The following is a 56123-nucleotide window of genomic DNA, read 5'->3' on the forward strand; positions in this document are numbered from 1 at the left end:
CATTGCCGCCATCGTGATCGCGTCGCGCCGCCGGTGGGACATCGTCGTCGCCGGGCTGGTCACGAGCGCGGTCATCGCGCTCATCGTTACCGCTGCCGGCGGGTCAGAGTTTCTCTTCGGTTTCGTCGGGGAACAGGCCGACCGTGGCTTGCAGATCGAAGCGCCGGCCGCATCCTGGTACCTCTGGCTCGCGGCATTGGGCTCAGGGTCGAGCGCCATCTACTACAGCACCGAGATTCTCACCTTCCAGGTGCAGGGCCCCAACGTCGACACTGTCGCAGCGATTCTGACGCCCGTGAGCGCCGTCGCGGCTGCAGGTGTGGCGCTCATTGGTCTCGTGGCGGTCAGGCGGGGAGCCCCCGTGGTCCAGGTTCTGCCGCCGCTCGCACTCGCCCTCGTCGTCACGCTCATGCTCGTCAACAAGGTGGGGTCTCCGCAGTTCGTGACGTGGCTGGTCGCGCCCGTCGTCCTGGGTGTCGTCTGGCGGGGGCGCCGCTACCTGGTGCCGGCGGTCATCGCTCTGGCCATCGCTGTCCTGACCCATCTGGTGTACCCCTACCTTTACGGGCATTTGCTTCGGGCTGACCCGGTTCTGGTCGCGATTCTCACGGTCCGAAATCTCGGCTATGCGGTTCTGCTCGGCTGGGCGATTGTGGCTGTTGCGCAGGCCGGTCGACGCGCATCGGGCTCAAGGGCTGTCTCGGGCCCCACCGCCGGAGTTAGCATGGAGACCCAGTCCCGGTCCGGGACTGCACACCACTGAACCGCCAGGGAGTAGCCATGCTCGTCGCCTTCAGCGTCGCACCGTCAGGCGGCACCAACCCCGATGCGTCGGTGCACGATGCCGTTGCCGCCGCGGTCAGGATCGTACGGGAGTCCGGGCTGCCCAACTCCACTGACTCGATGTTCACGACGATCGAGGGGGAGTGGGACGAGGTCTTCGACGTGATCAAGCGCGCAACGGATGCCGTTGCACGGTTCGGTCCGCGCGTGTCACTCGTGCTGAAGGCCGATATCCGGCCAGGACACACCGGCGAGCTCACCGGCAAGGTCGAGCGGCTGGAACGCGCACTCGAGGAAAACCCGTCGGAGTGACCCGGCCACCCGGCCTCGGGGCCTGGCACCAGAAATGACCCGCTGCAGCGGGTCGTGCGCTGCTAGTCGAGGATGATGCCGTCGAGGATCGCGCGCTTGCGCAGCGCAACCTTCGTGCCGACGTCGAAGCCGGATGCGCGGTACTTCTCGCGAATGCGCTTGAGGTAGCTCTTCGCCGTCTCCTCAGAAATACCGAGCTCGTATGCGACGCTCTTGACCGGCTCGCCCGCGGCGTAGAGGGCCATGACCCGCCGTTCCTGGGCGCTGAGCTTGGGGGATCCGCTCTTGTTGGCGTTGAGCGCGATGTCGAGTTCGTGTGAGATGAACGACTCACCGATCATCGCTGACCGGATCGCCTCGACGATCATCGACGGGTCTTCCGTCTTCACGAGGTAGCCGAGCGCGCCGGATGCGAGCGCCTCACGGACGACAGCGGGATCGGAGTACGTGCTCATCAGAACGGTCTTCACGCCCGTCGTCTTGAGCGTCGAGAGCTTGAGCGATACGGGGATGTTGTCTTTGAGGTCGAGGTCGAGCAGAACGACGTCGACGGGGAACTCGGGGTGGGTGAGCAGCTCCGGCCAGGTAGGGACAGCGGCGACCATGGTGATGTCGTCCGCCGCGCCGCGAATCCATTCGGTCAACGCTCCAAGAAGCATTTTGTGATCATCGACGATCGCAAGCCGAATGGGTGCCTCTGCACTGCTCATGTGTCTCCCCCTCTGTGCATCCGACAACCTAGTGGTCAATCGGATTGTCCACGGTGCACTCGATAACAACTATCAGTGCGCCGGGCGTAGTGCTATCAACATACCGTCCTGCGCGGCCCAGATGCTGCCAGGTGGCAGGTTCCACGTCAACGCGTCGCATTCCCTTGGCCTCAATGCGGATGGGAAAGCGGATGCCGCCCGAGCGGTCCTTGACCTGGACCGCAGCGGGACCGAGGGACACTATCGCGTCCCTCGTCGCGCGTTGTTCACCGTACATGAGCAGCCACAGCGCGGACAACAGCCCGTCTCGCTGGCGCTGGTTCAGCAACCCGGCGAGTGAGTCAGGGTCGCGGAGATCGACGGTCCCCGAAAGGAAATCCGACTCGCTGATGGCGTGGTGCAACCAGGTGTGTCGCCTGCCAGCGATGAGGTGGAGACGCAGTTCGGTGGCGAGCGCACCGGCGCGGTCCGCACGCTCGTCCTCGAGAGGGAGCGGCTCCCGGCCGCTCGCGATGTCGTCGAAGAGGCGCTCGATCTCAAGGTCGATGGACGCGAGTTCCGCCGATTCGAGCATGCTCACGCCGAACGCCGGGGCGGTGACCGTCGACTGGATGAGGACGCGATCCAGGGTCATCATGACCATTCGCCGATAGGAGCCCACGATCGCCGCGCCGATGAGTGGCGGCATGATCGCGAGGGTCCAGAGCAGGACGTCGGTGCCGAGAGCGAGGGTGTCCGGACCGGGATTCAGGGCATAGTTCACCGCGAGCGCAACGGCGAGCGCGGAGATCACGATGATCAGATCCCGAACCGGACGGATGCTGGCGATCCCGAGAAGCACACCGCCGACGGCGATGGCAGCTGTGGGAAAGAGCCCGCGGTCGCTGAGACCCCATACAGCAGCGAGATCGAGAACCACGACGGCCGCCAGCGCGATCGTGAGCATGACGAAGGCGATATTGCCGAGGATGAACCCGTTCGCGCGCACCACGATGATGGTCGCGACAGACGCTCCGATCAGGAGCAGCCAGGCAGCGACGTTCATGTGCAGGTTCGGGTACTGACCCAGGTGGAGCGAGAAGCGCCACAGGCAGCTGAGGATGATCATCGCTCCGCCGACCGCGAGCCCCGTGCCGAGCTGGTGGGTTCCGAGTGAGGCGCGCGCCGCAGCGGTTCGGTTCGGTCTGCGGGCAGTTCTGGTCACTTGGGAACCTCCAGTACGACCGTCGTTCCGGCGTCGGGAGCGCTGAAAACGCGCACGCTGCCGCCCGCGTCACGCACCCGAGCGACCACGGATTCGGCGAAGCCGAGCCTGCCGTCTTCGACGGCCTGCGGGTCGAAGCCGACACCGGCATCCGTCACAACACCGCGGACAACCTCACCGTCATCGCTGAGGGTGACGTGGGCGACCGTCTGTCCCGAGTGCCTGCGCACGTTCTCGAGACACTCACTGAGTGCGAGGACGAATGCCTCGAGTTTGCCGCCGGGCAGACCAAGCTGCCCGGAGCCGTGCCAGTTGATGTCGAGTCCCATTGAGCCGAACCGCCTCTTGAGCGCTTCGAGGGTGCCTCCGAGTGCGAGTTCGGCGGTGTTGGTCAGGGTGTACTCGCCACTGGACTTGGGCTGCGGGGATTCGCCGAGGCGCAGTCTCGTGAGCAGTGCGCCGTCGGACTCAGCCTGGGCCCGCAGGGCTTCCGGAGCGACTCCGACGCCGGAGTGAGCGAGCAGCGTGAGCGTTGCGAGCACCGTGTCGTGCAGCAACCTCGCGTCCCTGTGCCGCTGGGTTTCCGTCTCGGTGGCCCGGCGCTCAACGTTGTGCGCTCGGCCGATGCTCGCGACGCGCGCCATGATGCGAGGGAAACTGGACCTGAGCCAGAGGCCGAACATCGTCGACACACCCCAGCCGACGGAGATGAAGACGAGAAGGGGGAGAGTGCGCGGATTGATTCCGGTGCTGAGGGCGAGGATGGTTCCGATCGTGCTGAGGAACGCGAGCGCAAGGCAGACGAGTTGCCCCCAGGTGGAAACGAGGATCGTGGCCATCGACCCGATTCCCCATGCGCCGAGAGCTGAGATGGCGCTGCCCGTTCCCATGTTCAGCTGGCCGCCGGCGGGGATGTAGATCGCGGCGATGGTCGACAGCCCGATGCTGTAGGTGAGGATCATCCACAGCGGGTCGGGCCGGTAGGTCATCACGGTTTGCGCCACGGCCAGGACAGCGAGAAGGACCACACAGGTGAGGTAGCTCGTAAACTCCATGGCGCCGGGCAGGGACAGGCAGATCAGAGCGGTCGCGGTTCCCGTGAGACCGAAGAGCCGGGTGGTGCGGTAGAGCAGTCGTGCGAGCTGCCAGCTGAAGCGGTCCCGCTCTTCGGCGCTCAGTCGTTTCGGGCTCATCCTTCGCCCGGTTGTGCACCGAACGGGCGCAAGAGGGTCGATTGCGCTTCATCAAGGGTGCCAACCATGCTCGGCAGTATATTGCCCCCCGGATACTCCCGACCGACGACGCGGCCGGTTTATGCCTCTCAGGCGGCTGGCGAATTCAGCAGCCGCGAGAGGTGAAAGCTCACGGCGACGTGCTCGATCAGGAACCCGTCGTGCCCGTATTCGGATTCGATGACCGCGGGAGAGTTTCCGTCGATACCCGTGCGGATGCCTGCGGCAATGCGTTCCTGCCCTTCGACGGGGAATAACCGGTCTGAATCGATCCCAAGCACGAGAGTGGGTGCACGTACCCGACCGAGGGCGGCCTCGATTCCGTCGCGGTCGCGACCGACATCGTGGGAGTTCATCGCTTCCACGAGCGTGATGTAGCTGTTGGCGTCGAAGCGGCGAGTGAACTTGTTGCCGTGGAAGTCGATGTACGACTCGACCGCGTACTTGCCGCCGTCACCGAGGGGGCTGATGGGGGATTGCCAGCTGCGCTCGAACCTGTCGTTGAGTTCGGTCGGGCTGCGGTAGTTGAGCAGCGCCATCCGCCGCGCGAGGGCGAGCCCCCGATGTGGGCCCTCACCGTCGCGCGCGTCGTAGAAGTCTCCCCCTGCAAACAGGGGATCCGTCCTGATCGCCTCGATCTGCACCGAGTTGAGCGCGATCTGGTCTGCCGTGGTCATGGGAGGTGCCGCGAGGACCGCGAGACGACCGACCCGGTCGGGAAAGCCGACGGCCCATTCCAGCGCGTGCATTCCGCCCATCGACCCGCCGATGACCGCAGCCCAGGTCCCGATGCCGAGCGCGTCGGCGAGGGCGACCTGTGCGCTGACCTGATCGCGGATCGTGGTGAACGGAAAACGTGACGCCCATTCGAACCCGTCGGGCGAGAAGGACGCGGGCCCGGTCGAGCCCTGGCAGCCACCGAGCATGTTCGGGGTGACGACGAACCAGACGTCGGTGTCGATCGCGAGTCCCGGCCCGACGATCTCCTGCCACCAGCCCGCCGTGGGGTGGCCGGGAGCGGCTGGGCCCATGACATGGCTGTCTCCGGTGAGCGCGTGGGCGATCAGGATCGCATTGTCCCTCTCGGGGGAGAGGGTGCCCCGGGTCTCGAAGGCGATGCGGACGTGCGGCAGGCTCTGTCCACTCTCGAACTCGAGCGGACCCAGGTCGGCGAACAGCCGGAACCCACGCGGGTCCCCATCCCGCCACGCTCCCGTTGCCGGTGGCTTACCGAGCACGTGCCTGGTGTCCGCCTCGGTGATGAAGCGCGACGGGACCGTGTCTTCGGGTGTCTGCCAGTCCATGCGTCCATTGTGCCCAACCGGGGTCCGGGCTGCCGTCGTGTTACGACTTCGGCCTGTTTCGCTCAGACGGATGCCGAGATTCGCGCGATTCTGCGGAGCGCTGCGTCCTCGGATGTCGACCGACGGCCGAGAATGCGTCGGACGCCACCGAGAACCACCCGGGTGGTCGTGACGGCGGGGAACAGCGGTCGACCCAGGCCGAGGAGCTCGCGATATTCGCGGGGGATCGATGCAACCGCGCCTGCGAAGAGCACGCGGTAGGCCGGAAGGACCCCTCGTGACAGCGGAGGATTGCGGATGAAGTGCACGATCTCTGCCACTCGCTCGTCGTGTTTGAGGGTTCCAGCCGCATACACGGAGTGCAGGTGTTCCTTGAGCGCTGCGGCCGATCGGGGCGGCTGTTCGACGCCGATGAGCTCACCGGCCTTCGCCCACTCGCTCACATACGCGTCGGCGCCGCCGGGAATCGGTGACCCCCAGAGAAGCTGGCAGGCGAGGAACGAGTCGGTGAAGACCGAGTGCACCCAGTCGAGGAGTTCCGGATCGCCGGCCGCGTACTCGCGCTCGTCGCCGTTCGCGTCGAGGTATGTTCCCGTGACGCGTTCGTGGAACCGGCCGACGCGCTGCGACTCCGCCACAGCGGTGGCCGTATCGGCGAAGGTGACGGTCATCAGCCAGCGAATGGTCCCCGACAAACGACCGAGCGGGTCTTCCCGGTACCTCGACCAGTCATGGACGCCGGCGAGCGCGCCCGGATGGAGCGCCTGCATCAGGAGCGATCGGATGCCGGCGACCATCGTCGGCAGTTCACCGTGCACCGCCCACGAGGCGGAGCCCGGACCGAAGAAGCCGGCGTCACCGCCGTCCTCGAGTCGCTCGACCCAGGCGGGTCGCCCCTCACTCGAGCCGGACAGTGTGCTCAGGAGATGCGACTTCCATGCGTCGGCCAGCCTCGTCATCGGGCGAGGATAGCTCCGGGCGCTGGGAGTGCGCCGACCGTTCGGATCGCCGACAGTTCCGGCGACAGTTTCGGCGACCGTTCGGCGCCCCAGCATCCGATTAAGGAACTCTGACCGGGCTACGCCCGCGCGGCCTCCACGACCTTGCGGGCAGCGGCCAGCCCTTGCTCAAGGTCTGCCTTGAGGTCGGCAACGTTCTCCAGCCCGACCGAGAGGCGCACGAGGCCAGGCGTGACCCCGGTGGTGAGCTGCTGCTCAGGGGTGAGCTGGGAGTGGGTCGTCGACGCCGGGTGGATCACGAGCGAGCGGACGTCACCGATGTTGGCGAGGTGGGAGAACAGGCTCAGCGTGTTGACGAGCTCACTTCCGGCGTCGACGCCGCCCTTGAGTTCGAAGCTCAAGACAGCCCCGACGCCCTTCGGTGCGTACTTGTTCGCCGCCGCGTACCAGGGGCTCGATGGCAGTCCCGAGTAGTTCACGCTCGCGATGTCCGGGTGGCTGTCGAGCCACTCAGCGATTTCCTGCGCGTTCTGTACGTGACGCTCGATCCGGAGGGACAGGGTTTCGATGCCCTGGATGAGCTGCCAGGCGCTCGCCGGGGCGATCGCAGCACCGAGATCGCGGAGCAGCTGTACGCGCGCCTTGATGATGTACGCGAGGCCATCACCGACAGCCGTCGTGTAGCTTGCGCCGTGGTACGACGGGTCCGGCTCGGTGAGGCCGGGGAACTTCTCCACGTTTTTCGACCACTCGAATGTGCCGCCATCGACGATCACGCCGCCGATAACCGTGCCGTGGCCACCGAGGAACTTCGTCGCGGAGTGCACGATGATGTCGGCGCCGTGCTCGAACGGCCGGATGAGGTACGGCGTCGCGATCGTGTTGTCGACGATGAGCGGGATGCCTGCCTCGTGCGCGATGCTCGACACCAGCGCGATATCGAGGATGTTGATGCGTGGGTTGCCGATCGTCTCGGCGAAGAACAGCTTCGTGTTCGGGCGGATGGCGCGGTGCCACTCGTCGGCGTCATCCTGGTCCTCGACAAAGGTCGTCTCGATGCCGAGCTTCGCGAGCGTGTACTTGAACAGGTTGTACGTACCGCCGTAGATCGACGATGACGACACGATGTGATCGCCCGCCTGGGCAATGTTGAGGATCGAGGCTGTCGACGCGGCCTGGCCAGACGCGAGGAGGAGGGCCCCGCTGCCCCCTTCGAGAGCGGCGACCCGCTCCTCAACGACGGCCTGCGTCGGGTTCTGGATCCGCGTGTAGATGTTGCCGAACTCGGCGAGGGCGAAGAGGTTCTTGGCGTGGTCTGCGCTGTCGAAGACATAGCTCGTGGTCTGGTAGATCGGCGTCGCGCGAGCCTTCGTCGTCGGGTCGGGCGCGGCACCCGAGTGAATCTGCTTGGTTTCGAACTGCCAGGAAGCTGAATCGGCCATGATGAGCTCTTTTCGGGTGAGGTTGCGGGACACAGGCTGGGGCGCTGGGCCCTCACTCGAGACTAAGCACCGTGAGAGCGGGCACACAATCCCACCGCAACATGGCGTAATCGGGTCTGCCGGGCGGATCCGATCTCGCGTGGACCCGCCGCTACTCTGGAGCAATGACGAGAAGACGCGCGGTCGTGACAGGGGCAAGTTCAGGAATCGGCGAGGCGACAGTTCGCCTGTTCGCGAGCCGCGGCTGGGAGGTCGTCGGCGTCGCCCGCCGCCGTGACCGGCTCGAAGCGCTCGCCGCAGAAACCGGTGCGCACGTCGTTGTCGCCGACGTCACAGTCCAGGCCGACGTCGACCGCCTGCGGGACGAGGTCGCAGCATCCGGTGGTGCTGATGTCCTGGTCTGCAACGCCGGCGGTGCTTTCGGCATGGACTCGGTCGAGGCGAGCGACCCCGACGACTGGGCGAGGATGTTCGACGTCAACGTGCTCGGGACCAAACGTGTGATCTCCGCGCTGCTTCCGGTTCTCCGCGACACGGTCGATGCACCGGATGCCGCATCGCTCGTCGGCGTCACATCGATCGCCGGTTCGATCGCCTACGAGGGAGGCGGGGGATACAACGCTGCCAAGTTCGCCGAGCGGGCGCTCTTCGCCGTGCTCAGGCTCGAACTGGCCGGTGAGCCGATTCGTGTCATCGACGTAGCGCCGGGAATGGTGCACACCGAGGAATTCTCGCTCGTGCGATTCGGCGGCGACCAGGCCCGCGCCGATGCGGTCTACGACGACGTGCCAGACCCGCTCGTTGCCGACGACATCGCCGAGGCCATCGTGCACGCCGTCGAACTGCCCGCGCGCGTCAACATCGACTCGATCGTCGTGAAGCCGGTCGCCCAGGCGGCCCCGCACAAGGTGATCCGTGGCCAACTCGCGATGAAGCGGAGCTGAACGGCCTGACTCGCGTGTAGGTTCTTCGGCATGACCAATACCGACGGCCCGCTCACCGGCGGAAACATGAACGCCGTCACCAGAATCGGGAACGCGGTCCGGCGAACGGCAGGGCCGTGGACGCCGACGGTGCACCGGTACCTTCGGTACCTTGAGCGCAACGGCATCGACTGGGCCCCGCAGCCGATCCGGTGCGACGACGACCACGAGGTGCTGAGCTTCATCCACGGGGATGTGCCGGTCTATCCGCTTCCCAGCTGGATCTGGGACGATGCGGTGCTCATCGACGGCGCGAAGAAGCTCAGGCAACTGCACGACGCCTCGATCGGGTTCGCCGTCGACACAGCGATCTGGCAGTCGCCGACGAAGATTCCGTCAGAGGTGATCTGTCACAACGACTTCGCGCCGCACAACCTCGCCTTCGCCACCGACGGTTCCATCGTCGGTGCCATCGACTTCGACCAGGCCTCGCCGGGCCCCAGGCTCTGGGACCTGGCCTATTTCGCCACCCGCGCCTGCCCGCTCACCCGGCATCCGCCCGTTGGCGCGCCCGGTCCCGACGACGCCAGGCGACGTGTCGAACTGATCCTGGAGGCGTATGGGTCGGATGCCAGCTGGCGCGATCTTGTGCGCGTTGCGGCGACGCGGTTGTGGGACCTGGCCGAGCTGTCGCGGGACAAAGCGGAGGAGCTGTTCAAACCGGAGCTCAGGTCGGAGGCTCTCGCCTACGACCGTGACGCCGAATACCTGGCGTCGGTTCTCCGCGCGTCCGCCTAGAAGTGCGTGATTCCGTAGACCGGGCCGTCTGAGGCGAGAAGAGCCTTGAGTCGCCGAGCCGCGCCATCGGTGTGCTCGATGAGCTGTCCTGCTGCGCGAAGCACAACGGGATCGGCGCCGCCGAGATAGAGCGAGCTGAGCACCCACGCGTCGAGCTCGACGTCGGGAGTTGCGGAATCGTCGCGTTCCACCCGCGCGGTGGCATCCGTTACCGAGATCCGGAAAACGCCGTCGGCGAAGCCGAGGTCATCGGTGACGCGGAGGACGATGTCACCGTCGGCGACGTACGGGCGCGCCTCGAGCGCGGTGATCGGGTCGAGGATACGCAGCCAGACCCAGTCCTCGGCAGCGGTGACGGTGATCGCCCTCGGGTCGACGAGCGCCCAGGACAGTGGGTCATCGAGCCGACCAGCGCGCCAGGTCACCGAGTCGCACAGTTCGATCGACGCGAGGTAGTACCAGAGGCCCAGGTAAGCGTTGTCGTCGGCCGCGACGAGGTCGAGGACCTCGACAGACCGCGCTTCTGTTCCCTTGCCGCCGAACCGGTAGGAGACGTAACCGTCGATCTCGCCATCGGTGTCGTAGTGCAGCGCCGCGCGGATCGCGCGGTCTTCGTCCTTCGCCTCGTCGGCCTGTCCCGAAATCCGACCCCAGATGCCGGCGTGCCTGCTGACGGAGCCGGTCTGGCTGGCGTGGAACCGGTCGAACACGGCGGGAGCGATGTCGATCAGATCGCGGGCATCGACCCACTCGGCGGTTCCGGTCGGTGTCGTGTGCAGCCGGAAGCGCGCGTCGGTGGCGACGGAGATGTTGTTGGCCCAGGTGGCGGGGCCGAACCCGAACCTTCGGTAGATCGTGGCTTCGGTTGCCGTCAGTGCGGCAATCGCCATTCCCGCTTCGTGGGCGCGGGTGAGGCTGTCCGTCATCATGCGGCGGAGGAGGCCCTTGCGGCGGTGGGTCGGACGCACGGTCACTGACGAAATCAGGTGAGTGGGCACGAGGCGGCCGCCGCCGACGTTGACGGTCTTCTCAAACGAGGCGAAGGTGGCGACGGGGTATTCGGGCGGCAGTGAGGACGCGCGGCGCGTGACCGGGTAGGCACCGGTGAGGACCTGATTGTCTTTCCTCAGGCGGACGGCTGCCCTGGCGACGGCCTCGTCGGTCATGCGCGGGTAGTGGAATGCCTGGTTCTCGACCTGGATCCAACCGACCGTCTCGGGGAAGTTGTCGTCGGTCGGTGCGGCCGCGCCGAAGACGTGGAGTTCGTATTCCTTCTCGTGTTTGCTCACTGCTTAACCGTACCTCGGTGTTCTGAGGGGGAGTTCCTGAGGGGTACCGTGAACCCATGACACCTGCGGCCGAGACCAGCTCCCCAGCCCCTGTTCCCGACCGCGAGGTCCTCAGCTGGGACGAGTTCGGTTCGGCCTCACGCGAACTGGCGAAGACTGTTCTCGCCTCGGGTTTCACCGCCGATATCGTCGTTGCCATCGCGCGCGGTGGCCTGCTCCTGGCCGGGTCGATCTCGTACGCGCTCGGCACCAAGAACTGCGGCAGCATCAACGTCGAGTTCTACACGGGTGTCGACGAGCGGCTGCCTGAACCCGTGCTCCTGCCGCCGCTTCTCGACGCTCCAGCGCTCCTCGGTCGGAACGTGCTGCTCGTCGATGACGTCTCCGACTCCGGTCGCACGCTCGCGATGGTCGTCGACCTGTTGCGTGGCCACGGCGCGACGGTGCGCACGGTAACCCTCTACTCCAAGCCGAGGACGGTCCTCGAACCCGACTTCGTCTGGCGCAGGACCGACAGGTGGATCACCTTCCCGTGGTCCGCGTTGCCACCGGTGACCGCTGACGCCCCGTAGGCTCGACGTATGAGTGTGCACCTGGTTGGCGGCGGTTGGTCCGAATCGAAGAGTCCTGCGGTCTATGACCTGTTCGTTGCGGAGGCTGCTGAACGCGCAGAGTCCGAGTCGTTCGATGGCGCGCCGCGCATCGCCGTGATCGTGGTTCGCGATGAAGACGGTGATGCACACGCGGCGAAGCTGGTCGATGCCGCGTCAGCAGCCGGGGCGTTCGAACCTGTGGTCACCTCACTCGCGTTCGGCGAGACCGCGACGCCCGCTTCGCTCGCCGGCGTGCACGGAATTATCGTCGGCGGCGGGTTGACGCCCGCCTACCTCGCGAGCCTCACGCCGATCTTTGGCGAAATCAGGCGGCTCGTGGCGTCCGGCGTTCCGTACCTCGGATTCTCCGCCGGAGCCTCGATCGCATCAGAGCGCGCTCTCGTCGGTGGCTGGCGGATCGGCGGCGTCGAGGTCAGCCCCGAGGCAGGTTCGGAGCACCTGGATGAGGTCACCGTTGAGAACGGCATCGGCCTCCTCGACATCTCGGTCGACGTGCACGCCGTGCAGTGGGGCAACCTGTCGCGCCTTATCGCGGCAACCGAAGCGGGCCTCGTCGACGGCGGCGTCGCGATCGACGAGAACACAGCCTTTGTGGTCGGCGAGGGCGCTCTTCGCGTCGTCGGTGCCGGCAGCGTGTGGCAGGTCCTGTCCACCGACGGTGGTGTCCGCGTCTCCTCACTCGCCGCGGGATGAATTTCACCCTCACAGAGCTCGCCGCCCAGGGTCTGATCGATCGGGGCTGGGCGAGCGCGCTCGAGCCGGTGCAGCCCGAGTTGTCTGCCCTCTCCGAGTTCCTCGACGCTGAGACGGCGTCTGGCAGGGGTTTTCTGCCGGCACCGGAGAATGTGCTGCGCGCGTTTCGGTCGCCGCTCGACGGCATCCGGGTGCTCCTCGTCGGACAGGATCCGTATCCGACCCCGGGGCATCCGATCGGCCTGTCGTTCGCTGCGGATCCCCACGTCAGGCCGCTTCCGCGGAGCCTCGTCAACATCTACCGCGAGCTGAACGATGATCTGGGCATCGCGCCGGCGGAGTCTGGCGACCTGAGCCCGTGGACCGATCGCGGCGTGCTGCTCCTCAACCGGGTGCTCACCGTGTCACCGGGCGAGGCGGGTTCGCACCGGCGGAAGGGCTGGGAGGCGGTGACCGGGTGCGCCATCCGTGCCATCGCTGCCAGGGACAAGCCGCTCGTCTCGATCCTCTGGGGAAAGGATGCCCAGGCTCTCGCGCCCCTGCTCGGTTCGACTCCACGAATCGAGAGCGTGCACCCGAGCCCGCTCTCAGCGTCGCGCGGATTCTTCGGCTCACGGCCGTTCTCCCGGGCTAACGAACTGCTCGTCGAGCAGGGCGCTGAGCCCATCGACTGGCGACTGGACTCGACCACCCTCTGGTGAGGCAGCCTCCGTCCTGGTGAGGCAGGCTCCGTCGCCCGCAAAATCGTCTGTCGGCGCCGACGATTCCGGAAGACGAAACGGGATCGACACACCGGTCATCTACTCTTGAACCGTGCTTGAAGAGGAATACCAGCCCCGACGCCGATTGCCGCCGCACCTGCGCAAAAAACCCGAGCCGGAGACGCCGTTCAGTTACTCGATTCGTGAGGCGCGGCCGGAGGATCTGCCGCACATCCGCGAGATCTACAACTACTACGTCGCCAACAGTGTCGTGACCTTCGACGAAGACAAGATGTCGCTCGCGAAGTGGAAGGCGAAGTTCGCGCAGCTGCAGAAGCTTGGCCTGCCGTTCATCGTCGCCGAGTCGCCGAACGGTGTGATTCTGGGCTACGCGCTGGTGTCGCCGTGGAAGGACAAGCGGGCGTACCGCTTCACCGTCGAGAACTCGATCTATCTGGGCCCTGCGTCGACGGGGAAGGGGCTCGGTCGCGTACTGCTCGGCGAACTGATCGAGCGATCGAAGCAGGCTGGCCTGAAGGAGATTCTCGCCGTGATCAGCGACAAGGGTGCTGAGGGTTCGATCGCGCTGCACGAGTCCTTCGGGTTCGTGGAGATCGGCCGGATGGGGCGGGTCGGGTTCAAGTTCGAACGCTGGCTCGGAACCGTCCTGCTGCAGAAGTCGCTGAAGTAGGCGCGCGATGACTGAATCTGCGCCGCTTGAGAGGCCCGCCAGAAGTACGCCGCTTCGTGCATACGCCGGTGAGATCCACGCGGACCCGGATGCCGTCTTCGCGGCTCTCGAGCGACGGTTGCGTGAAGGTTCCACCGAATCCACGCTGGCCGTCGACCGTGCTGGGCGTTTCGTCGCGGTGCAGGGCGGCTGGTGGTACCGGGCTGAATACCGGGTTCTGGCATCCGACGACGGTGCTCGCATCGAACACGAGGTGCTGAATGTGGCACCGAGGCTTCACTGGGCTGGGCCACTTGCCGGGCGCAGGGTGCTCGCGGACTCGCCAGCCGCCTTCGGCGCGCTGCTCACCGGATTGGCCGCCGAGCTCGAACGCTGAGCCGCACCACCGAACTTCTCCCGCGCTCAACTGTCACGAATGCACGGCAACCGTCCCGCAACCATGCATTTGCGACAGTTGAGCGACGGTACTGAACCCCGCGCGGGTTCGACTGTCACGGATGCACGGCAACCGTCCCGCAACCATGCATTTGCGACAGTTGAGCGACGGTACTGAACCCCGCGCGGGTTCGACTGTCACGGATGCACGGCAACCGTCCCGCAACCATGCATTTGCGACAGTTGAGCGACGGTACTGAACCCCGCGCGGGTTCGACTGTCACGGATGCACGGCATCCGCCCGGCAACCATGCATTTGCGACAGTTGAACGACGGCACCGAACCCCGCACGCGCTCAACTGTCACGGATGCACGGCATCCGCCCGGCAACCATGCATTTGCGACAGTTGAACGACGGCACTGAACCCCGCACGCGCTCAACTGTCACGAATGCACGGCAACCGCCCGGCAACCATGCATTTGCGACAGTTGAGCGACGGTACTGAACCCCGCGCGGGTTCGACTGTCACGAATGCACGGCAAGCCGCCGGAACCATGCATTAGCGACAGTTGAGCGACGGTACGGCGCGGCTCATACGACAAAGGCCGGTGGAGCTGTTGCCCCACCGGCCTTTGTGTTGAGTGTGCGTCTGCCACCCGCGGTCACGGCGCGTCAGACGTGGGCGGTCCCTTACCCGCGCGGGGTTGCCCGGCTGAGGATGAAGTAACCCGCGAGCGCCGAGAGCACCGTCGGTACGAGCAACCAGGCGACGACCCCCTGTGGTCCTGAGGCGACGAACCATTCACCGACAAGGTGCCAGGTCTGCGTCAGGGTGACCAGAGCGACGGCGCCGACGATGAGGATGATGCTGATGGCTGATGCGACCAGGAGGCCGTTCGTGCGCCAGCGCATGAAGATCGCTCCGCTCACCGTGCCGATGAAAGCGAAGAACATCATGGCGACGGTAAATACGAAGAGCCGCTGCCAGAGCTCACCCGTACCGAAGTACACCGAGGTGAACATGTGGCCGCCGAAGCCCCAGCCGTTCGTCCATTCCTCCACGTAGGAGAGCAGGGTGAGGATCACACCGTACGACACCGAGAGCAGGAGGAATGCCAGTGTCGAGCCGAGGTAGAACTCCCGGCGGGTGAGGCTGAGTCCGAGGGCGTAGGCGAAGGTCATGTTCATGGCCCCAACACCAATGACGAGCATGTACACAAAGATGTAGAAGGATGCGCCGCTCCACTGGGTTCCGTCGAGGGCGTCCTGCCGGTCGGAGCCTGTGGTGTTCGCTGCGATGATCCACCAAATCAGCATGTTGATCAGCCAGATGAACGTCAGGATCATCAGGGGGATCCAGTACACCGTCCACTTGTTGATGAGATTCAGTCGAGCGGCGTTCCAGATCCGCTTCAGGGGCTGGGGGTTGCCCGCTGTCACCGGGCTCGAAGGGCTGCCGACCGCCTGTGGGGCCCGCGGTGTTCCTTGCGTCGAGGATGCTGTTGTCATGATTGGATCTCGAATTCCTTCTCGGTGACGTTGGTGCGTCGAACGATGAGCTGTTGGAGAGAGACAGGGGAGAGTTCAAGGCCGGCGCTCGCGGCCTCTCGCCTGTCGTCGGCACTGAGCGGGCCGACGGTAACGGATGCCAGGCCGCCGATTCCCTCGCGGGAGAGAACCTCGCGGTCGGCGACGAACGCGTCAACGGCGCCTCGCATGCCGACGACGGTTGTCGCTGAACCCCGGAGAGTCTCAGCGGCTTCGTCGATGATGATCGAGCCCTGGTCGATCACGAGGACGTGTTCGAGGAGCTGTGCCACCTCATCGATCAGGTGGGTGGAGAGTACGACGGTGCGGGGGTGCTCCGCGTAGTCCTCGAGAAGCCGGTCGTAGAAGAGCTGGCGAGCGACGGCGTCCAGCCCCAGGTAAGGCTCGTCGAAGAACGTCAGTGGCGCACGCGACGCGAGGCCGACAATGACGCCAACCGCAGACAGCTGGCCGCGGGAGAGCTTCTTGATGCGGCGGTCGACGGGGAGCCGGAACTCCTCGACGAGCTGTTCGGCGAAGTCGGCATCCCAGTTCTCGAAGAACCATGGCGCGCTCGCGAACACGTGCTTCGCCTGGAAGTCGTCCGGGTAGCGCTGGCTTTCCTTGATGAAGGAGATACGGCTCAGTACCCGTGCGTTCTCGGCGGGAGACTCCCCGAACACGCGCACATCGCCCGATGTCGCGAACTCCTGTCCGGTGAGTACCTGCATGATCGTGGTCTTGCCCGCTCCGTTCCGGCCCAGGAGGCCCGTGATCGTGTTGGGCGTGATGTCGAAGTCGACGTTGTTCACCGCGGTGACCTTGCCGAATCGCTTGGTGAGGTTCCGCACACTGACAACAGCGCCGGATCGAGATTCTGATGTGTGAGTCATGCTGAGACGCCTTCCGTTGAGATCATTTCGCTGAGCTGGTCGGGATCGATCCCGAGTTTTGCCGCCTCGGCGATGAGTGGTCGTACGAATTCATCGCGGAAACGGTCCTTTCGAACCTGGATAAGTCGGGCGCGGGCGCCCTCGGCTACGAACATGCCGATGCCTCTCTTTTTGTAGAGAATTCCGTCGTCGACAAGGCGGTTGACGCCTTTTCCGGCGGTTGCTGGGTTGATGCGATAGAACGCGGCGAATTCGTTCGTCGACGGCACCTGGCTCTCCTCAGCGAGGGAGCCGGCGATGATGTCGTCTTCGATCTGTTCCGCGATCTGCACGAATATTGGTTTGCTTTCGTCGATCACGGCGCCTCCGGGGTTGCTTGGTTAGTTACTTCACTAACTAACCAACATTCTTTCTTTCCGTTTGTCAAGCAATTTCGGGAAGAATGGCGGATTAAGCTCGTTGGGTGACCGAACTTCATGAATTGAGTGCGCTCGACCAGTGGCTGGCCCTGCAGCGGGGAGAGTTCTCGCCGCGTGATCTCGTGGATCACTACCTGGAACGGATCGAACGGCTCAATCCCGACCTGGGTGCCTTCGTCACCGTGACAGCGGATGCCGCCATCCGGAGGGCAGAAAACCTCGAGTCTGTTGTGTCACGGACCAGTCCGCTGTGGGGGCTGCCGACCGCTGATAAAGATCTGACCCAGCGTCGCGGCGTGCAAACCGGCTTTGGTTCCCAGGCGTTCACGGGGACCATCTCGCACCGATCCGACGAGATCGTCGAGGTGCTCGACGACGCGGGAGCGATCAGTCTTGGCAAGACGAATACTCCGGAGTTCGGCATGTACGGCTATACGGAGTCCCGCGTTGCCCCACCCGCACGGAACCCGTGGGACCTGTCGCTCGGTGCCGGCGGCTCTAGCGGAGGGGCTGCGGCAGCGGTGTCTGCCCGGCTTCTGCCGTTTGCTCCGGGGAGTGACGGGGGAGGGTCTATTCGGATCCCCGCTGCCGCCTGCGGTCTGGTCGGGATCAAGCCGTCTCGCGGGCTCGTCCCGGCCGGCTCCGGTATCGATTCGGTTGGCGGGCTCGCCGTTAAAGGGCCTATCGCCCGCAGTGTCGCGGATGCCGCGCTCCTGCTCGACGCCATGATCGCGCGTCGCAACGGCCGCATTGATCACCACTTCACCCTGCGTGCGCCCGATGACAACGACGGTGACCTGCTCGGTGCCGCAGTGCGGGGCGAGGGCAGGTTCAATATCGGGGTGCTTCGAAACAGCCCGTTTGACGACGCGCGGGATATCGTCATCGCGCCGGAGGCATCCGCGGCCCTCGACATTGCGCTGGCGCAGTTGTCGTCCATCGGGCACGGGATGGAAGAGGTCGCTCTCTCGCACGGCGGCGTTTACGCTGATGCCTTCCGGCGGCTGTGGCAGATCTCGGCGGCGACGATCCCGGTCGCTGACGACAGCCTTGAGCTGCTCGAGCCGGTGACGGCCGAGCTGGTGCGCGGTGGCCGCCAACTCGGAGCCAGGGAAGTGATGGAGACGCTGTCGATCATGAGCGGTTTTGAACGCTCCGTCATTGCGCAGTTCTCGCAGTTCGATGCCGTGATCTCGCCCGCGCTCGGTCAGCTGCCGAGGCCCGTTGGTTCGTATGATCTGGAAAATCCTGATGAGAACTTCTGGCAGCAGGTGGAGTACTCGCCATTCACGTCGTTCGTGAATGTCGCGGGGTTGCCGGCGATTACCCTTCCGATCTCGGAGACCAGCGAGGGGCTTCCGATGGGAGTGCAGCTGATCGGACGCCCGGGCGGTGAGGCGACCCTGCTGTCGATCGGGGCGCAGCTGGAGCGCCGGATCCGGTGGCAGCACCGGACTCCGGCCATCGCGAATCGCTGAGCCCCTGAGTCGCTGGCGACTCCGTGCTCTTGTGCCCACGACATTTGTGACAGTGCGGCGATCCTGCATCATGATGGACAGATGACTAAAGCTGCGCGGGTTCACCTCTCCAAGACGTTTCCGTCTGTGTATGAGAAGCTGGCGGCGCTGTCCACCGAGGTGGGCCAGGTCGCTCGGGACAACGGGATCGAGCCGCTGTTGTCAGAGCTCGTGCAGATGCGCGCATCCCAAATCACGGGCTGTGCGTATTGCCTTCGGGTGCACACGAAGAAGGCGCTCGCGCTCGGTGAGACGGCCGAACGGCTCACCGTTCTTCCCGCCTGGCGGGAGGCTGGCCTGTATTCGGAGCGTGAGCGTGCTGCGCTTGCTCTGTGCGAAGCGATGACGCTGATTTCGGATGGTCATGTCTCGGACGAGGTATACGAGGCTGCGAGAGCCGTGTTTTCCGAGAAGGAGTTTGCCGCACTCTCCTGGGTGATCGTGTCGATCAATGCGTTCAACCGGGTCGCGGTGACGAGTCGCTATCTGGTTGATCCGCTGCCTGCCGAATCGGCGGGCGCGGCTCACCCCGATTCACCCGACAATCACGCCGAAGCGCCCGCAACCCAACCCGCTCCGTAAGAGGTCAGGCCGGAGGGCCCGACAGTCACGCCGGAGCCCACTGGGAACCGGCTGGGGACCCGCTCCACTCTCTGGTGGTTAAGGTAAGGCTTGCCTATACTGAGAGGGACATGACAGTACAGCGCCGCATCGACCACGCCGGTCACAGGGTGAATGAATCGAACCACAAACACCGTGTTCAGTTCCTGATTGCCGGTGACGAATCGTCCCTTCCCGAGCTTGAGGCGGTGCTGTCGACTCTTCCGCTGTGTGCAACCGGCCGGGTGTTCGTTGAGGTCGAATCCGAGGATCAGATCGGTTCGCTGGATGTTCCGCCGCGCATGACGGTGACGTGGTTGCCTCGGTCGCGTCGTTCGGGCGCTCCTGGGTCCGGTGCCGGTTGTGCCCAGGGTGAGGCCTTTTCGCGGGCTGTTCGGGCGTGGGCCGGCGAGATGCTGTGCAGCGATCCCGAAGAGGCGCACATTTGGCTCGGTGGTCACTATCGCGGTGTTGCTGAAGCTCACGATTACCTCACGACCTCTCTGGGTGTTGCACCCGAGGTGATTCAGACGCCGCCGGCGTACCGTCTGGGCGTTTCGCACTAGCGTCCCCGGTCTGGTCCGGCGACATATACCAGGTCTCCATAGTCCCTCCCGCCACCGGCGCGACCATAATGGACCCATGGATCCCCGCGTAGTTCCCGCCCTCACCCTCAACGACGGCCACCGCATCCCCCAAGTGGGCTTCGGAGTGTACAAGGTTCCTCGGGAACGAACAGCGGATGCCGTCGTGACCGCCATCGGGAACGGCTACCGGCACATCGATACCGCCACTCTCTACGCCAACGAAGCGGAGGTGGGAGAGGGTGTTCGCCGCTCGGGAATCGCCCGCGACGAGATTTTCGTCACCACCAAGGTCTGGAACACCGACCACGGCTTTGACGAAACCCTCCGGGCATTCGACACCAGCATGCGCCTGCTCGGCCTTGACGTCCTCGACCTCTACCTCATCCACTGGCCCGCGCCGAGCCAGGACCGCTACGTCGACACGTGGCGCGCACTCGAGCGCCTCCAGGCCGACGGCCGGGTTCGATCCATCGGCGTCAGCAACTTCCACCCGCACCACCTGGAGCGGCTCTTCGCAGAAACGGATGTCGTCCCAGCGGTCAACCAAATCGAACTGCATCCGTGGCTCCCGCAGCAGGCGACGCGCGAATTCAACGCGGCCCACGGCATCCTCACCGAGGCATGGTCGCCGCTCGCGCGGGGTCGCGTGATCGGGAACCCGACCCTCGACGCCGTCGCCGACAAGCACGGCGTCTCCGCAGCGCAGGTTGTGCTTCGCTGGCACGTACAACTCGGCAACGTGGTGATCCCGAAGTCGGTAACTCCCGAGCGGATAGCCGCCAACATCGACCTGTTCGGGTTCAAACTCGACGACGAGGACCTCGCGAATATCGCGACCCTCGAGTCAGGAGAGCGCACCGGTCGAGACCCCGACGATCTGGACTGACGCGGCGACCAGCGTCGGCACCAGCGGCAACCTCGGTCAACAAGCCCGCGGGCACCCTCGGCAACGGCGCGCGCTAGCCCAGCTCGGCGCGCACCTGCGGGAGCACCTCGGTCGCGAGCAGCTCGATCGACCGCAACACCTGTGGGTGGGGGAGACCCGACCAGTCCATCTGCAGTGCGTGCCGATCGTGCGCGAGATGACCGTGCAGCGCAATGATCTTGTCGGCCACCTCGTTCGGGCTTCCCGCGAAAATCGCGCCCCGGCGGGCCGTCTCGGTGTCGAACCCCAGCCTGCTCGGCGCCATGAAACCGCGCTCAGCCGCAATCGCCGTCATCGACCTGTGCCAGTACGGGAAGAACGTGTCCTTCGCTTCCTGGCTCGTTTTCGCCACAAAGCCCGGGCCTGAGACGGCGACTTTGAGGTCGGATGCCGCGTGGCCGGCCGCCGCTCCCGCCTCGCGATACAGCCGGGCACGTGGCGCGAACTGCTCGGGCGATCCACCGATGATGGCGTAGTTGATCGGAAGCCCGAGATATCCGGCGCGCATCGACGACTCAGGGTTTCCTCCGGTGGCGATCCAGATGTCGAGCTTGCCCGAATGAGGCCGGGGCAGGATGAGCGCATCGCTCAGCGCGGGCCGGTATTTGCCGTGCCAGGTCACCCGCTCATGTCCGTTGATCTCGAGCAGGAGCCCGAGTTTCTCCTCGTAGAGTTCGTCGTAGTTGGCGAGGTTGGCGCCAAACAGCGGAAACGACTCAATGAATGACCCGCGACCGGCCGCGATCTCTACCCGGCCTCCCGTGAGGAGATCGATCGTCGAGTATTGCTGGAACACCCGGACCGGGTCTTCCGTGGAGAGCACGGTCACCGCGCTCGAGAGCCTGATGTTCTTCGTCACCGAAGCCGCCGCCGCGAGCACTGTCGCCGGCGAGGTGATCGAGTACTCCGGGCGGTGGTGCTCACCGACCCCGAACCAGTCGAGGCCGAGCTCATCGGCCAGCCTGATGCGCTCGATCGTATTTCTGAGCTGCTGTTCGGCGGACTCCAGCTGCCCGGACTCGGGGTTCAGCGCGATATCCCCGAAGGTATAGACGCCCAGCTGCATGCTCACGAGCCCTCTTCCTGTTGCACGATCATCCGCGACGCGATCGCCCGCGACGCAACGGACACGAGCACGAACTCAGCCACGGGCACGAACTCAGCCACGATCACGTCAGCACCTCAGTGTTCGTGGGGGGCGGTACGGCCCGCAGCGGGACCGGTGGCGGCACGAGAACCGGAGGGATTCCCCGCGGCCACGCGTCCGGCGGCGGTGCGCCCAAGGCGAGGACGCCGGATGTAGCCGCCCTTCTCGAGCCCCGCCTCGATCTCGAACCGGTTCTTGAGCGGATCCCGCCCGGCGAAGAAGTACAGGATCGGGAAAATCATCCCGTATCGCTGCCACTGCTCCTTGTGCACCGCCTCGTGTTCGAGCACATCTGCCGACACATTCCGGTCGGTGAGGTAACACCCGCCGACACACGATCCGCCTCGACCAAAGGTCCATTTCGGCATCCCGGTGAAGACGAAGAGCCCGTTGCGGCGCGTGATCTTTCCCGTCGACCAGATCGAGCCCCAGACGAAGCCGACGGTCGTCGCGTACCAATAGCCGACACGGCTCACAAGCGAATTCGAACCCACGCCCGTCACTCTCCGGTCCGGTAGGTCTCGAGCAGCCGAAGCCAGATCTCACTCATCGTCGGGAACGCGGGCACCGCGTGCCACAACCGGGTGAGCGGCACCTCACCGACGACCGCGATGGTGGCTGCGTGCAGCAGCTCCGCCACATCCTGTCCGACAAAGGTCACCCCGAGCGCAACGCCACGGTCCTCATCCACCACCATGCGCGCGTGGCCCTCGTATCCATCGGCGTGGAGACCCGAACCCGACACAGCACCGAGGTCGTAGTCGACGACGCGCGTGCGATAGCCGGCCTTCTCCGCCGCGGCAGCGGTGAGTCCAACCGTCGCCACCTGCGGCTCGCTGAAAATCACCGATGGCACGCGTTCGTGGTCAGCGGATGCCGCCAGGTCACCCCACGGTTCGGCGACGGTTTCAGGGTTGGTCACGCGGGCGGCGATCGCCTTCCCGGCGGCCCGGCCCTGGTACTTGCCCTGGTGGGTGAGGAGCACACGGTGGTTGACGTCGCCCGCCGCGTACAGCCAGCCGCCGTCCACTCCGTCGACACGGAGCGAATCGTCGACGTCGATCCAGTCGCCCGGTGTGAGCCCGACGGTCTCGAGCCCGATGTCTGTCGTTCGCGGCGTGCGGCCGGTCGCGACGAGAACCTCGGTGGCCGTGACGGTTTCGCCGGAATCCAACTCGATGACCGCCCGGCCGTCGTCGTCGCGGCTGACTCCGACGGGTGCGCCGTGGAGGACAGTGGCGCCGTCGGTGCGAAGCCGCGTCATCACCGCTTCGCCAGCGAACGGTTCGAGTCCTGACAACAATCCACTTCTGGCGATGACGGTCACCGTCGACCCGAGTGCGATGAACGCGGTCGCCATCTCGGCGGCAACCACTCCACCGCCGATGATGGCGAGCGACTCCGGCACCTCCTTGACGCCCGTCGCGTTGCGGCTCGTCCACGGTTTCGCTTCGGCGAGGCCGGGAATGTGGGGGATCAGCGCCTCGGACCCGGTGCACACGGCGACGGCCTGCCTGGCCTCGAGAAGGACTGTCTCGCCGGCATCCGTCGTCACTTCGACGGTGCGCACTCCGGTGAGCCGGCCGTGCCCACGGACGAGGTCGATCCCCGCGCTCTCGAGCCAGGGCAGTGAACCGGTGTCGTCCCAGTCGCTCACGAACGAGTCGCGTCGCGCGAGCACCGCAGCGACATCGAGCGGCCCGGTGACGGACTGCTTCGAGCCGGCCACCCGCAGCGCAGAGTCACGGGCCGACGGCGGCCGCAGCAGCGCCTTCGAGGGGATACAGGCCCAGAACGAGCAATCGCCGCCGACAAGTTCGCGCTCGACGATCACGCACGTGAGGCCAGCTTTCGTCGCGTAATCAGCGACGTTCTCACCCACCGGTCCTGCCCCGAGGACGATGAGGTCGTACTGCTTCTCAGTCATGACCCGAGGCTACCGGTCACCACCCACGCTGCGGAATGTCAGCGCGCGAGTGCTCCAATGATTCGCAGGATCGTGGGCAGGTCATCGACCGCTCGTTCGGGACTCGACGGCGCGAAGCCGCAGATTGTGGCACCCGCGAGTTCGAACGAGCCTCGGACGGCCCCGATGAGGTCAACGAGGTGTGCCGCAGGGAGGCCGAACGGTTCAGCCCACGATGTGCCCGCGATGTCAGCGGGGTCGAGCACATCGAGGTCGATGTGAATAAAGACCTTCGATGCTCCGGATGCCGAAACCGCCTCGATCACGGATTCCGGCGTCCAGTCGTCGACAGACAACATCCGGATCGAACGTTCCTCGATCACGGCCTGCTCAGCATCGTCCATCGAGCGTGCACCGAGAATGACGACCTGTGACGGATCGAGCGGAGCGGTGGATGCCAGCTCGGGAATACCTTCGCCGAGCAGCGAGCGCAGCACCATGCCGTCGAATGAACCGGATGGTGACGACACGGCGTCGTTGAGGTCGGTGTGGGCGTCGATCCACAGGACGCAGACATCGCCGTCCGCGGCCGCGTATTCGACCGAGCCAAGGGCAACAGCGCACCCTCCGCCGATCGTGATCACCGGCGAGGTCGCCTCGCGAAGAGCGGCAAGCTGGTGCTCGCGGACGGCGAGGAGCGACGAGAGCCGGTGCACCCCGGTGTCGAGTGATTCCCCGGCTTCAACGGGGACCTCGACCCGAACCGTCGCCGTGGACGGCAGGTCGCCGCGAATCGCGTCGGCGCCGTCGATGAGTCGCATCGCTCGGGAAGAACCGGAACCTTGCCACGAAGGCACCACCATGAAAGTCGCCATTTTCTTAGTATCGGGTAGCGCATCCCGTTTTGCCGAGACCGGTGCGCTTTCCGGTGTGTTGCCCGGCGCACTACCCCGTGTGTTGCGCGGTGTTTCGTCGACGTACGGTATTTCCTCCCGGGAGAGGGCACAATGGAATCACAACCCGAAGGAGGCCGCCGTGTCTGACGCTGCTGCGCGCCTCGTTGTTGTCGAGGTCACCACTCGCCGCGAGAACGCTCCCGCGTATGACGCATACGTTCGGACCATGATCGACCGGGCCGCCCAAGAGGCACGCGAGACGGGCTGGGATGTCACCCAGTTGTCTGCTGCCGATCTCGGAGTAAGCGGGCTGCTCGACGCGGCCGACTCCGCAGACGCCATCATCGTCATGGGCGGCGAAGACATCGATCCGCAGTTCTACGACGGCGAACGGGGTTACGAGGGCGAAAGCTACCACTTCGAAATTGCGGATGCCGCGCAGATCGAACTTGTTCGTCGCGCCGCCGCGACGCGCACGCCGGTGCTCGGCATCTGCCGCGGGCACCAGATCATCAACGTCGCGCTCGGCGGCACTCTGCTGCAGCACGTTGAAGCGCCGGGACACCGCGTCACCGATCTTCCCGTCGAATACGCCCTAGTCGAGCACCCGGTCCGGCTCGAGCGCGGGTCGAGGATCGCTGAGCGCTTCGGTCGCGAGCACATCCTCGTGCAGAGCGCGCACCACCAGGTCGCCGACCGGCTCGGCGATGGGCTGATCGCTGTGGGCTGGGCTCTCGACGGTCACATCGAAGCCATCGAACACGAGTCGCTGCCCATCACCGGCGTGCAGTGGCACCCCGAGGGTCTCCTCGCGCCCACAGGGCAGCTCCGTGTCCTGCTCGACGGCCTCGCGGCCGAGACCCGGGCTCAGCTGCAGCGTTCCTGACCTGCCGCGTCACCGGCATCCGTTCACCGCGCCCGACCGTCCAGCCGCGGGCATCCGTTCACCGCGCCTCACCGTCGCGCTGGCAGAAGGAAAACGCGCCGAGACACGGATGATTCTCGCGCCGTCATCCTTCTGCGGGCACTTTGTCCTTCTCTGGCGGTGACGACGGATGCCGCAGCGCACGGTTAACAGGGAATCGCACGGTTATCAGGACCGGTCGTTGAGAACCTGCCTGATAACCGTGCGATTACCTGTCAATCCCGCGAGCTACGCGGCGGGTGAGGTGCTACTCACCCGGCGTGTACGGAGCGCCCTGTGTCACAGCCGGCGCACTGGGCTTCGCTGAGACCGCGGGGGAGCCGCCTGACTTCAACTCGGCGAGCCGTGCCTCGACCTCGGTCATTTCGCCGATGTCCTCGAGCGACTCGAACTGGGCGTCGAGGCTCGAGGCCGCGAGCTCCTGCTGGCCACGGACCTTGGCTTCTTCGCGACGGATCTTGTCTTCGAACCGGCTGACCTCGCTGGTCGGGTCCATGATGTCGATGCTCTTGACGGCATCCGCGACCTTCTTCTGGGCCTCGGCGGTCTTCGAGCGGGCGATGAGCTCGCTGCGCTTCGACTTGAGCTGCTCGAGCTTGCCCTTCATGCCATTGAGGCCGTTCTTGAGCTGGTCGACGACCTGCGTCTGCGACGCGATCTGCGGCTCGGCCATCTTCGCCTCGTTCTCGGAGGTGATCTGGCGCTGCAGGGCTACCTTCGCGAGGTTGTCGAACTTGTCGGCGTCTGCGCTGTTGCCCGCCGCACGGTATTCGTCTGCCTTGCGGCTCGCGGCGAGTGCTTTGTTGCCCCAGTCGCTTGCCGCACGCACGTCTTCGGCGTGGTCTTCCTCGAGGAGGCGCAGGTTTCCGATCGTCTCGGCGATGGCGCTCTCGGCCTCAGCGATGCTGTTGGTGTAGTCACGCACCATCTGGTCGAGCATGAGCTGCGGGTCTTCTGCCTGGTCGATGAGAGCGTTGATGTTCGCTTTCGCCAGCTGGGCGATGCGCCCGAAGATTGACTGCTTGGTCATAGTTCTTCCTTCCGATCGATTGATGTCATGAAGCGAGCCGTTAGAACCGGCCGCCTCCTCGTCGGGAGCGTGAACCGCTCCCGCCGAAACTTCCCGCGCTGCGACCGCTTGACCGGCCGCCGCCAAAGCCCCCGCCGCCGAAGCCGCCGCCACCGGAACGGCCGCGCGAGCTTCCGCCGCCCCCGCCGAACATCCCGCCGCCACCGCCGCCGAACATCCCGCCACCGCCACCGCCGAGCACCTGGCCGATGAGGATGCCGCCGAGAATCGCACCCATCGAACCGTCGCTCGAACCCCTGCCGCCACCGCCCATCACGTCACCGAATCCTGTGCCGTAGCCGCTGACGTCGTTCTGGGCGTACTGCATCGACTGCCGAGCGAGTTCGTTGGCTCGCTGCGCGTAGATGAGGGCCGATTCGCTGTCGGATTCCCGCGACTGCATGGCGAGGCCGAGGTTGCGTTCCGCCTCCGCGAGGCGTGTTCGGGCCTCGGCACCGACCGCGCCGCGACGGGTCGTGATGTATTCCTGGGCTGCCGCGACCTGATCCTGCGCACTCGTCAGGGAGTGCAGGAGCATCGACTGCGAGCGCCGGCGCTGGCCTTCGGCATCACGGACCTGGTTGAGCACGCTGTCGATGGTTGAGTCCGCTGCTTCGAGTCGCTGAACGAGCTCCTGAGGTGAGTATGGGCCCGCCGAACGATCGGCACCGAGCTCGGCGAGGATTCCCTCTGTCGCCCCGATGACGTTCGCGAGCGAACCTTCCGGGTCGGGCTGGGAGCGGGCAAGCTGCAGGTCGTTCTCGAGCTCGGTGACCAGGGCGCGGATCGATTCCTCCGCCTTCGCCAGATCGGCCGCTGCGTGGTCGATGGCGTCGAGGAGGATTCCCGCCTGCTCGATCGATTCTTCGGCAGCGCGGATGCCGACGGCTGCGGTTGAGAGGTCGCCTTCCGTCAGGTCCTGATCCGCGGCGTCGAGGGCTGTCGCCGCGAACCGAAGCCTCTCGTCGGCCTCCTCCACGTTGTCGGCGACCGCGGAGAGTGCGGCGGGGCTGTAGCGGCCCGAGAGTGTGGAAAGCGTTGCTTCCGCAGCGGGCCTGCGCTGGGAGACACGCTCGAGTTCGGAGCGAAGCCGCTTGACGGCATCCGGTGCGGTCTTTTCGATCTGCCTCAGTTCGTCGAATGCCGCCGCCTCGCGGTCGAGGGCGTCGTTGGCGCTCGCGCAGAGGCGGATGATTTCGGCGTTCCAGGCGCGGACCTGCTGTTCGGTGTCGGGTTCGGCGTCGTCGAGGCGCTGCTTGATCGTGAAGGCCTGCGAGAGGGTGGTCTTTGCCGTCGCGATGGCCTCACGGAACTTCGCCGCCGACTCTTCGCCGTACTGGGCGATGGCGAAGCCGAGCTCCTGCTCGCTCGTGCGCACTGCGTCGTCGGTCTCGATCAGGGCGCTGCCGGCCTGGCGATCGAGATCCTCGGTGGAGATCGCCGCGAGTTCGGCTGGCTCGCCAGCGCGCGGATCGACGGCCGGGGTCTTCTTGCGGCGCCGCATCAGGACGATGACCAGGACGACAGCGATCGCTGCAATGACGAGGAGGATGATCCAGACGGTGCCGCCGGGCAGGCCGCCGCCACCGTCGGTGCCAACGGCATCCGTCACTGCGTCGCCGTTGATCGCGTTGGTGAGCCCCTGGGCGGCGGCAACGCCCGCTCCTGCCCAGTTGCCGTCGGAGAGTTCGGGAAGGACGAGGCGCTGCTCGATCTCGCCCAGTTGTTCGTCGGTGACCGGTCCGCCGGAGTCGCCGGAGAGATAGTAGACACGCGCCTCGGTGGCGACCGCGAGGATGTACTGGTTCGGGCCGAGTCCGTTGTTCTCTGCTGTGTCGTTGGCCCAGTCGGCGGCGTCGCTCGGGTCTTCGAACGTATCGACGTAGACGACCCAGAGGTCGGCGCCGGTTTCGGAGCGCAGTGTGTCGATAGCGTTCTCGATCGACTCGGTTCCGCTTGAATCGAGAACCCCGGAGTCATCGACGACCCGTGAATCACCGAGGATGACGGGCTCAGCTGCAGAGGCAAGAGCTGGGGTTCCAAGGACGACGGCGACCGCGAGTGTCACAGCGCCCCAGATCGAGCGTGCCCGCATCGGCTCACCTTCGGTTGGGGTTGGAGGTACGGTGCGAGTCTATTGTTCGGTCACTGAGGGAGTCCAGAGAAGGAGGACCCCTGGGTAACCTCGGCGAGGTTGTGGTAGGTGGGCGCTCGTTGACGTGGTCGTCCTTTGTGGCACGGATGCCTCAGTCGCCGCGATGCGAGGCGCGGTTCAGCCAGTCGTCGAGGAGCGCTCCGAGAAGATGTGGGCTCTCGTGCATCAGGGCGTGGCCGACGCCGTCGATGACAGCCAGGGTGGCCTGCGGGTACCTTTCCATCAGGTCTGTCGCGTGCAGGTAGCCCGCTGTCGCGTCCTGTCGTCCCGCGACGATGAGGGTCGGGGCGTGAAATGGTTCCGTTCCGTCCTCGATATTCCATCGGGCAAAGATGCGCTCGAGAGCCGTGTCGTCGACGAGCGCGGTGCCGGGCGCGACGTGGTCCCGATACCGGCGAGCTGTGGCTCGCGTCCGAACGACGAAGTAGCCGTCGAATCCGTCCCGATGCTCGGGTTCGAGGTCTTCATATGCGTCGGCGTCCTGCTGCACCGCTCGATGCTCGGGCAGGTTTTGGGCTCCGTCACCGAACGGGCACAGCAGCGCCAGGCCGCGCACGCGCTCTGGACGTGCCGCCGCGACTCCGCGTGCCAGGTACGCGCCGTAGGAGTGTCCTGCGAGCAGAACAGGTCCGTCAGAGATCTGGTCGATGAAGTCGACGAGCAAGGCAACCACGTCACTATTGCTCGTGAGGCCCTCGGCCGTCGAGCGACCCATTCCCGGCAGATCGGGATAAATCCGACGGTAGCCAGTCATGGGGACGACGGCCTCAAGTGCCGCTTCGATGTCTCGGTGATCGACACCGGCACCATGGAGGGCGACCAGGGGGATGCCGTCTCCGTGCTCGGCGTATGAGATGAGGACTCCGCGTGTTCGGGTTTCCATACTCCGAGATCGTAGTGACGCGCCTCGGTGAGGGGAACGGGAATCCGGACGCCAGCGGAGCCAGCATTGCAAAAAGAGATCAGCGGATGTGCTGGCCGCTCATTTGGACACGGCCGAACGCGTCAGGGGCCTCTGGTGTCAGCTCCGGGAACTGCTTCGCATAAAGGTCGGCGACCCGCGAATTCTGCGCTCTCACATCAACGTGATGAGGAAGAGTGCCAGCCCAGTTCGCAACCTGCGCTCGCAACGCGGCCGCTGATGAGTCACCTGGAAGTCGCCCGTGATTGTCGAAGGACATCACGCTCCGTTTGAATCGCACATCCAGAGACGCGCCTCGGGTTGAGGACAGAAATACTAAACGTTTGGGGTCCAGCAGTCGCCACGCCGCGTACAGGAGAACGGCACCGACGATCGAGATGGTGAGGACTGCGATGTATACCGCCCCGATCACCAGGGCCCAGGCCGCGTCGAGTAAAAGCGCGAGAGAGGCCAAACTCACGGCGAGGGCGACCGCCCCGATCACCACGGCAACGAAAAGTGCGCGTTGGTTCCGGACAGCCAGGAGCTGGGCAGACAGGGTAATTGCCGCCAACCGCCAGAAATCGACCGTCGTCGCAGCGGACGGTCCAATGGGCCGGGTCGATGGAAGTGTCACCCCAGCAGACTATCGCCGCCCGCTTCTACCAGGCACTCGACGACACGGCTGCTGATGACCGTCCGCTACGAACGTCGTCAGCGTATGTGCCGCACTGTCACGAGCGCCTGCCGGAGGGGAAGCAGAAGCCGCTCCCGCGCTGAGTAGCGAAAGTCACGACCGATAAGAGAGCCGACCCGTTCGACCACCTCAGGGAGAGCGAGCTCGTCGGTCACAATGTGAGGAGAAAAGAGCGGACCGCGGAGGGCAGCGTCTGCTTCGGGGTATTGCGTGAGGGCCCACGTGTTCGCTCCCTCCATGCGGGTACGGAGCCTGGCTCGGATGGTCGCTTGGCTGGCGAGCAATGTGACGTGTCGCGTTTCGATCCCGGCGGCATTGAGTGCGTCAGTGATGCGCCTGTGCCGTTCTGGGCGATGAAGAGTCATCGGAACGATTACGTCACCGGGGTGTTTTCTGCTGAGGTCGATGAGGATTGCTGCGACGGTTGGCTCCCACCACGGGGTCTCCTGAAAATCACCACGAAGGTCTGGCGGGTACATTCGCTGGATGCCGAATCCGAGCAGCTCCGGATCGGCGATCACGCTGCCGGGAAGTTTTCGCCTCAGCTCGTGCGCGGTCTGGGTCTTACCGACGCCGAACGTTCCGTTGATCCAGATGAGCACACGATGAGGATACGGGAGGGATTTTGTGGAGCCCTAGGATTGCGAGCGACGGCGGACAGGGGAGGTTGGCGTGGCTGACGGCTCAGTGCGCGTTGCTGATGCGGCGCGCGACGACATCGCCGCGGCACACATCTCGGAAGCCGGAGTCCTGGCCTGGTTCCATTCTGAGTGCGCGAGAAAAGAGACCGCCCGATGATGACCAGCCCTGACTTTCGCACGTGGCCGTCGAGCGACGCGCGATTCAGCCGCTCGGAAGTATCGGCACTGATCGGGCGTGGCGATGCCGTGTGGGACCGGGTTACTGCAGATGTGCTCCGATGGAAGGTGAAGAGCGCGAGCGGATTTACTGTCGACGCATCGCGTCCGGTGTCCCAGGGCGATCGGGTGGACGTCGTAGCGCGGGTTCTCGGGCTGACCGTTGTTGAGCCGGTTGAGGTCGTTTCGGTGATCGAGGAACCGGACCGAGTCGGGTTTTCCTATCGAACGTTGCCGGGGCATCCGGTCGACGGCGAGGAGGCATTTGTCGTGCACCGTATCGGAGACGAGGTTCACCTCACCGTGCGCTCACTCACGCGGGCCGCTTCGCAACAACCGTGGCGGGCGCTCTACCCGGTGCTTAAGGTCGCGCAGCGAGTCGCGCGAAGGCGTTACTTACGAGCTCTTCGCTGACCATTCTGCGTCCGGTCAGTTCTGTGTCGATCTGACCTGCCGATCGACCGAACTGGCACCTACGACGACATGACGAGTGCCGCGGAGAACAGATACGGGACGGCTGTCGTCGCCACCACCCAGATACCGGTGAGAAATCCGATGAGCGAGATCGCGAAGCCGCGCATCGCCGGGTTTGTCTTGAGCTGACGGCGCGAATACAGGGCAACCGCAATCGCACCTATGGCAAGCGCAGTCGCCAGCAGGGGAGTCCCGGTCAGGAAAGCGGATGCGATCCCCAGCGCAGCCGCGACGATTGCGAGCACCGAGTACTCGGTGGCCGTCGCCCGTTCATCAACGCCTTCGTTCGCCACACCCGGACGCTAGCATGTCGGTGCCACGCGTCGAGGACCTGAGATCTTTTTCCGCGGGATGTGGAGAAACACCCGTTCCCGGACATGAAGCAGTTAATAGTCAATCTCGAGTGAGGGCGCACATGACAGATCCAATGGATCGGCTGCTGGACCAAAGCAGGCCGGGAAACGTAACCGATCTTCCCGGGGTCGCGGAAAGCGCCCGCCGGGTCGCGGAGCGCGCCGCGAGCGAACAGATTTCCCGTCATCGGCGCCCGCGAATCTGGCGCTGGCCGGTTATGGGGTTGGTCGCTCTCGCGGTTTCTGCTGGCGCCATCCCGCCGCTCATCTGGTGGGCGCCATGGGAGCCGGACGTTGTGATCAGTCGTGAATTCCCGGTTACGGATGGAGGCGAGCCCACCGAGTGCGTCGTGGTCGTCCGGGTCGCTCGGGAGGGCGTCTCCGACAACGCGGAACTGGACCGGCGGGTGGAGGAGGCGCGACTATACCTCCAGGAGGAGGACTGGTCGTCGATCAGTGTCGACCTGGACGATCTCGACTCCTACCTCAACAGCCTGCCTCCGGCGCAACGCGAGTTGCGGGAGCAGACGGGTATCTCGCCTCCAGCGATACTCGCAATGTTGACATCGAACAAGGTGTCGGAGGCCTTCGAGCGGGCCGGTTACCTCACATCAGGGGTCGTCCTCGAGTCCGCGGGTCGCTGCGACGAGGTGACCGAGTGACATCCGAGCGCGATATCGACAACCAGCGAATCGCGGGTCTCTACGTCAGTCTTTCCGGCCCTCTCCTCAACTACCTGGCGCGTCGCGTTACGCCGGTCGAAGACGCGGCCGATCTTCTCAGCGAGACGTTCATCGTCGCGCATCGGCGGAGCGGCGACATTCCTGCCGACGATGAGGAAGCCCGGATGTGGATGTTCGGTGTCGCACGACGTGTGCTCGCCAACCATCATCGCGGTGCCGGGAGGCGCGTTGCTCTCGCCGACGTGCTCCGTGCGACCATCCGGCTCTCGTATGTCGACGTACCCGACCAGCATTCTGACGTCAGGGAAGCGATCCTCTCGCTGCCGCGCAACCAGAGAGAACTCATTCAGCTCGTGCACTGGGAAGGCTTTTCAATCCGGGAGGCTGCTCAAATTCTTTCCACATCGGAATCGACTGCTCGCGGCCGGTATGAACGTGCCAGGAAAAGACTTCGTGTGATGCTCGGCACCGGGGATGAAGGGACCGCCGCCCGGCCTGTGTCGATCGAGGTCGTGGCCGCCGAGCGGGAGTAACGACTCATCGGGGCGCACCGATCTCCGCTGATATGCACGGTACTCCGTATTGCGTGGTACTGTGCATGGAACAGGGGGTGCGATGGATACGACGCAATTGCTCAAGGGGGTGCTCGACGCCGCCGTCCTTGCGGTGATTGAGGACGAGGACGGCTACGGGTACGACATTGTCCGCCGTCTTCGCGCCGCTGGACTCGGTGACGTCGGTGAAGCGTCGGTCTACGGCACCCTGCGTCGGCTCTATGTGGCCGGCGCGCTGACGACATATGTGGTGCCATCCGAGGGCGGGCCACACCGCAAGTACTACGGCATCAATCCGCAGGGCATCGAAATGCTCCGGGAGCAGCGTGCCAGCTGGAATGAGTTCTCCGGGACGCTCACTCAGCTGATCAACAAAACCGCCCCGGCCGCAGCTGCATCCTCAAACGGAGAGAAACGATGAACGAATCTGCGATCGCCCACGCCGCCGTCCGCGATTTCGCAACAGCTGTCCGCGCGCATCTCGATGACCTGCCGCCAGATGAGGTGGACGATCTGACCGATGGTTTGGAAGCCGACCTGATGGAACGTGCTCGGGATGCCGGTGACAATTTCGGTGACCCTGCCAGCTATGCGGAGGAACTGCGCTTGTCGTCCGGGCTGCCCGCTCGGTCGCATCCGCGACGCGAGCCCCTCGGTCAGCAGCTCAGGCGTGAAGTGAACTCGCTCCTTGACAGCGTTCGGTCCCATCCCACTGGAGCGCAGGCCGTGGACTTCTTCATCTCGCTGAGACCGGTCTGGTGGGTAATCCGCGGGTGGATTCTCTATCACCTGATCGCCGTGCCCATCGGCCTGGCCACGCCGCTTCTGCCCTCCAGCCTGATTGGGATGCTCTGCTTTGGTGCGATCGTCGTACTCAGCGTTCAATGGGGTCGCGGCCGGTGGCTGAGCCAGCGCTGGCTGGTCCTGACGAAGACCATTGCGAGCGTCGTCGCTGCCATCGCTCTGTTGCCGCTTCTCACGGCGGTGTGGACATTGGTTCCGACCCACTCGACGACGACCGAATATGTGCAGGAAGAGATTCCCAGCGGCCTGGTTCTCGACGGCGGCGAGGTCACGAACATCTTCGCGTTCGATTGCGCCGGCAATCCGCTCGCCGATGTCCAGCTCTTCACGCGGGATGGAGACCCACTGACCGTCACAGCCCCCGAGACGACGTGGACCTACGACTACGTCGATGGCGACGAACCGATCGCGCTCGTGCCGAACCCGAAGGTGACGGGCGGCTCAGGGTGGAATGTCTTCCCGCTCAACCAGGTGGACGAACCGACGAGCGATCAACCTGACTTGTCGACGATGACGTCGGTTCCGCCGCCCTTCCCCCTGGCGCAGCCGCTGTCTGACACCGATGGGACGTGTGCTGCCTCCGCACTCGACGAGCCAATCCCGCCCGTCGACGAGCCACTCCCGCCCGTCGACGAGCCACTCCCGCCCGTCGACGAGCCGCCCGCGCCCGTAGAAGAGCCTGTCGTCGATGCTGAGTGACGCCCGCGAAGCACCGAACCGCAGCGTGGCATCCGCTCGCCGTCGGCGGCCGCGACTACCGTTGACGACGTGAGTTATGACCCGTACGGAAGCGATGTCCTCGCCACCGATTGGCGAAAGAGCAAGACCCCGCCGCCGCAGGAGCACGAAGCGGTAACCGACCTCGTCGTCGAAGAAATGATGACCGGCTGGTGCGGTGCCGTCACCGGCATCGAGGGCAAAACAGTCCAGCTCGAAGACCGCCACGGCAAACGTCGCGTCTTCCCGCTCGGCCCCGGCTTCCTGCTCGAGGGCAAACCGATCATCCTCACCGTGCCGAAGAAGAAGGCCGCCGGGCCGACACGCACGGCTTCGGGCTCGTTCGCCGTCGAGGATTCACGGGCCCGCGTCGCACTTCCGTCCCGCATCTACGTGGAGGGCAGGCACGACGCCGAACTCGTCGAGAAGGTATGGGGCGACGACCTCCGCGTCGAGGGCGTCGTCGTCGAGTACCTCGGCGGCATCGACGACCTCGCGGCCATCATCACCGACTTCGCGCCAACCCCCGACCGCAAGGTCGGGGTACTCGTCGACCACCTCGTTCGTGGATCCAAAGAGAGTCGAATCGCGGATGCCGTCATGCGCGGCAAGCACGGAGGCAACGTTCTCGTCGTCGGTCACCCGTACATCGATGTCTGGCAGGCCGTCAAGCCGGCGCGCGTCGGACTCAAGGAATGGCCGAACATTCCGCGGTCGATCGAGTGGAAGAAGGGTATTTGTGCCGCCCTCGGCCTGCCGAACGAGAGCCAGGCGGATATCGCCCGGGCGTGGCAGGCCATTCTCGGGCGGGTGCGCAACTACTCAGACCTCGAGCCGGCGTTCCTCGGGCGCGTCGAAGAGCTCATCGACTTCGTGACGGCACCTGCCCCGTAACCCGGGTCACCAGCGGTTGCGGACATCCTCTGCCCACCCCGTGATGCCCGAGAACGAGACGCGGTTGCCGGTGTCATCGAGCAGCCAGCCGTTGAACGTCCCGAAACACTGGTGCCCGAACGACGAGAAGACCTTGAGATCGGTGGCCGACACTTTGTCGTAGAACGGCGTGAACGTGATGTCGCCAGAGTCGCCGAAGATATGCCACGGCGCGAGCCAGTTCTCAGTGTCGTAGTCCCAGGTCAGCTCCTCGCTGATCTTGCTCATCCGTCCGTCAACGAACAGGGCGTTCTCGGTCAACCCGGTGCCGTCGGTCCACTTGGAGCCGAGCTGCACCCCGATCACCCGACCGTCCCAGACCCCGGAGCCCGCAGCCCAGTTCCAGTGCATCGAGTACGGCCAACGGCCTCTGCCGTGGTCGAGGGTCGCCCAGGATGCCCCTCGGGGGATGTCGATTGCAGCGCCGTCGATCCGGATCGTGCCGGATGCGGGTCGGGCGACGTCTTTCACCGTGTACTGGAACCGCGTCTTCGACCACGGCACCACAACGCCGAGCGCTTCGTGGCCGTCAGGCCTCGCGGCGAGAACGTCGAGGTGCACGAGCGAGGTGTCCGCTCGCAGCCGGGTACCGCCCTCTTCCTCGGTGATCTCGACCTGCAGCGGGCGCGTGCGCACCCGCGCCGGGCCGTCGCCGAGGGTGCCGGGCAGGGTGACACTCCCGCTGAGCGGTCGGATCACGCCGGTGTGGATGACCTCCTGCGACTCGCGATCGAAGAGCCACAGGTCGTGGACCGAGGCGTAATCGAGGCTCGAGACAGTGACCGAGACAATGTGGGTCGGCGTCGTGACCGCCCAGTACTCCCAGCGCTTGTTCCTTCCCCAGCCGCGGCCGAACCTGCCGATGCCGTCCGTGGTGTGCAGGGGTGTCCGTGTGAAGCCGACGGCGGCGGGGTTCAGCCGCCCGTCCGGCCCGGTGAGCGCGACGGATTCGGTGATTTCACTCTCGCGCATCGGCGGGTGGGTCCTCTCGGGGTGTTTGGGTGTTTCCCGCGGTAAGCCGCGCGTTGACGCGCCGGACGACATCCGGGGTCAGCTTCACGATCCGGCGGTCGTAGGTCAGGATGCCGTTGAGCTCGTCTTCGACGTCGGAGAGCTGTGTGTAGACGGTCGCGGCGAGTCCCAACCCTACGGCCGGGATCACCTCAGCGTCGTGCAGCCGCTCGAACGCCGCGTCGAGTTCGGCGTGCGAGCGATAGCGCCGGTAGCCGAATTCCTTGTCGCTGAACGCGTGTCCCGGCTCGCGATAGCTGTAGCCGCCGTACTCCGAGAGCACGACAACGCGGCCGTCCTCTCGCCACGAGCGGCGCATCCGGAACGGCCGGATGTACACGTGCAGGCTCTTCACGTCACCAGCCCCCTGGTCGTGCCAGCCGCTCGCGTGATCGATGGTGCGCGTCGGGTCGAGTGCTCGGACCTCGTCGGCAATCTCTTGCGCGTCGAACTGGCCCCAACCCTCGTTGAACGGCACCCACATCGCAATGCTCACGACGTTCGACAGCAGCTCGATGGTCTCGTGAAGTTCGCGGCGGAACTCGGCGCGACCCGCCGCATCCGCTCGCCCGAACAGGTCGTAACGGTCGTCTCTGAACCGCACGGGAGTTGCGGCGGGCAGGGTGATCACGGCTGGGCGATAGGGCGCGCCACCGTTGACCATGTCCTGCCAGACCAGAATGCCGATCCGGTCGCAGTGCGCGTACCAACGCAGTGGCTCGATCTTGATGTGCTTGCGCAGCATGGTGAAGCCGAGGTCCTTCATGGTGCGGATGTCGGCGATCAGTGCGTCGTCGGACGGCGCGGTGTAGAGGCCGTCGGGCCAGTAGCCCTGGTCGAGTACTCCGGCGTGGAAGTAGGGCTTTCCGTTGAGCAGGAGGCGCGGCACGCCGTCGGCGTCCGTGCCGGTGCCGAAGGAACGCATGCCGACGTAGCTCGTGACCTCGTCGGTGCCGAGAGTGACGCGGATGTCATAGAGGAACGGGTCTTCGGGGCTCCACGGGCGCACGTCACCGAGAGGAATCCGGGTGGGGGAGTTGGCCTGCACCGTCGCCTCGGCCACCGTCTGCCCGCCGGCGGTGACGACGACAGTGGCCTGCGCGTCGGCCTCAGAGATCACGGTGACCTCGACGGCGCCCGCCTCGAGCTGCGGCGTGAGCTGGAGACGCTCGATGTGAGCGTCCGGCACTGATTCGAGCCATACCGTCTGCCAGATGCCGGACTGGGCGGTGTACCAGATGCCGCCGCGGTCGAGCTTTTGTTTGCCGTGTGACGCCGGCACGGTGTCCGACGCATCGTGAACGGCAACGGTGAGCGTCGCGCGACCGCTGCCGATGGCATCCGTGACATCGATCGAGAACGGGAGGTACCCGCCGACGTGCGAACCGACGGATTCACCGTCGAGAAACACCTCGCACTCCGAGTCGACGGCGCCGAAATGCAGGAGGAGGCGGCCGACGTTGAAACCGGCTGGCAGGTCGAGCTCGCGCCGGTACCAGAGCGTCTGGTCTGGGGTGAGCTGGCGGTTGACACCCGAGAGCGCTGACTCGGGGGAGAAAGGCACGAGGATCGGTCCGTCCCACTCGGTCGGTTCGGTCTCGTCGTTGACTCTCGCCCGGATCGCGTATTGCCACCGGCCGTTGAGGTTGAGGTAGCTGTCACGCACCAGCTGCGGTCGCGGGTACTCCGGGAGGATCGCGTTCTCGTCGAGCGCGTCGCCCTCTGTGGTTGTCAGGTTCATGCTGCCGTTCTCCTTATCAGGGCACGGATGGGGAGGATAGCGACCACAAGCACTGCCGCTGCGGCGAGGAAGATCCATGCCGTTGGGACCTGCTTCTCGACGCCGAGATCGACGTACGTTTCCGCGGCGCCCACGATCACCGCTGCGCCGATAAACGGACCGGCGACCATGGGGATGAGCACGGCCGCGATCATCCGAAGTCCCTGCACGCTCCCGACGCGATCGGTCGGCGTGTGGTCTCGTACCGTCGCCGAGAGTGTCGCGATCGAGAGCATGAACCCGGTCATCATCACGATGCCGGCGAGGATCACCGGCACCATGTCCCGCGCGAAGAACATGAGAATCAGGCCTGCGGCGAGTATGGCGACCGCCGGGGTGATCGATCGAACCTTGCCGAATCGGTCGATGAGCCTGCCACCGAGAACGCTCAGAACTGATGCCGTCACCAGCACGGTTCCGAGAACAATCGCATAGCCGTCGATCTGCAGGGTTCGCTGGATGTAGATGATGAGGTACGGGAGGAAGACCTGCGTGCTCGTACCGACGATGGCGAGGCACACGAGCGTGACGTACAGCGTCGGGTTCTGCCGAACGGCACTCGGTCTGAGGCCGGCGACCACGGCGGAGAAGTAGCCGCCGGGTAGAGGGGTGACGGTCACCGGGTCACGGACGAGGAACCACGCGACGACGCCGACGAGGCTGGTCGCACCACCGATCAGCAGGAAGAACTCGCGCCAGGCGCCGGCCTGGGTCAGTCCGTCGAGCGCACCGAACACGATGAGCATCGCCAGGAGCGGGAGGATCGCAAGTACCGAATCCACGCGTCCCCGGTTGGCTGGCACCGTCGACTCGGTCACCCAGGCGTTGAACGCCGCGTCGTTGGCGCCGGCCCCGAGCACACTCATCAGGCAGTCGAGGAGAATGACCGCGAGAACGGTGAGGACGACGGCATCGCCAACAGCGGCCAGCTCGCGGATGCCGTCAACGCTGAGAAAACCGAAGGTCGCTGTCGTGAGGCCCCACAGCACGTACCCGATCGCGATGAACTCGCGGCGTCGGCGGACCCTGTCAGAGGCCGCGCCGAGGAGCATGGTGGCGATCGTCGCGCTGACGGCGCTCGCCGCAACCATGAGCGCAAGCACCGCTGGATTGTCGGTGATCGTGTCGTAGACGAACACGTTGAGGTACATGTTCTCGATGGTCCACGCGAGCTGCCCGACGAGCCCGACGAGCACGATCGAGGTCCAGACCCGGCCACTGAGAGCTGGCGCAGTGCGCTGGGAGGACCCGGGTGTGCCGGTGACGGGCGTCGTTGTCATCGTGGTCCTCATCATCGGGGAAACCGGCCTGAACGGCCTCCGCTGATCATATCGGCGGGTGGCCGCAACCGTGCGAGCGGCCGCGAAACAGGAGACCGGGCAATTATCAGGAGGCTCGTGGCGATCTCGTCCTGATCACCGCGCGATCTCCTGTCCATCCGTTGCTGCACAAGCGGCGAGCCGTCGAGCGAAATTTGTTGCACTAGCGTGCCATGCAAGCTAGCTTGTGAGCATGACAGCGGATGTCGGCGCACAACTGCGCAAGGGCGTGGTCGAGTATTGCGTCCTCGGCCTGCTGTCGCGCGAGCCGATGTACGGCTGGCAGCTGTCAGAGACGCTGACCGCGGCGGGCATGATCGCGAGTATCGGCACCCTCTATCCCGTGCTCGGTCGCCTGCGGGAGAAGGGCTTCGTGACCTCGTTCGATGAGGCCTCCGACGCAGGCCCTGTGCGCAAGTACTACCGGCTGACCGCGGCTGGAGTCGAGCGACTCGACGCGTTCCGGCAGCAGTGGGCGCCGTTCCAGCACACGGTGCAACATCTCATCGAAGGGAACCCCGTCCATGACTGACCAGACCCCGCAGGTCGTTCGCAGTTACCTCGCCCAGCTGGATTCGGCACTCGAGGGGATCCCCGCCGAACTCGCTCGCGACATCCGCTCAGGGGTGGAAGAGGAGCTGGCCGGGCTTGACGCCGCAACGGCATCCGAACGCATCGAGGAACTCGGGGATCCTGTCTTCATTGCGGCCGAGGCACGGGATGCCATGGGCACGGTTCCCGCGCGGGCAGTCGTCCTTGAGGCACCGGCGAGCAGCCTGAGCGCGTCACGTGGCTTCGCCATCACCGCTGCGTTGCTCGTCGGAATCGGCGGGTTCATCGTGCCGATCGCCGGCTGGATCGTCGGCATGGTCATGATGTGGATGTCGTCGGCATGGCGCCGGTGGGAAAAGTGGGTGGCGACGCTGGCGATTCCTGGCGCGGCGATTCTCGCGGGGATCGTTGCCGCGATCGGTTCGGCCCTCGGCCAGCCCAACGGCGAGGTGCCGATCGGGATGCTGTCCGGCTGGCACGTTTTCCTGATCGGCGTGCCGTCGACGATCGTCGTCGGTATCTGGCTGCTCTGGCGCGCCAGGGGGCGCGTTTTCGCCTGACAGCGATAACAACCCGCCGCCGTTGTTTTGAGTTAGTCAAAACAACCGTGTACTCTGGAAGATACCGAACGACCGCTCAATGCTGCGCCGGGTGCGCAGATTGAGAGATTTCCACCCGGGTGCAGCCAGTTGATTCGCCGCCCGAATCGGTGGGTCATCGGCGCCATGCGCCGAGCAACGTCGGACCGGAGACGGCCGCACGCACACCCGAATGTGCTGCGGCACGTGCCTGGCAACACAGCCAGACGCTCACAGCCAGAAGGCAGAGGCCAGGCGCTCGTCCGTCGTGTCGCGGAAGCGGCACACAGAAGCTCACACCCGAATAACAGGAGAACCCATGTCACGCTCTTACCCCCAGATGACCGAAGCGACGCTACTCCTGGGAAACATCTCAGCCGAGCATGTCTCGCAGCAGCACGTCACGCCGCCGACGCTGAACGATGACGAGTACATCGCAACGCTGTCCACCAGCAGCCCGGGAGCCCCCGGCTACGTCGTTGGACGACGCGTTCAGGGCAAGGCTTACGACCGAATCGTGATGAACTACGGGCCCGCCGACAAGCCCTGGCAGCGGACCTGGCAGCTGGACGCCGACCGCGGAGCCCGGGTCAACTACCAGATCCTCGACGACACGTCCTCGACGGGGTTTGCCACAGCCGAACGCTGATCGGTTCGCCTCACTCAGTCCGCGAAGATCGGCGGCACCCGCTCGCGCCACGGCATCGCCTGCTCAAGCTGAGCCGCAACGGAGAGAAGCAGGTCTTCGCGGCCGTGCGCGGCCACGATCTGAACGCCGATCGGCAGTGACTCCCTGCTCTCACCGAGCGGCAGGCTGATCGCCGGGTTGCCTGAGATGTTGAACGCCGCGGTGAACGGGCCGTACTCCGAAATTCTGGCGAGCCACTCGCGGGCGGAGTACCTGTCGTTGTCATAGTCGAGGGTTCCGTGCGGCGCTGGCAGTTGCCCGATGGTCGGTGTGACGAGCAGGTCGAACCTCTCGAAGAACTCGGCGACTGAGCGGGTCACCCGGTGCTGGGCGTCGATCGACGCCATGATGTCGAGTGCGCTCGCCCGAGCAGTCTCCTCGAGCACGCGTCGCGAGACTCCCTCGAGCAGCGCGGGATCCGGCCGTCTCGGTGCCCTCAGCATCGCGGCGCCGGTTGAATAAACGGCGAGCATTTCGCCCTCGATCAGGTCGTCGGCATCGAGAGCAGGCATTGCCTCTGAGACGGCGTGCCCGATCCACTCGAGGGTCTCGGCCGCGCGCACGGTCGCGAGCCGCACGGGCTCGTCGACCGTGGCATCCGACCACGCAGTCGACTGCAATGCGACTCGCAGGCGTCCCGGGTCCTGTTGCGTGCTGTCGACGAACGGATGCCGTGGGGCGAGCGACGTGTACTTCTCGCCGGCGGTCGGTGCGCTCACCGCATCGAGGAGAAGGGCGGTGTCGCGCACGGTGCGGGTGAGCGCGAATTCAGTGATCAGGCCGAACCCCGCCTCGCCGGCCAGCGGACCCGACGGCGTTCTGCCCCGCGTCGGCTTGAGTCCGACCAGCCCACAACTCGACGCCGGAATGCGGATCGACCCACCACCGTCGTTGCCGTGCGCGAGCGGAACGGCACCGGCCGCGACGAGCGCAGCGCTTCCGCCGCTCGACCCGCCGACGCCTCGATCGAGAGCCCACGGGTTACGCGTGATCCCATAACGGCGCGACTCTGTGGCGAATGTGAGACCCAGCTCCGGCGCCGTCGTCTGGCCGAGCGCAACGAGTCCCGCCCGCCGAAACCGCGCCATGAGTTCGTGGTCGACCTCGGCAAATGCACGGTTGATGCTCCGGCTGCCGAGTGTGAACGAGATATTCCGCGCGAACGGACCGCTGTCCTTGATGACGAAGGGCACGCCGGCGAGAATCCCGGCCGCGTCGGCGTCGAGTGCGGGGTCAAAGAGATCCTGAGTCAGTGCATTGAGGTCGGGATTCACTGCCGCGATTGCCTCGCGCGCGACAGATTCAACCTCGGCACCGGTCACCTCGCCGGCCGCGATCAGGTCGCGAAGGCCCGTAGCGTCGAGCGCTGAGTACTCTCGCAGCTGCACACGGACTCCCTTGACTCGTGGATAACGCTCATAAAACAAAAGACCCGGTCGGCCTGAAATTCAAGCTGACCGGGTCTTTCTCAATGTGCCCTCGGAGGGATTCGAACCCCCGACCTGCGGTACCGGAAACCGACGCTCTATCCCCTGAGCTACGAAGGCGTACAACTCAAAACTACCAGAATTTCAGCGCGTTGATTGCCCGCGCTGGACGGTCGTTTCGATCGCCGCGGAGCTAGGCGGGAAGATTCTGCATCACCGCTTCGGCAAGCTCCTCGACGTCGCCCGGTTCGAAGAAGGTTGTCGACCGTGCCGCGATCCAGTATGACCCGGTGAAGATCTGAGCTTCTCCCTGGGAGTCGATGACCGTGAAGTAACCCTCGATCGGCGGCGCACCGTAGGTGGGGACCGGCGTGCTCTCGGTGATGGCGAGGTTTTTCAGAGCGGTGAGCTCATCATCGCTGAGCTTGGCCACCGCGATGTCGACAGTGTCCTTGCTCGTGTTGTGGACCCACTGGCAGGTAAGCCCGTTCATGCCCGCGATCTGCCCCGGCTTTGTGTCGGGGTTCGGGGCGGCGTCTTCAACGAGCGTGAAGTTCGGGTTGTAGTTGTAGATGTCGTCGGCGCTGACGAGATCTCCGCACGACGCATCGATGGGCTGGCTCACGACCGGTGCGTCGCTCGCCGGGGTGGTCTCGCTCGGTGTCGAGGTCGGCTCGCTTGTCTCGCTGGATGTCGGTTTGGGTGTCGCAGTCGCGGAGCTGGTGGACTCAGCGCCCGGGGTGCATCCCGTCAGCACGACAGCGCCGACGGAAACGGCGACGATCAGCGCGAGGGAACGGGAAGAGCGGGGGAACTGAAGCGAGGTGGCCATGTACGTCTCTCTCTGAGGATGTACAAAAGATACCAAGCCCTGCATGCTCCAGTGATCAGGCCCGGTGGTGGGTCGGGCCCGAAGGGTGAGGCGCGGGCGCTGCCGTAGAATTGAGTCCGTGACCCCTGACGATCTCTCCGCTGCCCTGTTCGACCTCATCCTTCCTCTCGCCGAAAGTCACCGCGAGGGATCGAGCGCAGAGATCAGGCGCGAAGACGTCGTTCTTGAACGCCCGAAGAACCGCGACCACGGCGACTGGGCATCGAATGTGGCGATGAAGCTGGCGAAGCGCCTCGGCACAAACCCCAGGGAGTTCGCCGCGCAGCTCGCAGCCTCACTCGCCGATGTCCCCGGTGTCGCGACCGCCGAGGTCGCTGGACCCGGCTTCATCAACGTGCGCCTCGATGCTGCAGCAGCGGGAGCGCTCGCGAAGAAGATTGTCGACGAGGCTGACGCATACGGCCGCAACGAGTCGCAGGCTGGCAGGGCGATCAACCTGGAGTTCGTCTCGGCGAACCCAACCGGCCCACTCCACATCGGTCACACCCGTTGGGCCGCGCTCGGCGATTCGATTGCACGCGTGCTCAAGGCATCCGGTGCCAACGTCGCGAGCGAGTACTACATCAACGACGCAGGCAGCCAGATGGACACCTTCGGTGCATCTGTGCTCGCCGCCATCCAGGGCAAGCCCACTCCAGAGGGTGGATACCCCGGCGCATACATCGCCGAGCTTGGCCGCCAGGTGCTTGAGCTCAAGCCGGACCTTGCGGAACTGCCCGACGACGAGGCGCTTGCCGCCGCGCGGGAACTGGCGTACAAACTTCAGCTCGCTGAAATCGAGAAGTCACTCGCGAGCTTCAACGTGCACTTCGACGTCTGGTTCTCGGAGCGCACCCTGCACGCGAAGAACCCCGAAACCGGCACGAGCCCGATCGATGACGCCGTCGAGCGGTTGCGCGCACAGGGTCACGTATTCGACGAGGACGACGCCGTCTGGGTACGCACCACCGACTTCGGCGACGACAAGGATCGTGTCATTCGTCGTGGCAACAGCATCTACACCTATTTCGCAGCGGATGCCGCGTACTACCTCTCGAAGTCCGATCGCGGTTTCGAGCACAAGATCTACCTGCTCGGTGCAGACCACCACGGTTACGTGCACCGGCTCAAGGCGCTTGCCGGTGCTGCGGGCGACAACCCCGACACCGACATCGAAATCCTGATCGGGCAGCTGGTGAGCGTCAATGGCGCCAAGCTCTCCAAGCGAGCGGGCAACATCATCGAGCTCGACGACCTGCAGGCCTGGATCGGTACAGACGCGTTGCGCTACTCGCTTGCGCGGTACCCGGCCGACTCGCCTCTCACTCTCGACCCGGAGCAATTGAAAAAGCGCAGCAACGACAACCCGGTCTTTTATGTGCAGTACGCCCACGCACGCACGCGCTCCGTTGCCCGCAACGCCGAGGCAGCCGGTGTCGACCGGTCGGCATTTGCCCCCGAACTTCTGGCGCATGAGACCGAGTCGGCACTGCTCGGCGCCCTGCAGGAATTCCCGCGAATTGTCGCTCAGGCTGCTGAACTTCGCGAACCGCACCGCATTGCCCGCTACATTGAAGAGGTTGCGGGTCTGTACCACCGTTGGTACGACAATTGCCGGGTGATTCCGCTCGGAGACGAACCGATCGGCGACGTGCACCGCTCGAGGCTGTGGCTCAATGACGCCACAGGCCAGGTCATCCGCAATGGTCTCGACCTCCTCGGCGTCACGGCTCCAGACAGGATGTAGCGATGACCTCCTCGGATATCGACGGCTGGGAGACGCTGAGCAGCCGTGCAACCGTGACCGAGGATCCCGAGCCGCCGCGCAGGAAGAACCGCACAGCACGATGGATTGCCGTTGTCGTGATCTTCGCCTCCGTGATCGCCCTCGCGATCGGCGGGCTGTTTCTCGCCGAGAGCGTTACGAGGGGCATCGCGACAGACGCGATCGCGGTCGCCGTCGAATCCAGCCTGCCGTCAGCCGTCGATGCTGATGTGGATGTGGACATCGCGGGGGAGTGGGTGCTGTTCCAGATATTCTCGGGCAGCCTCGAGAAGGTCACGCTGACGAGCGATGACGCCATGGTGGACGGCAGCCCCGCCGACTTCACGCTCGTCGCGACCGATGTTCCGCTCGACCTCAAGCAGCCCGTCGGTGACATCGACGCAACGGTGAGCCTCGGACCGGGCTCGATCAACGAACTCCTCACCCTCCCGGGCAACGACGCGGAGGTGGCGCTCGGCGACGGCACCGTCAGCTACGCGGACGAGGCGTCCATTCTTGGTTTCACCCTCGGCTACCTCGTCGAGGCGACGCTGTCGCCCAACGGAACCGACGTATTTGCCACTCCGGTGGCCGCTTCTGTGACGACGGACGTCGGCTCGCTCGACGTCTCGGGTCTGATCGAACGGATACTCGGGGCACAGCCGGTGCGCATCTGCGTCGCCGACCGCTTGCCCGTTGGCGTAACGATCACGAGCATCGACGTCACTCCGGAGAGAGCGACACTGAACCTCCGCGCGAGTGACTTCACCCTGAATGGTGAGTCGCTGCGAGCGCGCGGCACCTGCCCCGATCCGGCGTGATGCTTCCCGCCGGCCGCAGGACAACGAGCTGACGCCGGCAGGACAACGAGCTGGATGCCCGGTCGCGCATACAGGGCGTGCCAGAATTTGCTGACGCTCGCGATTCCCGCCCCCTGAGGACTTCTCGGTAGGATTTGGGAATCTCCACCGCACCCTGAAGCGGTACTCCATCACCCGCACGATTGGTTTCTGCCGTGGCTTCTCACCCACTCGCCCCCGCGTGGCTGGCGGTTCCGGACGACGCCAACTCCCTCTCTCCAGCGGTGTTCAGCCGAAACATCGGCCGCGATGACGATGGGGTCCTCACGGTTGCCGGTGTTCCGGCGACCGAGATCGCCCAGACATTCGGAACCCCTGTCTATGTCTTCGACGAGGCCGACGCCCGCGAACGGGCCAGCCACGTGCTCGCCGCCTTCTCCCGCGAATTCGAAGCGATCGGGTCGAAAGCAAAGGTTTATTACGCGGGTAAGGCGTTCCTCTCCACCGAGATCGCACGCTGGGTCACCGAAGCCGGCCTCAACATCGATGTTTGCTCAGAGGGAGAGCTCGCCGTCGCCCTCGCCGCCGGCGTAGACGCATCCCGTCTCGGTCACCACGGGAACAACAAGTCGCTCGCTGAGATCGACAGATCCGTCTCGGTGGGAATGGGCGCAATCGTGATCGACAGTCTCCAGGAGATACCGCGCGTTGCGGATGCCGCGGCGAGGCACGGTCGTCGCCAGGCGGTTCGGCTCCGGGTCAACAGCGGTGTGCACGCGCACACCCACGATTTCCTCGCAACGGCGCACGAAGACCAGAAGTTCGGGCTGCCGCTCGAGCACGCGGCGGATGCCGTTGCTGAGATCCGTTCGTTTGACTCCCTCGAATTCCTCGGTCTCCACTGCCACATCGGGTCACAGATCTTCGGTGCCGATGGTTTTGCCGAGTCTGCGGCACGGTTGCTCGCGGTGCACAGGGAACTTCTCGCAGCGGGACCTGTGCCGGAGCTGAACCTCGGCGGTGGCTTCGGCATCGCGTACACGACGGCTGACGACCCCGATTCGATCGACGACCTCGCCGCTGCGATCGCCGGCATCGTCGCCGCCGAGTGTGCGCGCCTCGAGATTCCCGTTCCGCTCGTCGCATTCGAGCCAGGTCGCGCGATCATCGGCCCGAGCGGCTTCACCCTGTATGAGGTGGGCACGACGAAAGACGTGGAGTTGATCACGGATGCCGGGACGACGGCGACGCGACGCTACGTCAGCATTGACGGCGGAATGAGCGACAACGCCCGGCCGGCGCTCTACGGTGCCGACTACTCGGTGCGGATCGCCAGCAGGACAAGCGAGGCAGCCCCGGTTCTCATCCGTCTCGCCGGGAAGCACTGCGAATCAGGCGACATCGTCGTCTCGGACGATTACCTCCCCGGCGATGTTGCCCCGGGGGATCTCGTCGCCGTCCCAGCGACGGGTGCCTACTGCTGGTCGCTCGCGAGCAACTACAACTACCTCGGACGCCCGCCCGTCATTGCCGTGAAAGACGGCACTGCGCGAGTCATCGTCCGCGGTGAAACCGAGGCTGACCTACTGGCGCGCGACGCCGGATTGGATGCACGATGACTGAATACCGCACAGTTCGGGTGGCGCTGCTCGGCGCCGGGTCCGTCGGTTCGCAGGTGGCGAGGCTGCTTCTCGCCAACGGCGACGAACTGGCAGCCCGCGTCGGAGCCAGACTCGAGCTCGCCGGTATTGCCGTCCGCAATGTTGACGCCGAGCGAGACGTGGAACTGCCGCGAGACCTGCTGACAACCGACGCCGAGTCGCTCATCGTCGGGGCTGACATCGTGATCGAGCTGATGGGTGGAATTGAGCCCGCGCGCAGCTACATCCTCTCCGCCATCAACTCCGGAGCCGATGTCATCACGGGCAACAAGGCGCTGCTCGCGGCGCACGGCCCCGAACTCTTTGCGCAGGCGGAGCAGGTCGGTGCGGAGATCTACTATGAGGCAGCCGTTGCTGCCGCCATCCCGATCATCCGACCGCTGCGCGACAGCCTTGCCGGTGACAACATCAACCGGATCCTCGCGATCGTCAACGGTTCGACGAACTTCATTCTGGACCGCATGGACCGCTTCGGCGACAGCATGGAGGACGCACAAAAGACGGCGTTCGAACTCGGGTTCCTCGAGGCCGACCCGACTCTTGACGTCGGTGGCTACGACGCCGCCCAGAAGGCGACGATCCTCGCGAGCCTCGCGTTCCACAGCAGTGTCGACCCTGAGGGTGTCTACCGCGAGGGCATCGAGCACATCACCGCCGAGCAAATCGAGGCGGCGAGAAAGGCGGGCTACGTCATCAAGCTGCTCGCCATCACCGAGCGCATCACCGCTGAAGACGGCACGGCTGGCGTCTCCGCACGCGTGTATCCCGCGCTCGTGAGCCGTGAGCATCCGCTCGCCGCTGTCCACGGAGGAAACAACGCAGTTTTCGTCGAGGCTGAAGCTGCCGGCCCCCTCATGTTCTACGGTGCAGGTGCCGGGGGAGTGCAGACGGCGTCCGCCGTCCTGGGAGACCTCGTCTCCGCTGCCCGTCGTCACGTCGCTGGTGGCCCGGGTCTCGGGGAGTCCACGCACGCGGACCTTCCCCTGCTTCCCATCGGTGAGGTCGTCACCAAGTACCAGATCACCCTGCGGGTCGATGACCGGCAGGGCGTTCTCGCCGAGGTTGCCACGGTTCTCGCCGACGGCGGCGTTTCGGTCGAGACTGTCGAGCAGACCATCGAATCGACGGAGGACGTCCCGACGGCGTACCTCGTCATCGGCACGCATGCCACCAGGGAAAGAGCTCTCCAGTCCACCGTCACGGCGCTCAACGCGTCGGGTGTGGTTGAGTCAGTTGTCAGTGTTCTACGAGTTGAAGGAGTCTAGTAATGGCGAAGCAGTGGCGCGGAGTTCTGCACGAGTATGCAGACCGCCTGGACGTGACAGCCAAGACCCCGATCATCAGCCTCGGTGAGGGTGGAACCCCACTCATCTACGCATCGGCACTGTCGGCCCGCACGGGCGCGAAGGTCTGGGTCAAGTACGAGGGCATGAACCCCACCGGATCCTTCAAGGACCGCGGTATGACGATGGCGGTCTCGAAGGCCGTCGAAGCCGGCGCAAAAGCCGTCATCTGCGCTTCGACGGGCAACACGTCGGCGTCGGCAGCCGCATACGCGACCCACGCCGGTATCACCGCCGCTGTTCTCGTGCCGGAGGGCAAGATCGCCATGGGCAAGCTGGCCCAGGCCATCGCGCACAACGCGCAGTTGATCCAGGTGCAGGGCAACTTCGACGACTGCCTCGACATGGCGCGTGAACTCGCTGCGAACTACCCGGTCCACCTCGTCAACTCGGTCAACAACGACCGCATCGAGGGACAGAAGACCGCGGCGTTCGAAATCGTCGAGGTGCTCGAAGACGCACCGGACTTCCACTTCATCCCGGTCGGCAACGCGGGTAACTACACCGCGTACACCCGCGGCTACACCGAAGAGCTCGAGCGTGGAATCTCCACAAAGCTCCCGCGCATGTTCGGCTTCCAGGCGGCCGGCAGCGCGCCGCTCGTCACCGGGCACATCGTCAAGCACCCCGAGACCGTCGCCAGCGCGATCCGCATCGGCAACCCCGCGTCGTGGGAGCTCGCTCTCGCCGCACGCGAGGCGACCGATGGATACTTCGGTGCCATCGAGGATGCCAAGATCCTCGAGGCGCAGCGCATCCTGTCGCAGGAAGTCGGCATCTTCGTCGAGCCGGCATCCGCCATCAGCGTCGCCGGATTGCTCGAGCGTTCAGAAGCCGGGCAGGTCCCGGCAGATGCCACTGTTGTGCTCACCGTCACTGGCCACGGTCTCAAAGACCCGCAGTGGGCGCTTCGCAACGCCGACGGCGGAGACATCACGCCGACGATCGTTCCTGTCGACGTCACTGAGGTCGCGAGCGTTCTCGGGCTGGCCAAGGGCTCGGCGTGAGCCTGGCCGGTCGAAGCGTCACAGTCCGGGTACCGGCAACGAGCGCCAATCTCGGGCCGGGCTTCGACACACTCGGCCTTGCGCTGAGCCTCTACGACGAGGTCACCGTCACGGTTCGCGATGAACCGGGTGCGACGGTCGAGGTCATCGGTGTAGGGGACGGCGACGTTCCGACCGACGAGACCAACCTCGTCGTCTCGTCGATGGCATATGCGTTTCGCGCGCTCGGTCAGGACGTGCCCGGTGTCGACGTCGTCGCGCGCAACGTCATTCCTCACGGACGCGGCCTCGGCTCGTCCGGCGCTGCCGTTGTGGCGGGAATTGTCGCCGCGCAGGGATTGCTCGACGGCATCGTCGATGTCGACGACTCGACGCTGCTCGGCATCGCGACCGAGCTCGAGGGTCACCCCGACAACGTGGCGCCTGCCCTGTTCGGCGGCCTCACCATCGCGTGGGTAGAGCCGACCGGGCCGCAGCACAAGAAGCTCATGGTGCACCGGGGTGTTGCTCCGCTCGTTTTCGTGCCGCAGCACACGCTGTCGACGAAGCTCGCGCGGAGCCTCCAGCCCGAGAACGTTCCGCACTCGGATGCCGTTTTCAACGTTTCGCGGTCGGCCCTGCTCATCGCCGCTCTCACGCAGAGTCCTGAACTTCTATTCGCTGGAACCGAAGACAAGCTGCACCAGGACTACCGGGCGTCTGCCATGCCGGAAACCCACCGCCTGGTGACTCTGTTGCGCTCGCACGGCTTTGCGGCGGTCGTCTCCGGGGCCGGGCCGTCGATTCTCGTTCTGGCGGATGGGCCGGGGCAGCGGATCGAGGCTGCTGAACTCATGGCGCGCGAGTCTGACACCGAGTGGGATGCCCTGTACCTCGCCGTGGATGTGAAGGGCGCATCGCGAAGCGATGCGAAAGGCGGCAGCCCCAACTAAGGCAATCTACAAAACGGGACGCGTCCCCCCAACCACACTCAACCCGAACCCATGCGTGGACGCGTCCCCCCAACCACACTCAAACCGAACCCGGGTGGTCACGCGTCTCTCTCACTCACACTCAAACCGAACCCGTGCGTGGTCGCGCGTCTCCCTCACTCACACTCAACCCGAACCCGGGTGTGGACGACCCCCTCACCGAAACACCCGACTGATCCCTCCGCCGATCTGCACCAGCCCGAGCCACGCGAGGAACCGCTGGAGCGGGCGCAGGGGCCAGCCCACAATTCGGCGCCAGCCGCGCGAGCGAGCCCAGGACATGGCCAGCCGCAGCTGAGTTCCGCCCGGCGCCGGTGTGAGTTCGATTGACAGGACATTCGCGGTGCCGCGTGTGGTGTCCGGATAGCTCGTCTGCCAGGCGATCCGAACCAATTCGGCTGTGTCGACAAGCTGCACTCGCCGCCGCCGGAATTCCCTCTTCACGCGCGCTGGTTTACCGTCGGGGTGCACGGTTGGGGTGATTGCCAGCCAGCTGCTGCCAACGGTCGCCGTGTCGGTGTGGTCATTGCCGTCGGGTTCGATCGTCCCAACGCTCGGGTTCCACTCGGGCATACGCAGGGGATCCGCGACGAGCGCCCAGACTGTTTCGACGCTCGCGGGCACGAAGACCTCGGTGCGGCCGGTGACAGCGCGTGGCGTTGCCGCAGCGTCGGCGGGCCGTTCAGGCGGGGGAGTCGACTGCTCGATCGTCAACGCGGTCTCGACCTGGTCCACCGAGAGACTGAGCCGTGCGAGAAGGTCAGCGATCAGTCCGCTGGGCTCGGCGAGCAGCTCGCGCAGGACCGCGGCCGCGTCGCCTCCGCCCTTGTCCCCGGCGTGCTTGAGCAGGTTGAGTGCCCGCGGTGTCCACTCATAGCCTCGGGTCTCGTGAAAGACAATGCGGCCAGGTGCTGGCTGGTCAACGGCGACGCCGATGGCCCGCAACTGGTCAGAGTGCATGGCATCCACGGCGTCGCGGGCGCCTGTCAGCGTGACCCCGGCCGCCCGAAGTGCCCGCCCTGCGGACTGATCGCTGAGCACGAGTGCCAGGAACAGGTGCTCGAGATCTGCGTCGCGCTGGCCTCGCCGTGATGCTTCTTCCATCGCGGCGATCGACAGTACCTGCATGGTCGCTGCGGCTGTGGTGAATGAGCTCACGGTGTCCTCCTCGGAATCGGGATCGTCGGGTCAATGCGTTTCGAGTACTTTTTGTGAACGGCCTGGCGCGTGACGCCGAGCGCATCGGCGATCTCCAGCCAGCTCATGCCGGCACGCAGCGCTGCCTCAACCTGTGCGAGTTCGAGCGTGTCGGCCAGCGCACGCAGGGAAACAATCGCCCGAAGACCGGCTCGCGGGTCTGTCGTGTTCGCCGCCCTTGCGGCGAGCGTCTCGGTTTCCATGTAAGCAACCTACGTTGCTTGCAAGAGTTAAGCAACCCTGGTTGCTTGCGGTGCGCGGCGGACTCTCCGAGGTCGCCCGAACTGGGGCCAGATTGCGACACGGCGCAACAGTGACGCTGTTTACCTGCCGGGTGCTAGAGTGGGAGGCATCCCGACAGGCAAGCCGATAAGGCAAATCTGGCCTTCGGGTCATTTCTGCAAACCCATCGCCATCGCAACGGCAGTGTGCCTGTGATCTTCGCTTCGAAGAGCAGACAGGGCGCCAGTCAATCTGACTTCCGCCACAGCTGAAGATGAGCTCTCCTGACGCGCTCGACGTGGATCAGGGGGAAGGAACCCACTTTTAGTGACTAACGTCAACATCCGTCTCGATACGGAATCAGGCGCAAACCTCTCGTCCCTCAAGGTCTCTGACCTGCAGCTGCTTGCCAGCCAATGGGGCGTTCAGGGCGCATCCAAACTTCGCAAGGGAGAACTCGTGGAGAGAATCGCCGAGGCTCAGGCCGCAGCCGCTCCCGAGGCAAACGGCGAGGCTCAGGCCGCTCCGGCCGCCTCGGCGGAGCAGGCCACCGAAACCCAGGTCCCCGCGCCGGACGCAGTTGTCGCGCAGGACTCACCGGTCGTCGCTCCCGCTGTGACGGAGGCAACTCCGGTTGAGGAGCCGACAGCTCCCGTCGCCAGGAAGCGCGCACCGCGTCGTGCCTCCACCGGTGCCACCAAAGCAGGCGAGCGCGTTCAGGCCGCTGGACACGTGAACTCTGACGGTGCACCACTCATTCCGGATGCTCCGGTGGCGGACACCGCCGCTGTCGCTCCGGTGGAAGCACCGCAATCGGCCCAGGGCGAGTCAGCTCCCGTCGAGGCAGAGGCGACCGATTCGCAGGCAACTGATGCACAGGCAACTGATGCACAGGCAGCCGACGGACAGGCAGAGGGCCGCGAGAGCGGATCCCAGCGTTCCGGCCGTAAGAACAACAGGCGCGGACGCGGCAGCAAGGCCGACCGTGCCGAGAACACCGACCGTGCCGAGAACGCCACGGTCGACACCGACGCTGACGCGGCATCCGCTGATGACGCTGACACCGATTCTTCGCAGGGCGATTCGTCGCAGGGCGAGCGCCAGGGCCGCGGCCGTGGCCGTGGCCGTGGACGCGGTGGCGACAACGCCAACCGCGATGACGACCGCGCAGGCAACGACCGTAATGGCAACGAGCGCAACGAGCGTAACGGTAACGACCGCAACGGCGACAAGAACGCTGATCGCGGTGGCAACGACCGGAACGCTGATCGTAACGACCGCGACCGGAACGCCGATCGCAACGACCGCGACCGCAACGACAAGAACAACGAGCGTAACGAGCGCAACGCGGATCGCGCGCCGGCCTCCGATCGCCAGGATTCCGACCGCAACGCGGGCAACCGCCAGCTCGAGCGCGATGACGAGGGTGGCCGTAACGGCCGCAACCGTTACCGCGACCGCAAGCGCCGCGGTGGAACCGACTCGGCCGACTTCGAGCCCGAGATCGCCGACGACGACGTGCTCCTGCCCGTCGCCGGAATCCTCGACGTTCTCGACAACTACGCCTTCGTCCGCACGACCGGCTACCTGCCCGGTTCGAACGACGTGTACGTTTCGCTTGGCCAGGTCAAGAAGTACAACCTGCGCAAGGGTGACGCCGTTGTCGGTGCGATCCGCCAGCCGCGCGAGAACGACAGCAACGCGCGCCAGAAGTACAACGCAATCGTCAAGGTTGAGTCGGTCAACGGCCAGAGTGTCGAAGAGGCGGCGAACCGTGTCGAGTTCGGCAAGCTCACGCCGCTCTACCCGCAGGAGCGTCTCCGTCTCGAGACCGAGCAGGGCAAGCTCACGCAGCGCATCATCGACCTGATCGCTCCGATCGGCAAGGGACAGCGTGGACTCATCGTCGCGCCGCCCAAGGCAGGCAAGACGATCGTGCTTCAGCAGATCGCCAACGCCATCTCGATCAACAACCCAGAGGTTCACCTCATGGTTGTTCTCGTCGACGAGCGTCCCGAAGAGGTCACCGACATGCAGCGCACGGTGAAGGGTGAGGTCATCGCCTCCACCTTCGACCGCCCAGCTGAAGACCACACGACGGTCGCCGAACTCGCCATCGAGCGCGCCAAGCGTCTCGTCGAACTCGGCCACGACGTCGTTGTGCTCCTCGACTCGATCACCCGCCTCGGACGCGCGTACAACCTCGCTGCACCGACCTCCGGCCGGATCCTCTCCGGTGGAGTCGACGCATCAGCCCTGTACCCGCCGAAGCGGTTCTTCGGAGCCGCGCGCAACATCGAGAACGGTGGCTCGCTCACCATTCTCGCGACGGCGCTCGTCGAGACCGGGTCCAAGATGGACGAGGTCATCTTCGAAGAGTTCAAGGGCACCGGAAACTCCGAGCTTCGCCTGTCGCGCCAGCTGGCCGACAAGCGCATCTTCCCGGCCGTCGACGTCAACGCGTCGTCCACCCGCCGTGAAGAAATGCTGCTCGGTGCAGACGAAGTCAAGGTCACCTGGAAGCTGCGTCGTGCCCTCGCCGGCCTCGACCCGCAGCAGGCACTCGAGGTCGTCCTCGGCAAGCTCAAGGAAACCTCGTCGAACGTCGAATTCCTCGTTCAGATGCAGAAGACAATGCCCCAGCCGGTTTCCGGTTCGGGTCACGACCGCGATCACCGCTAGCTGAGTTCACGAACCCGTTTGCCTCGAGGCACTCGACCCCCAGAGGGTCGTTTGCCCGGGGCAGGCGGGTTTTCTCGTGGGACAGATGGCAGGATGAAACGTAAGGGACGGAACAAGGCATGTTTGAATCGGTAAAGACTCTGATCGAAGAGCACAAGGATCTGCAGGATCAGCTGGCAGACCCGGCTGTTCACGCCGACCCGGCTCGCTCCAAGAAAATCAACAGGCGGTACGCCGAGCTGTCGAAGATCATCGCGGCCTACAACGCCTGGCTTGAGGCGCAGGACGACCTGGCTGCGGCCCGCGAGCTCGCCAAGGAGGACGAGGCGTTCGCCGCCGAGGTCCCCGGGCTCGAAGAGGGACTCGCAACAGCGCAGGAGAAGCTTCGCCGCTTGCTCATTCCGCGCGACCCCGATGACGGCCGTGACGTCATCATGGAGATCAAGGGTGGAGAGGGTGGCGCCGAGAGCGCGCTGTTCGCTGCCGACCTCCTGCGGATGTACCTGCACTACGCGGAGTCCAAGGGCTGGAAGACGGAACTCCTCGAGCGCACCGAAAGTGACCTCGGCGGATACAAGGATGTCCAGGTCGCCATCAAGTCGAACGCGACCGACCCGTCACAGGGCGTCTGGGCTCACCTCAAATATGAGGGTGGCGTACACCGCGTGCAGCGCGTTCC

57 protein-coding genes, 1 tRNA gene and 1 pseudogene (2 of these 59 only partly in view) are annotated in these 56123 nt (G+C 65.3%); 31 read left to right on the top strand and 28 right to left on the bottom strand.

The window, feature by feature from the left end; genetic code table 11:
* Both C3E77_RS03940 and C3E77_RS03945 read left to right on the top strand, forming a co-directional pair.
* Nucleotides 1-763 carry the 3' portion of a glycosyltransferase 87 family protein gene (locus C3E77_RS03940; protein ID WP_418288061.1) on the top strand. It extends 527 nt beyond the left edge of the window, so 763 of the gene's 1290 nt are visible here — the last part of the coding sequence; its start codon lies beyond the left edge, outside the window; the stop codon is at nt 761-763.
* A 17-nt stretch (nt 764-780) separates the two neighbouring features.
* Nucleotides 781-1095, top strand: a complete 315-nt coding sequence (locus C3E77_RS03945) for a thiamine-binding protein (RefSeq protein WP_108390436.1) — start codon at nt 781-783, stop codon at nt 1093-1095.
* A 62-nt stretch (nt 1096-1157) separates the two neighbouring features.
* On the opposite strand, the gene C3E77_RS03950 is transcribed toward C3E77_RS03945, so the two are convergent.
* From C3E77_RS03950 to C3E77_RS03975, 6 genes are all read right to left on the bottom strand, one after another.
* A complete protein-coding gene (locus tag C3E77_RS03950) occupies nt 1158-1805 on the bottom strand; it encodes a response regulator transcription factor (protein WP_108390437.1) in 648 nt (215 codons plus the stop codon).
* 28 nt (nt 1806-1833) lie between these two features.
* Nucleotides 1834-3009, bottom strand: a complete 1176-nt coding sequence (locus C3E77_RS03955; protein ID WP_108390438.1) for a hypothetical protein — start codon at nt 3007-3009, stop codon at nt 1834-1836.
* Nucleotides 3006-4202 carry a sensor histidine kinase gene (locus tag C3E77_RS03960; RefSeq protein ID WP_108390439.1) on the bottom strand — a complete coding sequence of 399 codons (1197 nt, stop codon included), beginning with the start codon at nt 4200-4202 and terminating at the stop codon, nt 3006-3008. Before C3E77_RS03960 ends, C3E77_RS03955 begins: the two co-directional genes overlap by 4 nt.
* A 128-nt stretch (nt 4203-4330) precedes the next feature.
* On the bottom strand, nt 4331-5545 hold the full coding sequence (metX, locus tag C3E77_RS03965) for a homoserine O-acetyltransferase MetX (protein WP_108390440.1): 1215 nt from the start codon (nt 5543-5545) through the stop codon (nt 4331-4333).
* A gap of 62 nt (nt 5546-5607) precedes the next feature.
* Nucleotides 5608-6504: an oxygenase MpaB family protein gene (locus C3E77_RS03970; RefSeq protein WP_108390441.1), complete on the bottom strand. Its 897-nt coding sequence runs from the start codon at nt 6502-6504 to the stop codon at nt 5608-5610.
* A gap of 119 nt (nt 6505-6623) precedes the next feature.
* Nucleotides 6624-7946: a bifunctional o-acetylhomoserine/o-acetylserine sulfhydrylase gene (locus C3E77_RS03975; protein WP_108393034.1), complete on the bottom strand. Its 1323-nt coding sequence runs from the start codon at nt 7944-7946 to the stop codon at nt 6624-6626.
* A gap of 164 nt (nt 7947-8110) precedes the next feature.
* On the opposite strand from C3E77_RS03975, the gene C3E77_RS03980 reads away from it, so the two are divergent.
* Both C3E77_RS03980 and C3E77_RS03985 read left to right on the top strand, forming a co-directional pair.
* Nucleotides 8111-8890: an SDR family NAD(P)-dependent oxidoreductase gene (locus C3E77_RS03980; protein ID WP_108390442.1), complete on the top strand. Its 780-nt coding sequence runs from the start codon at nt 8111-8113 to the stop codon at nt 8888-8890.
* Between the two features lie 30 nt (nt 8891-8920).
* Nucleotides 8921-9667, top strand: a complete 747-nt coding sequence (locus tag C3E77_RS03985; protein WP_108390443.1) for a phosphotransferase — start codon at nt 8921-8923, stop codon at nt 9665-9667.
* On the opposite strand, the gene C3E77_RS03990 is transcribed toward C3E77_RS03985, so the two are convergent.
* Nucleotides 9664-10956 carry a GNAT family N-acetyltransferase gene (locus C3E77_RS03990; protein ID WP_108390444.1) on the bottom strand — a complete coding sequence of 431 codons (1293 nt, stop codon included), beginning with the start codon at nt 10954-10956 and terminating at the stop codon, nt 9664-9666. The two genes, C3E77_RS03985 and C3E77_RS03990, sit on opposite strands and share 4 nt — an antisense overlap.
* A 56-nt stretch (nt 10957-11012) precedes the next feature.
* Between C3E77_RS03990 and C3E77_RS03995 the strand changes: the two genes are divergently transcribed.
* The 5 genes from C3E77_RS03995 to C3E77_RS04015 all read left to right on the top strand — a co-directional run bounded on the left by C3E77_RS03995 (nt 11013) and on the right by C3E77_RS04015 (nt 14031).
* Nucleotides 11013-11528 (top strand): phosphoribosyltransferase, encoded by a 516-nt coding sequence (locus tag C3E77_RS03995; protein WP_108390445.1) that lies wholly within the window; start codon nt 11013-11015, stop codon nt 11526-11528.
* A 9-nt stretch (nt 11529-11537) separates the two neighbouring features.
* Complete coding sequence (locus C3E77_RS04000) at nt 11538-12263, top strand: type 1 glutamine amidotransferase family protein (RefSeq protein ID WP_108390446.1); 726 nt, start codon at nt 11538-11540, stop codon at nt 12261-12263.
* A complete protein-coding gene (locus C3E77_RS04005) occupies nt 12260-12964 on the top strand; it encodes a uracil-DNA glycosylase (protein WP_108390447.1) in 705 nt (234 codons plus the stop codon). The genes C3E77_RS04000 and C3E77_RS04005 overlap by 4 nt, the downstream gene beginning before the upstream one ends.
* A 112-nt stretch (nt 12965-13076) precedes the next feature.
* Nucleotides 13077-13655 carry a GNAT family N-acetyltransferase gene (locus tag C3E77_RS04010; protein WP_108390448.1) on the top strand — a complete coding sequence of 193 codons (579 nt, stop codon included), beginning with the start codon at nt 13077-13079 and terminating at the stop codon, nt 13653-13655.
* Nucleotides 13656-13662: 7 nt separating this feature from the next.
* Nucleotides 13663-14031 (top strand): hypothetical protein, encoded by a 369-nt coding sequence (locus C3E77_RS04015; protein ID WP_108390449.1) that lies wholly within the window; start codon nt 13663-13665, stop codon nt 14029-14031.
* A 690-nt stretch (nt 14032-14721) separates the two neighbouring features.
* Here the strand turns inward: C3E77_RS04015 and C3E77_RS04020 are convergent.
* The 3 genes from C3E77_RS04020 to C3E77_RS04030 are packed head-to-tail and all read right to left on the bottom strand — an operon-like array spanning nt 14722 to nt 16810.
* Nucleotides 14722-15540, bottom strand: coding sequence for a hypothetical protein (locus C3E77_RS04020; protein WP_234031285.1), 819 nt, complete (start codon nt 15538-15540; stop codon nt 14722-14724).
* Nucleotides 15537-16451, bottom strand: coding sequence for an ABC transporter ATP-binding protein (locus C3E77_RS04025; RefSeq protein WP_108390450.1), 915 nt, complete (start codon nt 16449-16451; stop codon nt 15537-15539). Before C3E77_RS04025 ends, C3E77_RS04020 begins: the two co-directional genes overlap by 4 nt.
* The gene (locus C3E77_RS04030) at nt 16448-16810 is read right to left on the bottom strand and encodes a GntR family transcriptional regulator (RefSeq protein WP_108390451.1); all 363 of its coding nucleotides are present in this window, start codon (nt 16808-16810) and stop codon (nt 16448-16450) included. The genes C3E77_RS04025 and C3E77_RS04030 overlap by 4 nt, the downstream gene beginning before the upstream one ends.
* A 104-nt stretch (nt 16811-16914) precedes the next feature.
* Here C3E77_RS04030 and C3E77_RS04035 point away from each other — a divergent pair, with 104 nt between their 5' ends.
* From C3E77_RS04035 to C3E77_RS04050, 4 genes are all read left to right on the top strand, one after another.
* Entirely contained in the window at nt 16915-18348 is a 1434-nt protein-coding gene (locus C3E77_RS04035) for an amidase (protein WP_108390452.1), read from the top strand.
* 81 nt (nt 18349-18429) lie between these two features.
* Nucleotides 18430-18969, top strand: coding sequence for a carboxymuconolactone decarboxylase family protein (locus tag C3E77_RS04040; RefSeq protein WP_108390453.1), 540 nt, complete (start codon nt 18430-18432; stop codon nt 18967-18969).
* A gap of 110 nt (nt 18970-19079) precedes the next feature.
* On the top strand, nt 19080-19553 hold the full coding sequence (locus tag C3E77_RS04045) for an SIP domain-containing protein (protein WP_108390454.1): 474 nt from the start codon (nt 19080-19082) through the stop codon (nt 19551-19553).
* A gap of 76 nt (nt 19554-19629) precedes the next feature.
* Entirely contained in the window at nt 19630-20460 is an 831-nt protein-coding gene (locus tag C3E77_RS04050) for an aldo/keto reductase (protein WP_108390455.1), read from the top strand.
* A gap of 73 nt (nt 20461-20533) precedes the next feature.
* Here C3E77_RS04050 and C3E77_RS04055 read toward each other — a convergent pair whose 3' ends face one another.
* From C3E77_RS04055 to C3E77_RS04070, 4 genes and pseudogenes are all read right to left on the bottom strand, one after another.
* Nucleotides 20534-21565 carry an LLM class flavin-dependent oxidoreductase gene (locus C3E77_RS04055; protein WP_108390456.1) on the bottom strand — a complete coding sequence of 344 codons (1032 nt, stop codon included), beginning with the start codon at nt 21563-21565 and terminating at the stop codon, nt 20534-20536.
* Nucleotides 21566-21789: 224 nt separating this feature from the next.
* Nucleotides 21790-22149: pseudogene (locus tag C3E77_RS04060) on the bottom strand (Fe-S oxidoreductase); the annotation flags it as partial.
* Nucleotides 22146-23573, bottom strand: a complete 1428-nt coding sequence (locus tag C3E77_RS04065; protein ID WP_108390457.1) for a dihydrolipoyl dehydrogenase family protein — start codon at nt 23571-23573, stop codon at nt 22146-22148. The pseudogene C3E77_RS04060 and the gene C3E77_RS04065, both read right to left, overlap by 4 nt.
* Before the next feature lie 38 nt (nt 23574-23611).
* Nucleotides 23612-24427 (bottom strand): arginase family protein, encoded by an 816-nt coding sequence (locus tag C3E77_RS04070; RefSeq protein WP_108390458.1) that lies wholly within the window; start codon nt 24425-24427, stop codon nt 23612-23614.
* Between the two features lie 160 nt (nt 24428-24587).
* On the opposite strand from C3E77_RS04070, the gene C3E77_RS04075 reads away from it, so the two are divergent.
* Nucleotides 24588-25334 carry a gamma-glutamyl-gamma-aminobutyrate hydrolase family protein gene (locus C3E77_RS04075; RefSeq protein WP_234031286.1) on the top strand — a complete coding sequence of 249 codons (747 nt, stop codon included), beginning with the start codon at nt 24588-24590 and terminating at the stop codon, nt 25332-25334.
* Nucleotides 25335-25620: 286 nt separating this feature from the next.
* On the opposite strand, the gene C3E77_RS04080 is transcribed toward C3E77_RS04075, so the two are convergent.
* From C3E77_RS04080 to C3E77_RS04100, 5 genes are all read right to left on the bottom strand, one after another.
* A complete protein-coding gene (locus C3E77_RS04080; protein ID WP_108390459.1) occupies nt 25621-26403 on the bottom strand; it encodes a PspA/IM30 family protein in 783 nt (260 codons plus the stop codon).
* A gap of 40 nt (nt 26404-26443) precedes the next feature.
* Nucleotides 26444-28537 (bottom strand): TPM domain-containing protein, encoded by a 2094-nt coding sequence (locus C3E77_RS04085; protein WP_108390460.1) that lies wholly within the window; start codon nt 28535-28537, stop codon nt 26444-26446.
* A 151-nt stretch (nt 28538-28688) separates the two neighbouring features.
* The gene (locus tag C3E77_RS04090) at nt 28689-29480 is read right to left on the bottom strand and encodes an alpha/beta fold hydrolase (RefSeq protein ID WP_108390461.1); all 792 of its coding nucleotides are present in this window, start codon (nt 29478-29480) and stop codon (nt 28689-28691) included.
* 79 nt (nt 29481-29559) lie between these two features.
* On the bottom strand, nt 29560-30135 hold the full coding sequence (locus C3E77_RS04095) for a hypothetical protein (RefSeq protein WP_162924905.1): 576 nt from the start codon (nt 30133-30135) through the stop codon (nt 29560-29562).
* 77 nt (nt 30136-30212) lie between these two features.
* Complete coding sequence (locus tag C3E77_RS04100) at nt 30213-30797, bottom strand: AAA family ATPase (protein ID WP_108390463.1); 585 nt, start codon at nt 30795-30797, stop codon at nt 30213-30215.
* 192 nt (nt 30798-30989) lie between these two features.
* On the opposite strand from C3E77_RS04100, the gene C3E77_RS04105 reads away from it, so the two are divergent.
* Nucleotides 30990-31466 carry a DUF1990 family protein gene (locus tag C3E77_RS04105; protein ID WP_234031287.1) on the top strand — a complete coding sequence of 159 codons (477 nt, stop codon included), beginning with the start codon at nt 30990-30992 and terminating at the stop codon, nt 31464-31466.
* A 59-nt stretch (nt 31467-31525) separates the two neighbouring features.
* Here C3E77_RS04105 and C3E77_RS04110 read toward each other — a convergent pair whose 3' ends face one another.
* Nucleotides 31526-31819: a hypothetical protein gene (locus tag C3E77_RS04110; protein WP_108390464.1), complete on the bottom strand. Its 294-nt coding sequence runs from the start codon at nt 31817-31819 to the stop codon at nt 31526-31528.
* A 122-nt stretch (nt 31820-31941) separates the two neighbouring features.
* Between C3E77_RS04110 and C3E77_RS04115 the strand changes: the two genes are divergently transcribed.
* The 5 genes from C3E77_RS04115 to C3E77_RS04135 all read left to right on the top strand — a co-directional run bounded on the left by C3E77_RS04115 (nt 31942) and on the right by C3E77_RS04135 (nt 35531).
* Complete coding sequence (locus C3E77_RS04115; protein ID WP_162924906.1) at nt 31942-32541, top strand: hypothetical protein; 600 nt, start codon at nt 31942-31944, stop codon at nt 32539-32541.
* A complete protein-coding gene (locus tag C3E77_RS04120; RefSeq protein ID WP_234031288.1) occupies nt 32538-33095 on the top strand; it encodes an RNA polymerase sigma factor in 558 nt (185 codons plus the stop codon). The genes C3E77_RS04115 and C3E77_RS04120 overlap by 4 nt, the downstream gene beginning before the upstream one ends.
* Before the next feature lie 82 nt (nt 33096-33177).
* A complete protein-coding gene (locus C3E77_RS04125) occupies nt 33178-33537 on the top strand; it encodes a PadR family transcriptional regulator (RefSeq protein ID WP_108390466.1) in 360 nt (119 codons plus the stop codon).
* Nucleotides 33534-34619, top strand: a complete 1086-nt coding sequence (locus C3E77_RS04130; protein WP_108390467.1) for an HAAS signaling domain-containing protein — start codon at nt 33534-33536, stop codon at nt 34617-34619. Before C3E77_RS04125 ends, C3E77_RS04130 begins: the two co-directional genes overlap by 4 nt.
* A 69-nt stretch (nt 34620-34688) precedes the next feature.
* A complete protein-coding gene (locus tag C3E77_RS04135) occupies nt 34689-35531 on the top strand; it encodes a DUF3097 domain-containing protein (protein WP_108390468.1) in 843 nt (280 codons plus the stop codon).
* A gap of 6 nt (nt 35532-35537) precedes the next feature.
* On the opposite strand, the gene C3E77_RS04140 is transcribed toward C3E77_RS04135, so the two are convergent.
* Genes C3E77_RS04140 through C3E77_RS04150 form a run of 3 tightly spaced genes read right to left on the bottom strand, consistent with a single transcriptional unit; the run spans nt 35538 to nt 39641 of the window.
* Entirely contained in the window at nt 35538-36542 is a 1005-nt protein-coding gene (locus tag C3E77_RS04140) for a DUF2804 domain-containing protein (protein WP_108390469.1), read from the bottom strand.
* Nucleotides 36529-38322 (bottom strand): glycoside hydrolase family 2 protein, encoded by a 1794-nt coding sequence (locus C3E77_RS04145; RefSeq protein ID WP_108390470.1) that lies wholly within the window; start codon nt 38320-38322, stop codon nt 36529-36531. Before C3E77_RS04145 ends, C3E77_RS04140 begins: the two co-directional genes overlap by 14 nt.
* Nucleotides 38319-39641 (bottom strand): MFS transporter, encoded by a 1323-nt coding sequence (locus C3E77_RS04150; RefSeq protein WP_108393044.1) that lies wholly within the window; start codon nt 39639-39641, stop codon nt 38319-38321. Before C3E77_RS04150 ends, C3E77_RS04145 begins: the two co-directional genes overlap by 4 nt.
* Before the next feature lie 232 nt (nt 39642-39873).
* On the opposite strand from C3E77_RS04150, the gene C3E77_RS04155 reads away from it, so the two are divergent.
* The 3 genes from C3E77_RS04155 (at nt 39874) to C3E77_RS04165 (ending at nt 41459) form a co-directional block, all read left to right on the top strand.
* A complete protein-coding gene (locus C3E77_RS04155; protein ID WP_108393046.1) occupies nt 39874-40212 on the top strand; it encodes a PadR family transcriptional regulator in 339 nt (112 codons plus the stop codon).
* Nucleotides 40205-40792, top strand: coding sequence for an HAAS signaling domain-containing protein (locus C3E77_RS04160; protein WP_108390471.1), 588 nt, complete (start codon nt 40205-40207; stop codon nt 40790-40792). Before C3E77_RS04155 ends, C3E77_RS04160 begins: the two co-directional genes overlap by 8 nt.
* Nucleotides 40793-41129: 337 nt before the next feature.
* Nucleotides 41130-41459 (top strand): hypothetical protein, encoded by a 330-nt coding sequence (locus C3E77_RS04165; protein ID WP_146188089.1) that lies wholly within the window; start codon nt 41130-41132, stop codon nt 41457-41459.
* 14 nt (nt 41460-41473) lie between these two features.
* Here C3E77_RS04165 and C3E77_RS04170 read toward each other — a convergent pair whose 3' ends face one another.
* The 3 genes from C3E77_RS04170 to C3E77_RS04180 all read right to left on the bottom strand — a co-directional run bounded on the left by C3E77_RS04170 (nt 41474) and on the right by C3E77_RS04180 (nt 43757).
* Nucleotides 41474-42886 carry an amidase gene (locus C3E77_RS04170; protein ID WP_108390473.1) on the bottom strand — a complete coding sequence of 471 codons (1413 nt, stop codon included), beginning with the start codon at nt 42884-42886 and terminating at the stop codon, nt 41474-41476.
* 86 nt (nt 42887-42972) lie between these two features.
* Nucleotides 42973-43045 (bottom strand) — tRNA-Arg (locus tag C3E77_RS04175).
* 73 nt (nt 43046-43118) lie between these two features.
* Nucleotides 43119-43757, bottom strand: coding sequence for an iron ABC transporter ATP-binding protein (locus C3E77_RS04180; protein WP_162924907.1), 639 nt, complete (start codon nt 43755-43757; stop codon nt 43119-43121).
* Nucleotides 43758-43875: 118 nt separating this feature from the next.
* On the opposite strand from C3E77_RS04180, the gene C3E77_RS04190 reads away from it, so the two are divergent.
* The 6 genes from C3E77_RS04190 (at nt 43876) to thrB (ending at nt 51304) form a co-directional block, all read left to right on the top strand.
* A complete protein-coding gene (locus C3E77_RS04190; protein ID WP_108390476.1) occupies nt 43876-45543 on the top strand; it encodes an arginine--tRNA ligase in 1668 nt (555 codons plus the stop codon).
* Nucleotides 45544-45545: 2 nt separating this feature from the next.
* Entirely contained in the window at nt 45546-46382 is an 837-nt protein-coding gene (locus tag C3E77_RS04195) for an LmeA family phospholipid-binding protein (protein ID WP_108390477.1), read from the top strand.
* Nucleotides 46383-46576: 194 nt separating this feature from the next.
* On the top strand, nt 46577-47980 hold the full coding sequence (gene lysA, locus C3E77_RS04200; RefSeq protein WP_108390478.1) for a diaminopimelate decarboxylase: 1404 nt from the start codon (nt 46577-46579) through the stop codon (nt 47978-47980).
* A complete protein-coding gene (locus C3E77_RS04205; RefSeq protein ID WP_108390479.1) occupies nt 47977-49287 on the top strand; it encodes a homoserine dehydrogenase in 1311 nt (436 codons plus the stop codon). The genes lysA and C3E77_RS04205 overlap by 4 nt, the downstream gene beginning before the upstream one ends.
* Before the next feature lie 2 nt (nt 49288-49289).
* Nucleotides 49290-50372, top strand: coding sequence for a threonine synthase (gene thrC / locus C3E77_RS04210; protein WP_108390480.1), 1083 nt, complete (start codon nt 49290-49292; stop codon nt 50370-50372).
* On the top strand, nt 50369-51304 hold the full coding sequence (gene thrB / locus C3E77_RS04215; RefSeq protein WP_108390481.1) for a homoserine kinase: 936 nt from the start codon (nt 50369-50371) through the stop codon (nt 51302-51304). Before thrC ends, thrB begins: the two co-directional genes overlap by 4 nt.
* Before the next feature lie 195 nt (nt 51305-51499).
* On the opposite strand, the gene C3E77_RS04220 is transcribed toward thrB, so the two are convergent.
* On the bottom strand, nt 51500-52501 hold the full coding sequence (locus C3E77_RS04220; protein ID WP_232528931.1) for an SRPBCC family protein: 1002 nt from the start codon (nt 52499-52501) through the stop codon (nt 51500-51502).
* Complete coding sequence (locus C3E77_RS04225; protein WP_108390482.1) at nt 52498-52743, bottom strand: hypothetical protein; 246 nt, start codon at nt 52741-52743, stop codon at nt 52498-52500. Before C3E77_RS04225 ends, C3E77_RS04220 begins: the two co-directional genes overlap by 4 nt.
* 346 nt (nt 52744-53089) lie before the next feature.
* Between C3E77_RS04225 and rho the strand changes: the two genes are divergently transcribed.
* Nucleotides 53090-55444 carry a transcription termination factor Rho gene (gene rho, locus C3E77_RS04230; RefSeq protein ID WP_108390483.1) on the top strand — a complete coding sequence of 785 codons (2355 nt, stop codon included), beginning with the start codon at nt 53090-53092 and terminating at the stop codon, nt 55442-55444.
* A gap of 119 nt (nt 55445-55563) precedes the next feature.
* Nucleotides 55564-56123, top strand: the 5' portion of a protein-coding gene (gene prfA / locus C3E77_RS04235; protein WP_108390484.1) for a peptide chain release factor 1. The gene runs 520 nt beyond the window's last position; only the first 560 of its 1080 coding nucleotides appear in the window; the start codon lies at nt 55564-55566; its stop codon lies off the right edge, out of view.

Origin of the sequence: Mycetocola zhujimingii, assembly GCF_003065425.1 — a bacterium.
Lineage (GTDB): Bacteria > Actinomycetota > Actinomycetes > Actinomycetales > Microbacteriaceae > Mycetocola_A > Mycetocola_A zhujimingii.

Bases quoted from the DNA above. Each gene is read 5' to 3' on its own strand.
- C3E77_RS04025 (WP_108390450.1), bottom strand. From the start codon at position 16,451: ATGACTCACACATCAGAATCTCGATCCGGCGCTGTTGTCAGTGTGCGG.
- C3E77_RS04050 (WP_108390455.1), top strand. From the start codon at position 19,630: ATGGATCCCCGCGTAGTTCCCGCCCTCACCCTCAACGACGGCCACCGC.
- C3E77_RS04195 (WP_108390477.1), top strand. From the start codon at position 45,546: ATGACCTCCTCGGATATCGACGGCTGGGAGACGCTGAGCAGCCGTGCA.
- C3E77_RS04160 (WP_108390471.1), top strand. From the start codon at position 40,205: ATGACTGACCAGACCCCGCAGGTCGTTCGCAGTTACCTCGCCCAGCTG.
- C3E77_RS04145 (WP_108390470.1), bottom strand. From the start codon at position 38,322: ATGAACCTGACAACCACAGAGGGCGACGCGCTCGACGAGAACGCGATC.
- C3E77_RS04105 (WP_234031287.1), top strand. From the start codon at position 30,990: ATGATGACCAGCCCTGACTTTCGCACGTGGCCGTCGAGCGACGCGCGA.
- C3E77_RS04055 (WP_108390456.1), bottom strand. From the start codon at position 21,565: ATGCAGCTGGGCGTCTATACCTTCGGGGATATCGCGCTGAACCCCGAG.
- C3E77_RS04020 (WP_234031285.1), bottom strand. From the start codon at position 15,540: ATGACAACAGCATCCTCGACGCAAGGAACACCGCGGGCCCCACAGGCG.
- metX (WP_108390440.1), bottom strand. From the start codon at position 5,545: ATGGACTGGCAGACACCCGAAGACACGGTCCCGTCGCGCTTCATCACC.
- C3E77_RS04090 (WP_108390461.1), bottom strand. From the start codon at position 29,480: ATGGAAACCCGAACACGCGGAGTCCTCATCTCATACGCCGAGCACGGA.
- C3E77_RS04000 (WP_108390446.1), top strand. From the start codon at position 11,538: ATGAGTGTGCACCTGGTTGGCGGCGGTTGGTCCGAATCGAAGAGTCCT.
- C3E77_RS04005 (WP_108390447.1), top strand. From the start codon at position 12,260: ATGAATTTCACCCTCACAGAGCTCGCCGCCCAGGGTCTGATCGATCGG.
- C3E77_RS04150 (WP_108393044.1), bottom strand. From the start codon at position 39,641: ATGACAACGACGCCCGTCACCGGCACACCCGGGTCCTCCCAGCGCACT.
- C3E77_RS04065 (WP_108390457.1), bottom strand. From the start codon at position 23,573: ATGACTGAGAAGCAGTACGACCTCATCGTCCTCGGGGCAGGACCGGTG.
- thrC (WP_108390480.1), top strand. From the start codon at position 49,290: ATGGCGAAGCAGTGGCGCGGAGTTCTGCACGAGTATGCAGACCGCCTG.
- C3E77_RS04140 (WP_108390469.1), bottom strand. From the start codon at position 36,542: ATGCGCGAGAGTGAAATCACCGAATCCGTCGCGCTCACCGGGCCGGAC.
- C3E77_RS03960 (WP_108390439.1), bottom strand. From the start codon at position 4,202: ATGAGCCCGAAACGACTGAGCGCCGAAGAGCGGGACCGCTTCAGCTGG.
- C3E77_RS03995 (WP_108390445.1), top strand. From the start codon at position 11,013: ATGACACCTGCGGCCGAGACCAGCTCCCCAGCCCCTGTTCCCGACCGC.
- C3E77_RS04045 (WP_108390454.1), top strand. From the start codon at position 19,080: ATGACAGTACAGCGCCGCATCGACCACGCCGGTCACAGGGTGAATGAA.
- C3E77_RS04155 (WP_108393046.1), top strand. From the start codon at position 39,874: ATGACAGCGGATGTCGGCGCACAACTGCGCAAGGGCGTGGTCGAGTAT.
- C3E77_RS04040 (WP_108390453.1), top strand. From the start codon at position 18,430: ATGACTAAAGCTGCGCGGGTTCACCTCTCCAAGACGTTTCCGTCTGTG.
- C3E77_RS03970 (WP_108390441.1), bottom strand. From the start codon at position 6,504: ATGACGAGGCTGGCCGACGCATGGAAGTCGCATCTCCTGAGCACACTG.
- C3E77_RS04070 (WP_108390458.1), bottom strand. From the start codon at position 24,427: ATGGCGACTTTCATGGTGGTGCCTTCGTGGCAAGGTTCCGGTTCTTCC.
- C3E77_RS04115 (WP_162924906.1), top strand. From the start codon at position 31,942: ATGACAGATCCAATGGATCGGCTGCTGGACCAAAGCAGGCCGGGAAAC.
- C3E77_RS04130 (WP_108390467.1), top strand. From the start codon at position 33,534: ATGAACGAATCTGCGATCGCCCACGCCGCCGTCCGCGATTTCGCAACA.
- C3E77_RS04225 (WP_108390482.1), bottom strand. From the start codon at position 52,743: ATGGAAACCGAGACGCTCGCCGCAAGGGCGGCGAACACGACAGACCCG.
- C3E77_RS03985 (WP_108390443.1), top strand. From the start codon at position 8,921: ATGACCAATACCGACGGCCCGCTCACCGGCGGAAACATGAACGCCGTC.
- C3E77_RS03980 (WP_108390442.1), top strand. From the start codon at position 8,111: ATGACGAGAAGACGCGCGGTCGTGACAGGGGCAAGTTCAGGAATCGGC.
- C3E77_RS04125 (WP_108390466.1), top strand. From the start codon at position 33,178: ATGGATACGACGCAATTGCTCAAGGGGGTGCTCGACGCCGCCGTCCTT.
- C3E77_RS04015 (WP_108390449.1), top strand. From the start codon at position 13,663: ATGACTGAATCTGCGCCGCTTGAGAGGCCCGCCAGAAGTACGCCGCTT.
- C3E77_RS04165 (WP_146188089.1), top strand. From the start codon at position 41,130: ATGTCACGCTCTTACCCCCAGATGACCGAAGCGACGCTACTCCTGGGA.
- C3E77_RS03975 (WP_108393034.1), bottom strand. From the start codon at position 7,946: ATGGCCGATTCAGCTTCCTGGCAGTTCGAAACCAAGCAGATTCACTCG.
- C3E77_RS04205 (WP_108390479.1), top strand. From the start codon at position 47,977: ATGACTGAATACCGCACAGTTCGGGTGGCGCTGCTCGGCGCCGGGTCC.
- C3E77_RS03945 (WP_108390436.1), top strand. From the start codon at position 781: ATGCTCGTCGCCTTCAGCGTCGCACCGTCAGGCGGCACCAACCCCGAT.
- C3E77_RS04180 (WP_162924907.1), bottom strand. From the start codon at position 43,757: ATGGCCACCTCGCTTCAGTTCCCCCGCTCTTCCCGTTCCCTCGCGCTG.
- C3E77_RS03950 (WP_108390437.1), bottom strand. From the start codon at position 1,805: ATGAGCAGTGCAGAGGCACCCATTCGGCTTGCGATCGTCGATGATCAC.
- C3E77_RS04085 (WP_108390460.1), bottom strand. From the start codon at position 28,537: ATGCGGGCACGCTCGATCTGGGGCGCTGTGACACTCGCGGTCGCCGTC.
- C3E77_RS04080 (WP_108390459.1), bottom strand. From the start codon at position 26,403: ATGACCAAGCAGTCAATCTTCGGGCGCATCGCCCAGCTGGCGAAAGCG.